Raw genomic sequence first — 53,432 nt, forward strand, 5'->3', positions numbered from 1 at the left:
GAAATCTTAAAAGAAGATTTAGAAACTGCCATTGTCAGAGCTAAAACATTGAGAAGCAATGTCCAAACAGATTTACCAAAACATCAACGGAATCCTTATTTCACAATCGATAAGCTGATTGAATTTTTCAATGACTTCAAAAAATAAAAAAACACGAAGGCACAACAATGGCTAAGAAAACATAGGGCGGATAAGGCTTTTCGAATGTTTCGTTCACTTAACAAACTTCAGTTTCGGTGGACAGATAATCGCTTCGAAAGCCCTACGTTTCTTAGCCGGAGCGTTAGCAAAATTTATTAATGAAAATGCGAATCTTCCCAAGGGGAAAACAATGAATTTTTTATCGGAAATGAGATAATACCAAGGTTTCAATTCACTTCAATATTGGTAAACCAAATGAACTTGACACCGTCCGCATTTTTGTGTTCAGTAGCAAAGGTTACACCATTGAAATCTTTTTCAGCTTCCCAAGTGAAGGGTCTTCCTTCATCTCCATTTCCTTTGCGAAACACCCACTCTTTAATCATTTTGTTGCTGTCCAAATACAAGTCATACGCATCTCCTGGAGTGTAACCGTCCTCTTCGTTGTACACTATGGTCAATTTGGTAGACTTGTCTCCTGATATCGGGGCATTTACTTCTTCTTCCACTTCATAAGCGTATCCGGAATCCCAAGCCAACTGGAATGGATACATCAACCAATATTTGTCGTTGATAAATCCTGCATCAGCTTTTGGCATTTCTTCTTTTGGAAGGTCAAGGCTATAGGTATAACTTGTATCAGAATCCGCATAGTAAACTGTGCGGTCTTTGATATTCCATTTCCAGTCCCTTGTCCTGACGTCTGGTCCTACCTGTACGTTCCAGGTATAGGCAATTGAATTGAGCTTGTCAAAATTTTCTATGCCGTAGGCTTGCGCCACTTGCATGGGAAGTGTTTTTTCTTCAGGTTGGCTGCAGGAAAGGCAGAACCATACTGTCAATACAAATAAGGTATAGCTGAGGTTTTTCATGGATTCGGTGGTTTTGTAATTATTGAATGTAAGCTTTTTTCGCGGAAAATGTTTTTCTGATATAGAAATTAGGGCCAAGATCAAACTCATTGGAGCTCTGTAATAGAAGATGGAGCCGGAAATTCTATGGAAAAAGGGCTTACTTTTACTCCAAATAAGGGCTTGAATTGACTGATGTCAGGAAAACGCTTGCCATTGATTTTCAAAGATTCAATTTTGGCCAATTTCCCCCAGCCTGATCCCCTGGGTTCTGTATGGAATGATCTTCTGTTCCATTGCTGGTGCAATTTGAGTGGTAATATTTTAGTGCTGACAGGGAATGTTATTCCTTTATAGCTTATCTTACAGAAAAAAAGAGGTTCATCTTCCTCACCCACTCCTATGGTATCCAAACCCTTCTCCGATTCCCAGATAATGGGAAGGGTTATTTTGGGAATACCCCAGTTGTACCTGCCGTTTTGTGTACTACTTTCTGAGTTGACGATGATGTGGGATATGCTTTGTCTGTTTTCAGGCTTGAATTTTCCAGGGATCAGGAGCAGTTCCTTATATGGTCCTACATTTGAATCATAATAGTTGACCAACATCAGGTAGCCAAACCCTCCTTTAAATTCCCCCTTTAGGTACTGAGGAATCAATGGGTGATCATTGATCCATTTTTTGGGAAACCTGTAAAGAAGAATAATTCCTTCTCCTTTCAGTTGCCAAGGAGGAGGGAAGTGCGTTTCGGGTTTTTGTAGTACACTCATCTTTTTCGGAAAATAAAATCCGTGGACACAGCTTCATCGACTTCTTCCCTGAGCATCATCGCAACTTGCCCACGGTGGTAGGTGCCGTGATTGACTATGTGCGTCATGATGTCTTGTATGGTGTCATTGAATTGCAACCCTTTGGAGGTTTTATAAGAAATAATTTGCTCCAAATTTGATTCGCTTAAGATTTCTGAAGTTTTCTGATGCACTGCTTGGTTAATGGACTTCAGGCTGTCCAAAGGGTGTACTTGCCAAACCCCGTAATGTTGGGATTTTCCTAAAATACGATTGTTCCAGATGTCCTGGGCATTGAGAATATGGGAAAAAATGCGCAGGCAATTTTCAGAAACCCGGTCTTTGTGCTTTTCGAGAATCAGAATAATCTTCTCATTGCAGCTTAGGTTGTACTGAAAAAAGTCCTCAAGAAAATGTTTCATGACTTTGGATTTAATAAGGTGATGGACTGATACTGGTCCAGCCTCCATCGATAATCAGATTTTGTCCTGTGATATGTCTTGCTTCTTCTGATACCAGAAAGGCAGCAGCATGGGCAATGTCTGTGACAGTGGCAGGCCTTCCCATTGGAGTGATTTTGGACCATGTTTTTTCATAATCTTCATCCATGGCCGTTCTTTTGGTCAGTGTAGCTCCGGGAGCAATGGTGTTGACATTGATTTTATGGCCAGAGAGCTCTATTACAAGATTCCGGGCCAACATTTCAATGGCTGCCTTACTCATGCCGTAGGCAGCGAGATTTTTATGGGCCTGATGTGCAGTGACAGAGGAAGTGAAAAGCAGGGAGCCACCGGATTCCTGTGTCTTCATGATTGATGCGGCTGCTTGTGCCAAAAAGAAAGTGCCTCCGGTATTCACCCTCATGACTTCCATAAAATCATCTTCCTGATATTGCCAAAAGTCCCCGTATAAAGTGATTCCTGCATTGGCTATGGCAATGTCCAGCTGTCCAAATTCTGAATTGGCCCTGTTGACCAGCTCGTGGATACAATCCCGGTCACCGGAATCTCCCTGTATACCGAGGATTTTCCCTTTACTTCCGGGCCGTAGAAATGCCAGGGCATCTTCCAGCAGGCCACCCTCCAGGTCGTTGAGGATGATATGATGGCCCTTGAGGGCAAGGAACCGGGCGATTTCGAGACCTATGCCCTGCCCGGCTCCTGTGATGATAGCTACTTTTTGCATAGCATGTTGATCAATGTGAATCTCTTTTCACTTCAGAACCTGAGGAGCCTTGAAGGAAATCAAAATCCACTCCATCATGTGCCTGATTGACCTTGTCAAGAAAAAGGTTGACATATCCCCTCTCATAAGGCAGGGATAGCGGCTTGAAGGAGGAATTCCTTTTTTCCATTTCCTCCTCTGATATCAAGAGCTCCAAGGATCTGTTGGGTACATCGAGTTTTATCATGTCCCCGTTTTTGACCAAAGCCAATGGCCCCCCAATGGCAGACTCAGGGGATACGTGCAATACTACTGTGCCATATCCGGTTCCGCTCATTCTGCCATCCGAAATCCTTACCATGTCTTTGATACCCTTGTCCAGCAACTTTTTAGGAAGGCCCATGTTGCCTACTTCCGGCATTCCCGGATAGCCTTTTGGGCCTACATTTTTCATTACCAAAACAGAATTCTCATCCACTTCCAGAGCTTCATTGTCAATTTTGGCTTTGTAGTCATCAATGTCTTCAAAAACTATGGCCTTACCGGTATGTGTGAGCAGGTGAGGGCTGGCAGCTGAGGGTTTGATGACTGCACCATTTGGGCAAAGATTTCCTTTGAGAACAGCAATACCTGATTCGGGTTTGATGGGTTTTTCGAGTGTACCTATCAAATTCCTGTCGTAACATTCGGCATTGGCGATGTTTTCACCTAGTGTTTTACCATTTACTGTGATGCAGTCCCTATTGAGATGCTTTTGGATTTCTTTCATCACTGCAGGCATTCCTCCTGCATAAAACAAGTCTTCCACCCAATGCTCACCCGATGGCTGTACATTGGCTATCAAAGGGATCTTGGCAGAGAAATGGTCAAAATCGGTAAGGTCAAGGTCCACACCGATCCTTTTGGCAATTGCGGTGAGGTGAAGGATAAAATTGGTAGAGCCGCCGATGGCAGCATTGACCATAATGGCATTTTCAAAAGCCTGCCTGCTGAGGATTTTGCTCATTTTCAGGTCTTCTTTGACCATTTCCACTATCCGCATGCCGGCAAGGTGGGCCATTACCTTTCTTCTGGAATCGGCAGCAGGAATGGTGGCATTGTCCGGCAATGCCAATCCAAGAGATTCTACCATGGCAGCCATGGTGGAGGCCGTTCCCATTGGAGCGCAATGTCCAACTGATCTGGACATGGCCGCTTCCGCTTCGATAAAATCTTCTTGGGAAAGTTTTCCGGTCTTAAAGTCTTCTGCAAATCTCCATACATCGGAGGTGCCTATTTTTTTGCCCTTAAACCGACCCACCAACATCGGTCCTCCAGATAGGACTAGACTGGGTAGGTCCACCGAAGCTGCTCCCATGACCAATGAAGGGGTGGTCTTATCGCATCCGCACATTAGGATGACCCCGTCCATAGGGTTGGCACGTATGCTTTCTTCCACATCCATACTGGCCAGATTTCTGAAAAGCATGGCGGTGGGTTTTATGGAGCATTCTCCCAATGACATCACGGGAAATTCAAGTGGAAATCCTCCTGCTTCCCAAACGCCTCTTTTGACTGCTTCTGCGAGATCGCGGAAGTGGGCATTGCATGGCGTGAGTTCGGAGTAGGTATTGCAGATCCCGATGACAGGTTTTTCGCCTTCAAAAAGATGATGGGGCAGGCCTTGGTTTTTCATCCAGGAACGATAAATAAAACCGTCCTTACCGGTCCTTCCATACCATTCCTGACTCCTTAATTTCTTTTTCATAGTGTTTAGGTTTGAGTAAATTGACTAAGAAAGGAATTTAGGAAATCTTTATGAGTAAACGGAAAAGAAGAATAAAAATGTGAGGAATGGGAAAATCAATGGATATGGTTCAGGCGAATAATGGATTTGAGTTACAACTCGTATTCATTATGAGTTCTTAGTTGATTTTTCAATTGGAGGCCATAATCTTCTTATAAATTTTATTTGAAAACATAACCTGTCCTGAAAATCGGGAAAAGTGACAAAAGAAAACAAAAAACTCTTCTCAGATTACTTTTGTGACTTTTGTTCCCTTTTGTGGTAAATTATTAATCCCTAACTTCGAAGGCCCCCTTTCTCTTTTTTTATAAATAACCGACATTTAATATTTGTCGGTTTTTGCGTTTTGGTTTTGTGTGATCTAGTGTCGAGGGCGGGAGAAAATATGAATTACTTATGAAAATTGAAGATTTAAATTTTAAGTTCAAAAAATAATATATGTGGTATTGGTGGAAATGGGGTCTTAATTGACTAGTTTTTAAAATTCCCAATATCGGTTTTGTAAAAACATTTGGTAATCTATTGATGCTTAAGTGTTTTTTTTGGAAAAAATCATTAGTTTTAGATAGTATTTAAACTAAACTTTAATCTTTATGAAAATTAAGGCACGTTTTTCAAGTTTTTCTACAGCCCTTAGTCTTTTGGCCGTACTTTCCTGTGATCCAAAAGATCCAATACCAGAAAGCCCAGTGATCTGGGAAAAGGCAATAGGGATTGAAGAGGGAATTTTTAATGCTAAAGTTATCAATGGTGAATTATATGTGGCATCGCCTTCCCGAATTTATCCGGAGGCGACTCTGCAAGGCCCTAACGACTTTGTGGATTTGTCCCTTTTCATGCAAAGCTCTTTTCCCTACAGGTTACCGATTTCTGACAAATTAATGGTCGCTCTTAATCCCTCAGAAATTTCCTTACTTCCAACCGGTAATTCAAGTGAAAAAGAAGCTCTAAAAATCAACCTTCGTCAGTTAGATCCTGAATTTTTACGCTTCCCCCAAATTGGGTTGGGAGTAGGAGATCAGTTAAGTATTGACGCTAAAGGAAACGTTCTTATACCATATCTCTCAAAAGAAGGAGAAAGACAGAAAAATAATCCCGATTTTTTGTGGTTGAAAACAAGTGTGGAAGGAGGGAAAGTAAAGATCCTAGATCAGAAATTTTTGAAGGAAGAATATTTGGCAGGTAGTTCGGCTATTAGATGGATACGTACTTTTGATGACTTTATCAGGGTAACTATTGAGGGAAAAACTTTTGATATAGATGAATTTGGAAACATAGATTTGAGATTTGACCAATATACCAAATCAGTCCAAGTAGGAAATGAGATTGTCACTTTCGCCTCAGAATATGTAGATAGATTTCCATTTCAGGTGTTTAAATCAGATTTGTCAGGGAAGAACAGTGCCTTGATCCGAACCTACGAAAATGATCGGTCACCTCTTGTCTCCCAATTGATGTGGATAGGAACAGGCCTAGCCACTATTGATGGCAAGCTTATTTTTTACAATGCGGATGCCCTATATCTAGTAGATTTAACTGAAGACTCCATCCTTTTCACTGAACTTGACAATACAGGTTTGGAAAGAGCTTATATTTCTTCCATTCAACTTTTGGACAATTCAACGGTTTTTGTCGCTTCAGCATGTACTGATTCCCATTACAATAACTGTGGGGGTTTTTATAAACCATTGGATAAGTTTTTCACTCCAAAAAAATAAAAAAAGAGGCCTGAACTAAAATTCAGGCCTCTTTTTTTTGATTTGTTCGGTGAGGTTTAACTTTATGAATTTTTCACCTCATTATCCCAATTCTAAATTCCTCAATCCACCCTCACAATATCCGCCCCCAAAGCATTCAGTCTTTGGTCTATATACTGATACCCCCTGTCAATCTGCTCAATATTGTCAATCACCGAGGTGCCTTCAGCAGACATGGCTGCAATCAATAATGAAACACCTGCCCTAATATCAGGAGAAGTCATTCTGATGCCTCGTAATGGATATTTTCTGTCCAGACCGATGACAGTTGCCCTATGTGGGTCACAAAGAATGATCTGGGCACCCATATCTATCAACTTATCCACGAAGAAAAGCCTGCTTTCAAACATCTTTTGATGTACCAAAACAGTTCCTTTTGCCTGAGTAGCAGTCACCAGTACTATACTCAATAGATCCGGAGTAAACCCTGGCCATATCGCATCGGCGATAGTCAGAATGGAGCCGTCTATGAAAGTTTCGATTTCATAATGTTTCTGCGCAGGAATAAAAATGTCATCTCCTCTAAACTCCATCTTGATACCCATCCTTTTGAAAGTTTCAGGAATGATTCCCAATCGGTGGATTTGGGCATCTTTGATGGTGATTTCAGATTGGGTCATAGCGGCCATGCCTATGAAGGAGCCGATTTCAATCATATCGGGCAAAAGAGTGTGATCGGTCCCCTTCAGTTCCTTCACTCCTTCTACATGAAGAAGGTTGGATCCTACACCGGTGATTTTAGCCCCCATCCTGTTCAGCATATCACAAAGCTGCTGCAGGTAAGGTTCGCATGCTGCATTGTAGATGGTGGTTTTTCCTTCGGCCATTACTGCGGCCATTAGGATATTGGCCGTTCCTGTCACAGAAGCTTCATCCAATAGCATGTAAGCCCCTTTTAGGTTTTTGCCATCTATGTGGTAAATCTCTTTTTTCTTGTCATAGTGGAATTCGGCGCCCAGCTTTTGAAAACCTGTAAAGTGGGTGTCCATTCTTCTACGACCTATTTTATCCCCTCCTGGCTTGGATAACCTTCCTGTGCCAAACCTGGCCAACAATGGTCCCAAAATCATTACCGAGCCTCTTAGCGACGAGGCTTTGATCAAAAAGTCTTTGGTCTCCAAGTAATCAAGCTTGATCGCATCGGCCTGAAAAGAATAGGATTCAGGGCCCAATTTTTCGACTCTTACTCCCATCTCACCTAAAAGTTCGATCAGTTTATTTACGTCACGGATATTGGGAATTTTGTGGATGGTTACTTTTTGAGCAGTCAGTAATACTGCACAAAGTATCTGCAAGGCTTCATTTTTAGCTCCCTGTGGGGTGATTTCCCCTTTGAGCTTTAAGCCTCCTTTCACTCTGAATGATGCCATTTATCTTCTTTTTTTAGAATGTCCGCCGTTTCTTCTTCTGTCGTTGTTACCGTACTTTCTTCGGTTGTTACTAGATGAAGATTCAGGTTCGGAAGGTAGCTTAAAATCTCTTCTGGTGTTGGTTTCAAAAAGTCCCATTTCTTTGACTTTTTCCAAGTCAATGTGAAGCTTTCCTTTGGAAAGGGTTTTGATATCATCCAGGATGATCCTATCATCAAAATTATCCCTGTTCCAGGTTGAATGGAAGCTCCTCATCAATTGTCCGATATAGATAATAGCAGTTTCTTGCTCTTCGTCGTCTTTTATTTCAATGGCCTTTTCGATGAGTTTTTCAATATTTCGGCCATAGTGTTTAAATCTGATTTCTCCTTTGGGGTAACCTACGATTTTTGGTTTTCTGAACAAGAGATCCTCTTCTGGCTTTGGGTAGGGTCCATCCACTTCCAATTTGAAACCAGACATGATGTGCAGATCATCCCATATTTTCTGGTCGTTTTCTGCCCTCATTTGAGGGTTTAATTGTTTGACCAACTCTACCAAAGTATATGCACTTTGGGTGCGTTTTTCCCGATCTTCTATTTCTGAGATATGGATGGCCAGTCTTTGAATATTTTTTCCGTATTCTTTCAAAGTGACTGAATAGTTGTTGCTTTCTGTATTTTCCATGGGGTATTTCTTTTTTTCGGCCAAACGAAATTTTAAAAATAAAAATGGATGTAGGCCTATTCTTCTACTATGCGAAGCTTCGCAAAGCTAAGTAATAAAGTCTTTTCTCCAAAATTATCAAAGGCAATGCTGGCTTTTCTGTTGATTCCTTCTATTTCTATTTTATTTACTGTTCCAAAGCCAAATTTGGGGTGCTCAACTTTCATGCCGACAGCCAGGTTGTTGGTATTGGAAGGCTTGAAGTCAGGGCTAGGGGTATGTACTTTTGCTGTTGTCGCAGGCCGGATATTGGGCCGCTTAATTCCAACAAACCCGGACCTTCCTTCACTGGTATCACTTCTAAAGCTACTTGAAAGTGCACTGGATATTCTTTTGTTGACCTTGATGCAATCCGGATCAACTTCTTCCAAGAACCGGCTGGGTTCACAATTGAGGAGTCTGCCAAAACGATACCTCGTCAGTGCATAAGTCAGGTACAGTCTTTCCATGGCCCTGGTGGTGGCAACGTAAAACAATCTTCTTTCTTCTTCCAAATCTTCCCGGCTCTGCATCATCATTTGGGAAGGAAACAGATCTTCCTCCATGCCTACCACAAAAACCTGTTTAAATTCAAGTCCCTTGGAGGAGTGAATGGTCATCAAGGTCACTGCATCAGTGGTGTCCTTGTCTCTATCGTTGTCAGTAAGTAAGGCAATTTCCTGCAGAAATGCTCCCAGACTCTTATCCTCATTTTCCGGATTGTCTACATATTCCTTGATGGCATTCAGCAATTCCTGAACGTTTTCGTATCTGTTGAGACCTTCTATTGTCTTGTCCTCGTACAATTCCCGGAGCAGTCCCGACTGTTTGGCAATAGAACTTGCAGCATCATAGGCGTCTTTCCTTTCTACCTCGATGGCGAAGCTTTTGATCAAAGTGCTGAAATCTTCCACTGAATTGGCTGCTCTGCCAGGGAGAAAACTGGCGGCATTGGTCATTACTTCCCAAAGAGGGATATCATGTTCATAGGCGGCTACCATCATTTTTTCCACAGAAGTATCCCCAATTCCTCTTTTGGGATAATTGATAATTCTTTTAAAAGCCTCTTCATCCTCTCTGTTGACTACAAAGCGCATATAAGCCATCAGGTCCTTGATTTCTTTTCTTTGGTAAAATGAAAGACCGCCCACAATTTTGTAGGTAATGCTCATTTTTCTCAAGGCCTCTTCTATAGACCTGGACTGGGAGTTGGTGCGATACAACACAGCAAAATCGCTGTTGTTGAGTTTTTTATTATTTTTTTCTTCAAAAATGGTAGTGGCCACCATTCGCCCCTCCTCGTTGTCTGAGCTGGCTTTGATCAATTCGATCAGGTCTCCTTGCTGATTTTGAGTCCAGACTTCTTTTTTGAGCTGTGCTTTGTTTTTGGCAATGATGCTATTGGCAGCATGTACGATATTTTTGGTGGAGCGGTAATTTTGCTCTAGTTTGACTACAAAGAGATCCGGATAATCTTTTTCGAAATTGAGGATATTCTGTATATCAGCTCCCCGAAAAGCATAAATACTCTGAGCATCATCACCTACCACGCAAATGTTTTGGTGAACAGAAGCCAGTTTTTTGGTGATCAGGTATTGAGAAAGGTTAGTATCCTGAAACTCATCCACCATGACATATTTGAATCTTTGCTGGTATTTGTTCAGCACATCAAGGTGATCCCTAAATAGCACATTGGTATTGAAAAGTAAGTCGTCAAAATCCATAGCACCGGAGCGGAATAATCTTTTCTGGTAGTTTTTGTAGATTTCACCCATTTTGGGTTTCATAGCAGTTTCATCATCTGCTTTGATATAGGGATCATTCAGGTAAGTTTCCCATCCGATCAGCCGGTTTTTGGCACCGGAAATACGTGAAAGCACAGTGTTGGCCTTATAGACTTTATCGTCCAGTCTCATTTCTTTGACTATGCTCCGGATCAGAGACTTGCTGTCGTCAGTATCATAAATCGAAAAATTGGATGGGTATCCGAGCTTGTCGGCTTCCACCCTAAGTATTTTGGCAAAAGTAGAGTGGAAGGTTCCCATCCAGGTATTTCTGGCTTCCAATCCAATGAGCTGTTCAATCCTGTGTTTCATTTCAGCAGCCGCCTTGTTGGTGAAGGTCAAGGACAGGATGTTGAAAGGGTCTATGCCTTTGGCATGTATCAGGTGGGCGATTCTGTAAGTGAGGACCCTGGTCTTGCCGGATCCTGCACCTGCAATGATCATTACCGGTCCGTCTGTATGTTCTACTGCTTCTCTTTGGGGGGGATTTAATCCTTTTAGGTACTCCATGCGCTTAATTTACCAACAAAGTTCAAATTTAGGGAATTTGGGTGGATGAGAGAGATATGATGGAAAAAATATAAATCTGTTTACAGAATTCTGAAACGGTAAAAGTCTTGGTTGGTATAAGAATTAAAGTTGAGCCCTTAGGTTCCCTTCTTCCACTTCCAGCGATTGTGACTCCAAAGGTAGATTTCGGGTTTTTTTCGGATATTGTCTTCCAGAAGCGCTATAAAGCGGTCAGTGATGCTGTGTTCCGGCTTCCCTTCGTAAGGCGGCTGGTCCATCATTTCATAAGTAAATACATAGTGTCCTCTCTTCGGTTTGCTGACAGAGGAATAGATTACCGGATGGGAAAAGCGTTTGGCCAGCTTTTCCGCTCCCTCAAAGAATGCAGTATCACGATTCATAAAAGGAGTCCAATACCGGATATCCCTGTTTCCTGGCCTCTGATCAGCGGCGAGTACTATTAATCTGGGTTGATTTCTTTTTCTCAAAAAATCACGTTGGAAAGCCTCTTTTTCAACCATGGTCACCCCAAATCTGGTCCTGATTGACATCATCAGCTTTTCGAAAAAAGGGTTGCTGACTTTGGCATACACCACGTCACACCTCTTTTCAATATTGGCCGTCATTTGAAGCAGGTGCCACTCCCAGTTAAAAAAATGCCCCTGCAAGCCTATGATCACCTGATTTTTCTCTATCGATTCAGTCACGAGGTGATGGTTGATGATTTTTACTCTTTTATCCAGCTCTTGCGGAGTAATGGAATAAGATTTAATGATCTCGGCAAAAGAATCAGTGAGGTTCCTGAAAAACTTGCGTGCAATACTTCTGACTTCCTTTTCGGATTTCTCCGGAAAAGCATGCCTGAGGTTATTCAGGATTATTTTTTTCCTATAGCCAATGAGGTAATACCCAATTAAAAACAGGAAATCTGTCATGAGGTAAAGCACCCAAAGAGGTAGAAAAGAAATGGCTTTGAAAACAAACATGTAGGCTTAGCGCTATATTATTAGGCAGTCAGGTACAAAAGGCCAAAATAAGCCAAAAGCCTTGACTTTATTCAAAAAAATTAGTGATAAATTCACCCATTGATTACTTTTGGAACTTATGTCTGAGGTGCAAAGAAAAAAATATTCCGATCAGGAAAAGAACAATATCTTCGATAATGAATTTATGCCACACATAGATTCTATGTACAATTTTGCGTACAGGCTCACCTTTGATGAAGATGATGCCAAGGATTTGGTGCAGGACACCTATCTCAAGGCATATAGGTTTATCAATTCTTTTGAACAGGGTACCAACGCCAAAGCCTGGCTATTCAGAATCTTGAAAAACTCCTTTATCAACGATTACCGAAAGAAAAGTAAGCAGCCGGCAAAGGTTGATTACCAAGATGTTGAAACTTATTACAACTCTGAGGATGTTGATTATAGTATCACTACAGACCTGAGGGTAGATGCGGTGAAAGACATGATTGGAGATGAGATTTCCAATGCCCTCAATAGTTTGGCTGTAGATTTTCGTACCGTGATTATTCTATGTGACCTGGAAGGATTTACTTATGAGGAAATGGCCAAGATTCTGGACATTCCAATAGGGACTGTCAGGTCAAGATTGCACAGAGCCAGGAACTTATTAAAAGACAAACTGCGTTCCTATGCACAGAACATGGGTTACAAGACTGATGAGGATGAATGAAAAGGCTTCTGAGGGGAGTATTTCATTTTCGAAACATAAAATGAAGAGTAAAAGTAAGCGTAAATTAAATTTGAATAATGGATAAGAAGTCAGCAGCGTCCGGAGAAAAAAAATTATCCTGTGAGGATGTCAGTAAGTGCTTTCAGCTTTTGGAGAGTATTTTGGATGGAGAACACACTGCCAACTCCAAAGAAGTCATAGATGAGAAGCTAGCCAAATGCGCACCTTGCTTTCAGCATTATCATCTGGAGCAGGCAATCAGGGAAGTATTGAAAACCAAATGCACCAAGCAAAGCACCCCCGCGGAACTTGTAGCCAATATCAGAGAAAAAATACAGGAATTAAAGTAAGCTCATGTCCTCAGGTAAAGCCATTATTTTTTCAGCCCCATCCGGTTCGGGAAAAACTACCATTGTCAAACATTTAATCAAACAATTTCCAAGTTTAGGTTTTTCTATTTCGGCCTCCACGCGTGATAAGAGGGGAAGAACAGAACAAAACGGAAAGGATTACTACTTCTTGTCGCCCGAAGAATTCAAGCAGAAAATAGATACTAACGCATTTATAGAGTGGGAGGAAGTCTATGAAGGTAACTTTTACGGCACACTCAAAGAAGAGATTCAAAGGCTCTGGGATGAAGGCAAGCATGTGATATTCGATGTGGATGTCAAAGGCGGTGTTAACCTGAAAAATTATTTCGGTGAAAAAGCATTGGCAATCTATGTGAAAGTACCATCTCTTGATGTGCTCAAAGAAAGGTTAAAGGACAGAGGAACAGAGACGGAAGAAAGTCTCTCCAGGCGATTGTATAAAGCCAAGTTTGAGGCTACATTTGAAGATCAGTTTGACGTGACCATACTCAATGACGATATGCAGAAATCCTTCCAGACTGCTGAAAAACTGGTAGGAGATTTCCTTTCCAAATAAAACCCCATTTGCTTTGAAAATAGGCTTATTTTTTGGATCTTTTAATCCTATTCATGTAGGTCATTTGATAATAGCCAACGTGATGCAGAATCAGACGGACTTAGATGAGGTCTGGTTTGTGGTAAGCCCACAAAATCCTTTTAAAAAACAAAAGACATTGCTTCATGAATTTGATCGGCACAAGATGGTAGAGCTCGCCATCGCCGATCATTTTTATTTTAAGGTAACCGATGTGGAGTTTCATATGCCCCGGCCCAGCTATACTGTAGACACTTTGGCCTATTTGGCAGACAAGCATCCCCAGCACGAGTTTAAATTGATTGTGGGAGGGGATAACCTCAGCCATTTTCATAAGTGGAAAAATCATGAAGCCATACTGGAAAACTACGGATTATATGTCTACCCCAGACCGGGAAGCAATCCTGACTTTGAGCACCCTAAGGTCCGCTTTGTAGAAGCTCCTTTGATGGATATTTCAGCAACTTTTATCAGAAAAACCATACGTAAGGGTAAATCCGTGAAATATTTAATTCCCACAGCGGTAGAGGAGTACATCAGGGACAAAAAGCTTTTTATTTAAAGGTTTATTTGGACTTTGATCTCTGCAAACCTTTAAGATGTGGATTTCTTTATTTGATCATTTTATAATCGACCATAAAATAAAGTAGTATCGGAGTCTTCACCTGCATTTTGCTAAATAATTTAGAGTTCGACTATTAGTAAATAATAATAATCGTGGTAATCAGAAGGTAAAGTGTTACTGAATTCTTTATTTAAGCCATCGAATTGTTCTTGAATTGTTTCTCCGGAAACTCCAAAAACTATCTGCTTTTGATCAGCAAAACTTTTATTCCTGACTTTTAAACCCGTGGTCATATCATCCGAAAAATAGGAAATCATTTGTGCTTTGGAAGAATTTAGATCTATAACCAAGGGGTAATAATGCAATGCATGAAAAACGCTGGCTATCAGTTGATCTTCTTTTCCAAAGTACAAGCCTTCATGCAATGAATAGGTATCACTGGCTGATAGCTTTTCATAGAATTGATATCCATTTTCTACATTGGCAAAAAAATCATAAGGGATTTTCCTTTTTCCAAAGTTCACCTTTGAAAAAGGTTTGAAAGTAAAATCTTCAGTAGCCAAGTAAAGTGTATCGTTGAATGGAAAAGAAGTTAAAGTTTTCCCCTTTTGAATAGCAAATGGGGAATAAACCTTGAAATAAGGGGTGAAATTTTTCGGGGCTATAGGGATGGAATTACTAATGGTCCCGTTAGAATCCAAATAGAAAACCTGAAAAGGTATTTCTGGGGACAGATTATTGTTATACATCAAATATTCTTTTCCAGCTTTCTGAATAAATCCGGCTTTATTCGGTAGTTTTTTTAAGAAAAATGGATTTAAGTTATCGTCGAAAGCAAAAATAGATTCACCATTGATGGCAAGGAAAAGTGAATCCCTATGGACAAAGAAATTGGTAATTCCATTGAGGGGAATCATTTGGTCTCCAAAAAATCCCTTTTTATTCAAAAGGTTTCCATTTAAATCAAATTGCCATAGATTGCCAGAGTGGTTTTGGTCGAAAAGATAAATATTAGATTGGGTCACTAAAATATCCGTGGGAGTATGGATGGGTTGTGAAGTTTTCAGCCTTAAAATTTTTGTACTTTCCCCGATTTTTGAAAGGTTCATTTCTTGGAAGCTTTCATAAACATTTATTTCTGGAATTTTATTTTGCGGATTATTGCATGAAAAAAACAAAGAATAGGATATTAAACAGGTTAAAATTTTCTTCATCATGTTTTTATCGGATTTGGAGGCTTTTTCCATTGACCATTTTGAATTTGATAAAAGCTATAATTGTGTAACCTTGAAATAGTGAACATTAGGTATTCAGCTTTTTTTAAAATTTTAAGCTCTTTTTTTAAGAGGAAGATGCGAAAATTAAGCACATTATTTAAAAAGTGTGACTTCCGTGAGGAAGTCACACATGTGTGATTTAAGGACAAGGTTCTTGGTCTCCTGCACTACAAGGATCACCCCCTGAAAACCTGCATTTAACAACGATTGGTCCATCAGCTCCGCATCTTTCGTAGGTGACATAATAGCTTGTGCCTGGCAATCCTTGATCCTGAGCTAACACGGCATAAGGTGTAATGTTGCTGAAAATCAGTAGCATTAAAATAGATGATGAATAAATTAATTTTTTCATAGTTTTTAAAATTTAGTGGTTAGTACTAATAGTGCAAGTATATTATTGTTATTGTGCAATAGAAAAAATAAAAAATCATTTTTAAGCTAGTATATATGGTATTAATTATATTAAAGTATATTTTTAATTAATACTAAGTTGTATTTAGGTAAATAAAATAATATGTTTTTTGTAATTTTAAATTTGCAAATGAAATCAATAAAAATGCTCGTTTATTTTAATGACAAAGTTGAAGAATAATTCCAGATAGGAGGCTGTAGATTTAGTGTTTGTTTTTTACAACCATTTTAATTGTGCAGCTAATCGATTAGATATGTTTCTTCTTTCCCTCTGCAATTTCGGACAAAAGCTCTCTTGATCTATGAAGTTGTGCCTTGACGGTTCCAAGTGGTTTTTCGAGCTCTTGAGCAATCTCTTCATAAGACAGTTCCTGGAAATATCTGAGCTCTACCAATCTTCGGTATTTGTCAGGTAATTTGTCTACAAATATCCTTACCATTTCAATCCTTTGGGACTTGATAAACTCATCTTGGGGATTGTTGTCACCATCTTCCACATCTATCGTGACAGCATTGCCACCATCATCACTCAATGTGGTATTGAGGCTCATGGTTTTGAGTTTCTTTTTTCTGATAAAATCAATGGTATTGTTGGTGGCTATTCTGAATAGCCAGGTACTGAAAGTATAATCTTTTTTAAAGCGGTGCAGGTTTTTGAAAGCTTTTGCAAAAGCTTCCATAGTGAGGTCTTCGGCATCATCGGCATCCCGTATCATTTTAAGAATCATAAAATATACAGCCTTCTTATAACGCTTCATCAAAGTAGCATAGGCCTGCTGATCCTTTTCGATAACAGCCTTATCAATCAGGTCAAAGTCCTCTAATGCCTTTGTAGAAAATCCTCTTTTATTTATTTCCATCTAACTTTCTTTGATTGGTACCCAAATGCTCCGACGATCCAAAAGTAAGCGATATACATAAGGTCGAAGAAACCTGCCCAGAACATGTTTGACTTTCCCTCGAGTTTTTTTCTGGCAGAAGCGAAAACTGACGTGAGCAATAAAGAACGGGCAATAATTATACCTAAAATCATCGCAAAATGTTCCCAATTTTGCTCCTTACCCATCAATATCAGTAAAGAAATACCAACAGACCAGAATAAAAGGTGGGTAAATGAATACATTCCTATTTTTTGCTTATCGCCTGACTTATAATATTTTCCGGCATGGAAGTGTCGCTTTTTCTGTCTGAAATACGACTTCCAACTGGTTTTGGGATTGGAGATGGTAATACTTTGGGGATCTACCACCACCGCAGTGTTTTTGCCTGTTGCATACAGATTAATAAATAGGTCATCATCCCCACAGTCAATATGCCACAACCCTTTGAATGCCTTTTTTTCCATAAAGAAACTTTTTCTATAGCTCAGGTTTCTTCCCACTCCCATAAAGGGTGATTTCCATAGCGCAAAGGAAATATACTGCAAGCCTGTCCACAGGGTTTCGAATTGTATCCAGCTGTTTAGCATGCCCTTTCCTTTACTATATTGAGAAAAACCCAATGCAAATGCTTTACCCTGATCTCTTATTGGAGCGGTCATTAAAGTGATCCAATTGTCGGAGCAGGGCAGGCAGTCTGCATCTGTCAATAACAGGACGTCATTTTTGGCTACTTTGATACCAAGAGTCAAGGCATATTTTTTAGAAGTGACATGGTCGGGAGTGTATTTGATAGTTACTGTCCTCAGTTTTGGATATTTGGACATCATTTCTTCCAATAAGGACTTGGTCCCATCATTAGATCTGTCATTGATGATCATCACATCAAAATTCGGATAATCTTGCTTACAAAGAGCAGGGATGAGTTTCTTGAGATTTTCCTTTTCGTTGTGGGCAGATACGATAACGGTTACCCCCTCCTGATTTTCCTGACTCGGGGAAATTTTATTTCGGTAAAAAAAAGAAATACGGCCAAATATGATCAGGATATAAAACAGCTGCACCCCAAGTGCAAGTAAAAATACAATCCACAAAATATCTATTAACATCCCTATTACTTTAACGAACAAATATAAAAGCAATTTGAGCATTCATTTAAGAATAAGCTTATATTTTTGTCCTTGAAATAAGGAAAAAAATACCAACTCCCTAGCATTTATGGAGTTGGGAAGGTAAAGTAATCCATGAAATTTAATTTAATTGCTACAGACCCAAATAGTAAAGCAAGGGCAGGACTTATCAAAACAGATCACGGGGATATTGCAAGCCCTATTTTTATGCCTGTGGGAACAGCGGGGTCGGTGAAGGCTGTGCATCAGAGAGAACTGACTTTTGATGTCAAGGCTCAGATTATTCTAGGAAATACCTATCATCTTTACCTCAGACCGGGTTTGGATATTTTGGAAAAGGCAGGCGGGCTTCATAAGTTCAATGGTTGGTCTAAGCCTATTCTTACCGACTCTGGAGGCTATCAGGTGTTTAGCTTAGCTGATAATCGAAAGATTACCGAAGAAGGGGCTGTTTTTAAATCCCATATCGATGGATCCAAACACCTCTTCAGTCCAGAAAGAGTAATGGATATTCAGCGGGTCATAGGTGCAGATATTATCATGGCCTTTGATGAATGTCCACCCTATCCCTGCACTTATGAATATGCCAGAAAATCTATGGAGATGACACATAGGTGGCTAAAAAGATGTATAGATAGGTTTGACAGCACAGAAGGAAAATATGGTTACAGTCAGGCTTTGTTTCCAATAGTGCAGGGAAGTGTTTTCAAAGACTTGCGCAGACAATCGGCTGAGTTTGTAGCAGCGTGTGGAAGAGAAGGAAACGCAATAGGAGGACTTTCAGTAGGTGAGCCTGTGGAGGATATGTATGAAATGACCGATATGGTGACTGATATTTTGCCTTCTGACAAACCTAGGTATCTGATGGGAGTTGGTACACCTGCGAATATCCTAGAGGGGATTGCCTTAGGGGTGGATATGTTTGATTGTGTGATGCCTACCCGGAATGCAAGAAATGGAATGCTCTTTACCTCAGAGGGTATTATTAATATCAGAAATGAAAAATGGAAAGCTGACTTCAGTCCCATAGACCCACATATCAATTCCTATGTAAGCTCTTTTTATTCAAAGGCTTATTTAAGACATTTGGTTATTGCTAAAGAAATATTGGCAGCTCAGATAGCAAGTATACATAACTTGAGCTTTTATCTTTGGTTGGTTACTCGGGCAAGAGAGCATATCATTGCAGGTGATTTCGCCGTTTGGAAGAATGAAATGGTGGAAAAAGTAAGCAGGAGACTTTAAGCATGAAAATACTCGATAAGCTGATCATTAAGGATTTTATCAAAACCTACTTTTTTGTGGTTTTGATGTTGATTCTGATTGTTTTGGTGCTTGATTTCACCGAAAAGAATGATAAGTTTATCAGAAATCAAGTACCGGTATCCGAAATCCTGATCTATTTGGGTAATTACGGGCTTTATTTGAATAATCTGCTGACTCCGATTACAGTTTTTATTTCTGTGATTTTCATTACTTCCAAAATGTCCGGGAGAACTGAAATCATAGCTATTTTGAGCAGTGGAACGAGTTTTATGCGTATGCTGGTCCCTTTTTTTATAGGAGCTACCATGATAGGATTGGCAGCTTTTCTCTTGAACGGCTGGGTGCTTCCCGGAGCTACAGCCGGAGTTACCGAATTTAAATCCAGATGGCTGGATGAAGAGAAGTTCTATACGGAAACCAATATACATGTCAAAGTAGCACCTGATGTTTATGCTTATATTTCCCGATACTACACTTCTGGAAACACTGGATATCAATTCACTCTAGAGCAAATCAGAGACGGACAACTTTTGGCAAAGCTCTCGGCTGACCGGATTGTTTGGGATACGGCTATCAATTCCTGGCAATTGAGAAATTGGAGGTTAAGGGAGCTTCATGAGAAAGGTGAGCTTTACTCTGTAGGAGAGTCCTTGGACACCCTGCTTTCGATTACTCCTGATGATTTTGATTTACCTTCAAATCACCATGAAACCCTTAAGCTTCCCGACCTGAACAGGCAGATTCAAATCTTAGAAGACAGGGGGGCTGACAACGTAAACTATTACAAAATTGAAAAGTACGTTAGGTACATGTCTCCTTTTGCAGCTATCATCCTTACTTTTATTGGAGTGATTGTTTCTTCAAGGAAAACGCGTGGAGGTTCCGGCTTTCAGATAGCCTTGGGTTTTCTGTTGGCTTTTATCTACATCATTATGTTTTTGCTTGCAAGAACGTTTGCAGAAGCAGGAAGTACTTATCCCTTGTTGTCACTTTGGTTCCCAAATATGGTGTTTGCATTGATGGGATTAGTTCTTTATAAAACTGTCCCACGCTGATGTCAGCTGAATCTACCGTTAAGGATTACCTGATGCTCCATTTTATTGTTTTGATTTGGGGGTTCACCGCTATTTTAGGTTTATTGATCAGCATTCCCTCCCTAGAGGTGGTCTTTTACAGGACTTTGATTGCTTCTTCGCTTCTGGGACTTTTGTTTTTTATCAAAAAGAAATCCATCAGACTTTCGCGTAAGGAGCTTTTGAAGATTGTAGGCACAGGGTGTATCATCTCATTGCATTGGATTTTGTTTTTTTGGGCTGCAAGGGTATCTACAGCTTCTGTTTGCCTTGCTGGTATGGCTACTACCTCACTTTGGACGGCATTTGTGGAGCCTTTCGCCAACAAAAGCAAGGTCAAGCCTTTTGAAATCTTTCTTGGCCTAATGGTGATTTCAGGGCTTTATGTGATTTTTAGGTTTGAGCTCAATTATTGGTTGGGGCTTTTGATGGCAGTAGGTTCTGCATTTCTCAGTGCGGTCTTTACGGTGATCAATGGAAGGCTGACTAAGCGCCACAGTCCCTATGTGCTCACCTTGTACGAAATGATGGGAGCTTGTCTATTTACTGTTCTTCTTATGGGTTTGTATGTACTGGTTTTTCCTCAAGCAGTATTGGACTTGATTCCTGTTGGTATGGATTGGTTTTGGCTTTTTCTGTTAGGCGGCATTTGCACAGTCTATGCTTTTTCAGTATCGGTTGAGCTGATGAGGAGGATTACGGCTTTTGCAGTGAACCTTACCATCAACTTAGAGCCGGTATATGGGATTATTTTGGCGGTATTGATTTTTGGAGAAAAAGAGCAGATGTCAGGAGGGTTTTATTTGGGTACGCTGATCATTTTGGTATCGGTACTGATCTATCCGGTGTACAACTTTTACCAAAAAAAGAAAGCCAGAGGGAATAATCTTTTGAGGGCTTGAGGATTTTTTAGAGATCAATCTTGCCGTGAATAGGTATTGATTTTTCTTTGCGCATGATTTAATGAAATAGTTTTCATGATTTGAATCATGACTTTACGGGAATATAATCCTCTAAAGTTATGACTTTACGGGAATATAATCCTCTAAAGTTATGACTCTACGGGAATATGTCTTAAATTTATGCTTGAATTAGGTTTTAAAAAGATTAGTAGTATGAAGTTTGAACGGTCCATTCAAGAGTTAATTCAGAAAAAGTTTTTCTTAGGGAAAGCGATTGTATTATTGGGACCGCGGCAGGTGGGGAAAACGACCTTGATTGAAACCATCCTGAAAGGTAGGGAGGAGAAGTTTTTATACTTGGATGGTGATGATTCTACCGTTAGGGAAATTCTTGAGCAAGCTAATACGGAGACTTTGCGCGCCATCATTGCGGACAATAAAATAGTGTATATAGATGAAGCCCAACGCATCAGCGCAATTGGGTTACAGTCAAAGATCATCGTGGATCAGTTCAAGCATATTCAATTAGTCCTGAGTGGATCTTCAGCGTTTGAACTCAATGATAAAATCCAAGAACCCCTTACGGGAAGAAAGTGGACTTTTCATCTGTGGCCCATTGCTTGGCAGGAATATGAGAAAGAAGTGGGCTATCTGAAAGCGGAACAAAGTCTGGAAAACAGGCTGGTGTATGGGTTTTATCCAGAAGTTATTACTGATGCTACTCATGAAGAGGAAGTGCTTTTGGAATTAACTGAAAGCTATTTATATAAAGATGTGTTGATTTACGGAAACTTAAAAAAGCCCAAATTGGTACGAAACATCCTAGAGGCTTTGGCTTACCAAGTGGGAAATGAAGTGAAATATAAGGAACTGGGAGAAACCGTTGGTGCAGATCCAAAAACTGTCGCCTCATACATTGATGTCTTGGAGAAAGCATTTGTGGTTTTTAGTCTGTCCTCTTACAGTAACAATCTCCGTACCGAAATTAAGACAGCCAAAAAGATATATTTCTATGATAACGGTGTCAGGAATGCTGTGATCAGGGATTTTACCCCAATGGCGGCAAGACAGGATGTAGGTGCTTTATGGGAAAATTTTTTGATCAGTGAGCGCTTAAAAGCTAATACCTATACTAAAAGCCTGGTGAGAATCTTTTTTTGGAGAACCAAGCAACAACAGGAGATTGATTATGTGGAAGAGTTAGCAGGAAAACTTCATGCCTATGAATTTAAATGGAATCCTAAGCGAAAAGTGAATTTCCCAAAGACGTTTACAGAGACTTACCAAAGTCAAAATCAAATAGTGAATAGAGGGAATTTCAGGGATTTTGTAAAAGTTGGTGTTTAATAGCACTCCCTAAATAGCTGTTTTGGTACTAGTCGTGGTCTTGGAAGAAGATATTTTTCAAGTAATTTTTTCGGATGTCTCTGTAGATATTAAAATCAGTATCGATACTAATAACCTTCTCAATTTTAATGTTTTATAAAAATTAGTCCAAAGTCATCAAATCATTCAAGGTCTCCAGTGCCTGCTTAACTTCCTTTTCAGAGATTTCTCCAATCTTTTGTACCAGCCGCTCCTTGGAAATCGATCGAATATGGAAAATCATCATTTCAGATGGTGCTTTCAGGTTGTTGCTTTGGTTAGGCTCTAGGATTGGGTTCCCTTGGTAATTTTTGATTTTTGTTGTCAATGGTACTGTAATGACCACATTCAGGTATTTGTTCAGCATATTGCCACTGATGATGACTACAGGTCTAAATCCAGCTTGCTCGGAACCTCTTACAGGATTCAAATCTACATACCAAATCTCACCTTGTCCCATCTTCCAGCTGATTGAAGTACGCTTGCAAGCCTTCTTCTGCCAAAGTCAGGATATCCTCATCATCGGCTGCGGTTTTGTACGATTTTACATAAGCTGCTCTTTTCAGATGATCCAGATAGAGACTCAGAGCTTTTTCTATCAGTTTGTTTTTGGGCAACCCCATGGTTTTTGCATGCTCAGCCAGTCTTTGCACGAGCTCATCGGGGAGTGAAGTAGTAATAGTGGTCATAGTTTATGTGTTTTTTGTAAATATAAAACATACATATAAATCATACAATGCATTCAAAAACAATATGTTCTGAAGGCCATTTGGTGAGTTCTGGCTTCTCTGAAAATAAACCGAACACCGTCGAGCCCGAACCGGACATGGCTGCATAGTAAGCGCCCATTTCATATAGCTGGGCTTTGATTTGAGGGAGAGAGGGATGGTTGGGGAAGATGCTTTTTTCAAAGTCATTCACCAGCTGTTCTTTCCAAGTGCTTTTGTCTTTCAGGACTTCCTGAAGAATTACTGCCGGTGCATTGGGTTTGACACCTGCATAGGCTTCTTTGGTCCCGATATGAATGGGAGGCTTTACCAAAACAAGGTAATCATCCTTTAAATTAACATCAGTCGGGGTCAGGATTTCACCTCTTCCTGTAGCTATTTTAGGCAAGTTTTCTATAAACAGAGCACAGTCGCTTCCAAGTTGGGCAGCATATTCTTCAAGCATCCAATCATCTAGATAAAGGTCAAAAAGATTGTTCATTAAAGTCAGTGCAAAAGCAGCATCGGCAGATCCGCCCCCAAGACCTGCTCCCATAGGTATGTTTTTGTGGAGGTGTATATGTAATGGTGGAATATCATTAAAATCTTTCTTCAGCAATTGGTAGGCTTTGGTGATCAGGTTGTCCTTTGAGTCTCCCGGAATGGGCAGACCCGTTGTATCAAAAATCATTTTTTTGGAGGGGATCATTTCAAGTGCATCAAAAAGAGGAATGGGTATCATACAGGTTTCCAGTTCGTGGAAACCGTCATTTCTTTTTGCTGTAATGTGAAGTCCAAGATTGATTTTGGCGTTTGGGAAATTGATCATAATGAGAAGCGACTTGTGGAAAGGGTGTAAATATGTGAAATATTTGATAAAATAGTGATTGTGGTATAAGTAGAAAATAGGGGTTTCGGTTAAAGATTAATTTTATAATAAATTTTTCTGTTGAAAAAAAATTAAAGAACTAGCCGATATTTTGAAAAAAATAAAATTCGATACTTTATTTTGAAAAGACTTAAAATTTTGTCATTTGGATAAACATGATTCTGATATTTTTTTTTAAAAAAAATAAAAATCTGTTAAAAATAACTTAAGCTTGTTATTTGAACATCTTTTGAATCAAAAAAAGAAATTAAATATTGTTTCTGAAAAAATTGAAGTTTAATATTGTAGAGTCAAATCCAAGAAAAGAACCAAAACCACATGTTAGAACTAGTCAATCCTCTCAGCTTTATTATTCTCATTTATAATAAATGACGGGGCGCTAGACTGTTATAACGAACAACCATACAATCTAAAGTGCCTCATCAAAATGAGGCATTTTTTTTTGTAACTCTTAAACCGACCTAAAGTAGCCATGAGTTTGAAGAAGTATAGCTGGGAAATCAGCCAAAATGAAGAACATCCTGCAGGAAAGGCCATGTTGTACGCCACTGGGATGACTGATAAACAGATGAACCAACCCTTTGTTGGGGTAGCTTCATGTGGATATGAAAGCAACCCCTGCAATATGCACTTAAATGACTTTGCCGGTCTGATCAGAGAAGCCTCTAGGGCTCATGGTCTGACCGGTTTGGTTTTTAATACAATGGGAATTTCTGACGGTATCAGTATGGGTACCATGGGAATGCGGTATTCACTGGTTTCCAGAGAAATCATAGCCGATTCCATTGAATCATTTATCCTTGGTCACTCTTTCGACGCTTGTATAGCTGTGGCCGGTTGTGATAAAAACATGCCCGGAGCAGTAATGGGCATGTTGAGAATCAATAGACCGTCGATTATGGTTTATGGAGGAACTATCCGCTCGGGTAATTATCAAGGAGAAAAGCTCAATATTGTATCCGCTTTCGAGGCTTATGGCAAAAGGGTAAAAGGTGAGCTCTCGGATACTGATTATCAGGGTGTCATCGAAAATGCCTGTCCCGGTGCAGGTGCATGTGGTGGTATGTACACTGCTAATACCATGTCATCTGCTATAGAGGCTATGGGGATGTCTTTACCTTACAGTTCCTCAACTCCAGCCACTGCAGCTGAAAAAGAAAAAGAATGTAAAGAAGTGTCTCAATACATCAAAATCCTTCTCGAGAAGGATATCAAACCAAAAGACATCGTTACTAAGAAAAGCCTTGAAAATGCTGTCAGAGTAGCTGTAGCGCTCGGAGGAAGTACCAATGCTGTTCTGCATCTTTTGGCGATAGCCAAAACTGCCGGGGTCGATTTTACATTGGAGGACTTCAAGCGTGTCAACCATGAGACTCCTTTATTGGGAGACTTCAAACCATCCGGAAAATATCTGATGGAAGATCTTTTTGAGCAGGGAGGATTACCAGCTTTTATGAAATATTTATTGAACAAAGGAATGCTTCATGGCGACTGCATGACTGTGACGGGAAAAACACTTGCTGAAAACCTTGAAAATGTTGATCCTGTTGTGCCATCCCTGGTGAATGTAATTCATCCTATTGAGCAACCTCTAAAAGAAACCGGGCACTTATGTATCCTCAATGGAAATCTTGCTCCTGAAGGTGCCGTGGCAAAAATATCCGGCAAGGAGGGCAAATCCTTCACAGGTCCTGCCAGGGTGTTTGATTCAGAATTGGAAGCCAATGAGGCAATAAAAAATAAAACCGTCAACAAAGGTGAGGTCATTGTCATCAGGTATATAGGCCCCAAAGGAGGCCCGGGTATGCCTGAGATGCTAAAGCCTACCTCGATGATCATCGGGGCTGGGTTAGGTTCAGACGTGGCTTTGATCACAGATGGAAGGTTCTCAGGAGGTACTCACGGTTTTGTAGTAGGTCACGTCACTCCTGAAGCGTATAATGGAGGCCCTATTGGGCTGATTCAGGATGGGGATAAAATCACAATTGACGCAGATAGTCTAAAGCTCAGCTGTGAAGTTTCAGAGCAGGAAATGGCTGAAAGAAAGAAAAAGTGGAAAAACAAAGATCTAAGTGACCTGCAAGGAACTTTGAAAAAATATAACCTTCTCGTGTCCTCAGCTTCTGAAGGCTGTGTGACGGACAAATAATCATTAAAAGCAAAAACATGGTAAGAGGAGCAGATATCGTTGTCAAATCCCTGATTGCAGAAAATGCAGCCTATATTTTCGGTTACCCAGGGGGGGCTATCATGCCGGTGTATGATGCCCTCTATGACTACAGTGACCAGATCAAACATGTGCTGACCAGGCACGAACAGGGAGCTATTCATGCAGCCCAAGGTTATGCCCGAGTTTCGGGTGAAGTAGGGGTGGTCTTGGCTACTTCAGGGCCAGGAGCTACCAATCTGATCACTGGATTGGCAGATGCGCAGATAGACAGTACCCCTTTGGTCTGTATCACCGGCCAGGTTGCAGCTCATTTATTAGGCTCTGATGCTTTTCAGGAGACCGATGTAGTGGGACTTTCCATGCCTGGCACCAAATGGAACATTCAGGTAAGAAGTGTGGAGGAAATAGCTCCCGCTATCGCCAAAGCATTTCATATTGCAAAAACAGGGAGACCAGGGCCGGTTTTGGTAGATATTACTAAAAATGCCCAAGTAGAGTTTGGAGAGTTTAACTATGTGCCATGTCAAAAAATACGATCTTACAGGCCTTACCAGCCTATTAAGGAGCAATTGATCGCAGACGCCGCAGCCTTGATTGATTCCGCAGAGCGTCCTTACTTGCTTTTTGGGCAAGGCGTAGTACTTTCCCATGCAGAGGAAGAGCTCAAAGATTTTTTGGATAAAACAGGAATACCTGCAGCTTGTACCCTTTTAGGTTCTGGAGCTTTGCCTGAGTCCCATCCAAATTATGTAGGGAAACTGGGTATGCATGGCAACTATGCTCCTAACCTCCTCACCAATAAATGTGATGTGTTAATAGCTGTGGGAATGCGGTTTGATGACCGTGTTACAGGAGATTTGAAACGCTATGCCAAACAGGCGAAAGTTATTCATCTGGAACTTGATCCCGCTGAAATTGATAAAAATGTCAAATGCACAGTTCCCGTTCTCGGGGACTGTAAAAAGAGCTTGAAACTCCTTACTAGTGCGGTAAAAAACAATGCGCATCCAGAATGGATGGAGAAATTCCGGGAACTGGAGGGTCAGGAGAGGGAGGCAGTGGTAGCCAATGACCTTCATGGTACTCATGGAGGCCTCCACATGGGAGAGGTGATTCACCTGATTAATAAGTTCAAGGAAAAGGATGCTGTCTTGGTTACAGATGTAGGGCAGCACCAGATGATAGCTTGGAGATACTTTGATTATAAGACTACCCGTACCCAAGTGACTTCAGGAGGGCTGGGAACAATGGGTTTCGCTTTGCCTGCGGCCTTGGGAGCACAACTTCACGATTACAGCAAGCAGGTGATCTGTGTGGTTGGTGATGGGGGTATTCAGATGACTATTCAGGAATTGGGGACTATTATGCAAACCAAGGCTCCTGTGAAAGTGGTGCTGCTGAATAACAATTATCTCGGTATGGTAAGACAATGGCAACAGCTGTTTTTTGATAAACGCTATTCTTTCACAGAGTTGGAAAACCCTGATTTCATCAAAATTGCAGAAGCCTACAGCTTCAAGGCTAGAAAAGTGACCGAGAGAGAAGATTTGGAAGCAGCAGTAGCAGAAATGCTGGTGCAAGAAGGGCCTTACTTTCTAGAAGTGGTCGTGGAGAAAGAAGATAATGTGTTCCCGATGATTGCCACGGGATGTTCAGTGGAAGAAGTAAGGTTAAGCTAATCCCCGAAATTCAATATGGAAAGATATACCATTTTAGTATATACAGAAAACTTTATCGGTATCCTCAATAGGATTACCATCATCTTTACCAGAAGAGGAATCAATATCAATGCCTTGACAGCGTCTGAAAGCAGACTGGATGGTATTCATAAGATTACCATTGAAGTGACAGTCACACCAGAACAGATAGAGCAATTGGTGAAGCAAATCGAAAAGATAGTGGACGTGATCAAAGCTTACTTCTTTATGGATGATGAAGTAGTCTATCAGGAAATAGCACTTTACAAAATCCCTATTGAAAGCCTTGACCCAAGTTTGGAAAAAGTAATCAGGCAATTCAACGCACATATCATCGCCGCAGAGAAGGAGTTTGTAGTACTGGAATTTACAGGGCATAAAGAAGATACACAGGCATTGCTTGAAATATTGAAGCCTTTTAGTTTGCTGGAATTTTCCAGATCCGGCAGGGTTGCCATTGCCAAGCCCAAATTTTCTGTACAAGAGTTTTTAAATAATCAAACCTAATTAACAATTACACTATGAAACTGAAATTCGGATCAGTAGAAGAAAATGTTGTAACGAGGGAAGAGTTTCCTTTGGAAAAAGCAAGAGAAGTATTGAAAGATGAGACCATAGCCGTACTTGGATATGGAGTACAAGGGCCGGGACAGGCCCTAAACCTTAAAGACAATGGATTCAATGTCATCGTTGGTCAAAGAAAAGATTCCAGAACTTGGGATAAAGCTGTTCAGGATGGCTGGGTGCCTGGAGAGACCTTGTTCGAGTTAGAAGAGGCCTGTGAAAGGGGCACCATCCTTCAGTTTCTCCTATCCGATGCGGGTCAGATCGCGCTATGGCCTACTGTGAAAAAGCACCTTACCAAAGGGAAAGCACTTTATTTTTCACATGGATTTGGCATTACCTATAAAGAAAAAACAGGGATTATTCCTCCTGCGGATGTGGATGTGATTCTGGTTGCGCCAAAAGGTTCTGGCACTTCTTTGAGAAGGATGTTTGTAGAAGGCAGAGGGCTTAATTCCTCCTATGCTATTTTCCAGGATGGAACAGGAAGGGCTAAAGAGAGGGTAATAGCTTTGGGAATTGGAGTTGGATCAGGATATCTTTTTGAAACGGATTTTTATAGGGAAGTGACTTCTGACCTTACAGGTGAACGAGGTACTTTGATGGGAGCCATTCAGGGTATTTTTGCAGCACAGTATGAGGTGTTGAGAGCAAATGGACACTCTCCATCTGAAGCCTTCAATGAAACTGTAGAGGAGCTGACACAAAGCTTGATGCCATTGGTTGCTGAGAATGGAATGGACTGGATGTATGCCAATTGTTCTACCACAGCCCAAAGGGGGGCTTTGGATTGGTGGAAGCCGTTTAGAGACGCTACCAAGCCCGTGTTTGAAGAATTGTATGATTCTGTAAAAACAGGAAAAGAAGCCCAAAAATCTATTGACTCCAATAGTAAGCCAGATTATAGGGTGAAACTGGAGGAAGAATTGAAAGAGTTGAGAGAATCTGAGATGTGGCAGGCAGGTGCCACCGTAAGAAAATTAAGACCGGAAAATAACTGATAAAACTATGAGTGATAAGCTATGGATATTCGATACCACGCTCCGTGACGGAGAGCAGGTACCGGGGTGTCAATTGAACACCAGGGAAAAGATAGTGGTGGCTAAGGCTTTGGAAGAGCTGGGAGTTGATATTATAGAGGCAGGGTTTCCAATATCCAGTCCTGGAGATTTCAATTCAGTCCTGGAGATTTCAAAAGCAGTTTCTAATCCTATCATCTGCGCACTTTCAAGAGCGGTGGAAAAGGATATAGAAGTAGCTGCCGATTCATTGAAATATGCCAAAAAAGGTAGGATACACACCGGAATAGGTGTGTCTCCTTACCATATTCAATACAAACTCCGATCACATCCTGATGACATTGTGGAGCGGGCGGTAAAAGCTGTTAAATATGCTAAGCACTTCGTGGAGGATGTGGAGTTTTACGCTGAAGATGCTGGTAGAGCAGAACTTGATTTTTTAGCAAGGATTATTGAAGCTGCGATCAAGGCAGGAGCGACTGTGGTCAATATTCCAGATACGACTGGTTATTGTCTACCTGAGCAATACGGGGCAATTATCAGATATCTTAAAGAGAATGTAAGCAATATTGACAAGGCAATCATCTCTACTCACTGCCACAATGATTTGGGTATGGCCACAGCCAATACACTGGCAGGCGTACAGAATGGAGCCCGACAAGCTGAACTGACCATCAACGGTATTGGAGAGAGGGCAGGAAATACTTCCATGGAAGAAGTTGTGATGGCCATCAAGTGTCATCATGGTATAGATGTCCATACCAACATTCAGACTCCAAAAATCTACGAGACCAGCAGGTTGATTTCTAAGCTGATGAACATGCCTGTTCAGCCGAATAAGGCAATCGTAGGAAGAAATGCCTTTGCGCACTCATCAGGGATTCATCAGGACGGTGTATTAAAACACAGAGAAAATTATGAAATAATAGACCCCAAAGAAGTTGGGGTGCACGAGTCCTCTATAGTACTTACTGCCAGGAGTGGTAGGGCAGCATTGAAATTCCACTTGGACTCTTTGGGTGTGGAGTTGGAAGGCGATGCTTTGAGAGAGGTCTACGAAGACTTTTTGGTTCTTGCAGACTCCAAAAGGGATATAGGGCCTAAGGATTTACTTTCATTGGTGGGTAAATACCTAGACGATTCCAGTTTTATTGAATTGGAGAAGGTGAGTTACGAATCGAATGGAAATATCAAAGCCAAAGTTACACTTAAAGTAGGGGATAAAACCTATGAAGCAAAATCTGAAGGAAATGGACCAGTGGATGCGGTTTTAAAAGCTATAGCGAAGGTGGTAAAACCCGATATTGTTCTGGAAGAGTTTCTGATTCAGGCCATTACGGCTGGGAGTGATGATGTGGCGAAAGTTCATATGAGATTGATGCAGGGGGAAAAACCTTTTTACGGTTTTGCATCTAATTCGGACATCGTGTTGGCATCGGCTCAAGCTTATGTGGATGCGTTGAACAAAATACCCGTAAAAGACAAAGTGATTGTAGCGTAAAGATGGAAAAGAAAACATTATTCGATAAAATATGGGATGCCCATGTGGTAAAGTCAGTTCCTGATGGACCTGATGTGTTCTTTATAGATAAGCATTTTATCCATGAAGTAACTAGCCCTGTGGCATTTTTAAATCTTGAAAAAAGAGGCGTTGGCGTCATGTATCCTGAGCGGACTGTGGCTACACCTGATCATAATGTTCCTACAATAGATCAGGACAAAACCATCAAGGATAAGCTTTCCAGAATGCAGGTAGAAAAGTTAAGAACCAATTGTAAAAAACATGGTATAGAATTGCATGACCTCGGCTCTGCCCATCATGGGATTGTACATGTAATTGGGCCTGAGCTGGGTATTACCCAACCCGGAATGACCATAGTCTGCGGTGATAGCCACACCTCTACCCATGGAGCATTTGGAGCCATTGCATTCGGAATCGGTACTTCTGAAGTGGAAATGGTTCTTGCGACTCAATGCATCATGCAGTCAAAGCCTAAAAAAATGAGGATTACTGTGGATGGAGAAGTTGGACCTGGAGTCACTTCCAAAGACATTATCCTATATATCATTTCTAAAATTTCAGCTGCTGGTGCCACAGGGTATTTCGTGGAATATGCAGGCTCAGCTTTCAAAAGCCTAAGCATGGAAGCCAGAATGACTGTGTGTAATATGAGTATTGAGATGGGAGCAAGGGGAGGGCTGATTGCGCCTGATGAAACAACCTTTGAGTACCTGAAAGGCAAACAATACGCACCAAAAGGAGCAGATTGGGAAAAGACTCTAGCCGAATGGACTGCACTTCAGACAGACGAGGGAGCGGTTTTTGACAAAGAACATTATTTTGATGCCTCTGATATTGAACCTATGATCACTTACGGTACCAATCCAGGTATGGGAATCAAAATCAAAGATATCATACCGACTCTTGATGGTATGGAGGGTAGCAATAAGAAGACCTATCTCAAATCTTTAGATTATATGGGATTTGCTCCAGGGGAGCCCATCAAAGGTAAAAAAGTGGATTTCGTCTTTGTAGGTAGTTGTACCAACGGTAGGATTGAAGATATCCGATCTGTAGCAAATTTTGTAAAGGGAAAGAAAAAAGCAGACAACATCACCGCTTGGATAGTCCCTGGTTCAAGGGAAGTAGAAAAAATGGCTCATGAAGAAGGGCTTGTCAAAATCCTCGAGGAGGCAGGTTTCAAACTCAGGCAGCCTGGTTGTTCTGCCTGTTTGGCCATGAATGACGACAAGATTCCTTCAGGTAAATATGCTGTTTCCACTTCCAACAGGAATTTTGAAGGGAGACAGGGTCCTGGTGCGAGAACCTTGCTTGCCAGCCCTCTCACAGTGGCTGCTGTAGCAGTGACAGGTGAAATCAGTGATCCAAGAGAAGTATTTTAATCAAAAAGAAGAAAAAAATGGCATACGATAAATTTAATGTGCTTACCGATACCGTAATTCCTCTTCCCACAGAGAATGTAGATACTGATCAGATAATTCCTGCCAGGTTTTTGAAAGCAACAGAAAGAGAGGGATTTGGTGATAATCTGTTTCGGGATTGGAGATATGATGTAGAGGGTAATCCGAAAGAAGATTTTGTTCTCAATGACTCCACTTATTCCGGAAAAATTCTCTTAGCCGGGAAAAATTTCGGATCAGGGTCCAGTAGAGAACATGCTGTTTGGGCACTCTACGATTATGGGTTCCGCTGTGTAGTTTCCTCTTTTTTCGCAGATATTTTTAAAAATAACTGCCTGAATATAGGGGTATTGCCGGTGACAATTAGTCCTGAATTTGCGGATGTTCTATTCGCAGCTGTGGAAGGTGATCCTTCCACCCAAGTGAAAGTGGATATAGATAAGCAGACTATTACATTGTTGAAAACGGGAGAATTTGAATCGTTTGATATCAATTCCTATAAAAAGGAAAATATGAAGAACGGATTTGATGACATTGATTATCTCTTGAATATAGAATCAGAGATCACCGAATTTGCCAAAACCAGATAAACCAGAAAAACATAAGTCGCAATTCGTAAATCGAACATCGTAATTCAAATGGGGCATTTTAGAAAGATAGAGATCATGGATACTACCCTGAGGGATGGGGAGCAAACCTCAGGTGTTTCTTTTCTGCCCTCTGAAAAACTTCAGATTGCCAAGCTGCTGTTGGAGGAAATGAGGGTAGATAGGATAGAAGTAGCTTCTGCCAGAGTCTCAGATGGAGAAAAAAAGGGTGTAAAAAAAATCACTCAATGGGCTTCAGAAAGGGGCTTTCTCGACAAGGTGGAGGTGCTTGGTTTTGTAGATGCACCTGCATCTGTGGATTGGATTGTGGAGGCTGGAGGAAAAGTGATGAATCTCCTTACCAAAGGATCCTTGAATCATCTCACTCACCAATTGAGAAAAACACCTGAGCAGCATTTTGAAGATATACAAAGGAATATTGATTACGCCAGATCAAATGGAGTAAGTGTAAATGTTTATTTAGAAGATTGGTCTAACGGCATGAGGAATTCCATGGAGTATACCTTGGAATTCATAGGTTTTTTGAGTTCGCTCAAAGTTGAAAGAATCATGCTCCCTGATACCCTGGGATTGCTCAACCCACGTGAGGTTAGTCATTTTATTAAACTCATTACAACAGAGTTTCCGGATGTACATTTCGATTTTCATGCCCACAATGACTATGACCTTTCGGTGGCCAATGTACTGGAATCTATTTACAATGGAGTCAGCGGAATCCATACAACAGTCAATGGACTTGGAGAAAGGGCTGGAAATGCTCCACTGGAATCTGTCATCGCAGTACTTAAAGATTTTACCGATTACAGAATCAATATCAAGGAAAATAAGATTTTCAGAGTCAGTAAATTGGTAGAGCAGTTCTCAGGACAACACATCCCAGCTAATAAACCAGTGGTTGGAGAGAATGTATTTACCCAGACTGCCGGTATACATGCAGACGGAGACAACAAGAAAAATCTTTACTTCAATGACCTGCTTCCCGAGCGCTTTGGGAGACAAAGAAAATATGCTTTAGGAAAAACCTCCGGAAAGGCCAATATCATTAAAAACCTTCAGGAACTTGGGATTTCTCTTGAGCCGGAAGAGCTTTCGAAAGTAACCCAACGCATCATTGAATTGGGAGATAAGAAAGAGAGGGTGACTACAGAGGATCTTCCTTATATCATTTCTGATGTGCTGCAAAACAACTCCATTTCCCATCACATATTTATTGAGGGATTCAATCTAAGTCACTCCAAAGGACTCAAACCCACTGTTCAGCTGAAAATCAATATTCATGGAGAAAGTTATGAAGAAGGAGCTTCGGGAGATGGTCAGTATGATGCCTTTATGCAGGCCTTGAAAAAAATATACAAATCTATCAAGTTGCCATTGCCGAAATTGATCAATTATCATGTAACCATTCCTCCTGGAGGAAAAACGGATGCCTTTGTGGAAACCGTCATTACTTGGGATTACGGGAATATTTTCAAAACAAAAGGGCTGGACAGTGATCAGACTGTTGCAGCAATGAAAGCGACGGAAAAAATGCTCAATATTATTGATAAGATGGGCGACAGTAAAGGATTGGATCCTGACAAGAAAAAAGAATCAAAAGATAACCCAGAACAAGATAAAAACAGTTTTTATGGAAATGAATATCGCGCTATTGCCGGGTGACGGCATAGGCCCTGAAGTAATTGCCCAAGCAGTAAAAGTAGTCAAAGCTGTAGGTGAAAAGTTTGGCCATAGGATCAGCTTTGAAGAAGCTCCCGTAGGAGCGGTTGCCATTGATCAAACAGGAGATCCTTATCCGGATGCTACTCATGAGGTTTGCCTTCGTGGGGATGCAGTTCTTTTTGGGGCGATCGGAGACCCTAAATATGACAATGATCCTAAAGCAAAAGTGAGACCCGAACAAGGCCTGCTCCTGATGAGGCAAAAACTTGGACTTTTTGCTAATGTTCGACCTACTTTTACTTTTCCATCTTTAGTCCACAAGTCTCCTTTGAAACTAGAAAGGGTGGATGGAGTAGATTTTGTGTTTTTTAGGGAGTTGACCGGTGGCGTGTATTTTGGTGAACCCAGAGGTAGAAATGAACAGGGAACCAAAGCCTTTGATACCAATGTATATTCCAAGGAAGAAATCACAAGGCTGGCTAGGATGGGTTTTGAAGCAGCTCAAAAAAGAAGGAAGCATCTCACTTGTGTAGATAAAGCAAATGTGATGGCGACATCAAGGCTTTGGAGGGAAACCGTTCAGGAGTTGGCTCCAGAATACCCTGACGTGAAAGTAGAATATGAATTTGTGGACGCAGTAGCCATGCGTTTGATACAATGGCCTAAGGCTTATGATGTATTGATTACAGAAAACCTTTTTGGGGACATTCTTACTGATGAAGCCTCTGTCATCTCAGGCTCTATGGGCCTTATGCCCTCAGCTTCTCTAGGGATAGATATTAAGTTATTCGAGCCAATCCATGGTTCATACCCTCAGGCAGCAGGGAAAGACATTGCCAATCCTTTAGCGACCGTGCTTTCAGCGGCTATGATGTTCGAATACGCATTTGATTTAAAGGAAGAAGCGCAGGCCATTTCAGATGTTGTGAATAAATCCTTAACAGAAGGGGTAGTGACAGAGGATATAGCTGAAGGTGGAAAAGCCTATAAAACTTCAGAAGTAGGAGATTGGCTGGCAGCAAATATTTAAGAATTATTTGATTTAGAGATAATCAGAATCCTGATAGGCTTTGCTTGGCAGGATTTTTTCCGTTTGATGATTTTCTTACTTTTGGGTCAAATAATGACCAAATGCAGAACCGGCCTTATACTTATCTTTTTTACATCCAATACCTGGGGCTAAGATATTCAGGTTGGCAGAGACAAAAGGGGGTAAAGACCATTCAGGGTAGTTTAGAACGAGGGTTAAGGTTTGTTTTGGGTCATGAGGATTTTAATATTTTAGGGGCAAGCCGTACCGATTCGGGAGTTTCCTGCCGGGAAGGCGCATTTGAACTTTTTTTGAAAGAAGCGCTTTTGATTCCTGACTTTATCCAGAAGGTAAATCAAAATCTGCCTACAGATATTCGGATTATCCGAATGCAGCCTGTTTCCCCAAGTTTCAATATTATTCAGGATGTGGTTTCGAAATCATACACTTATAATTTTTTGTTTGGGGAAAAACCTGACCCATTTCAAAATCCAGTTGCAGCTTTTTTTCCAGGGTACCCTGACTTGCAACTCATGCAAAAGGGGGTAAAGCTTTTTCAGGGGAAGCATGATTTCAAAAGATTCTGTTCAGTGGATAAAGTAACTGAAAATTATATCAGAGAAATCTACTCTTCAGAGGTGATTTTGGATAAATCTTTTGACCACGAAGAGGGACCTTATATAAAAGTGATTTTCCGGGTTTCCGGAAAAGGTTTTTTGAGATACCAAGTTAGAATTATGGCGGGAGCTTTGGCTGATCTAGGACTGGGTAGGCTGGGTTTTTCTGAGCTTGAGGAGAGCCTAAGAGTGCCGGAAGGAAAGCCTCTAGCGATTGCAGCTCCAGCCTGTGGTCTAACTTTAGACCAGGTAAACTTTTCTTTCTAGTTCTGCATTTAAATAATTAGTAGGTAGTCCTTAAGAGACTTTTCAGCTGTATTGAATCGCCTCCGATTTACTTTTCCTTAGGTCGCTCCGAGACAATTCTTTATGACAAGTAAAACCCTACAAAAAACCCATACTCAAAATGCCAGTCAGCATCAGAAGCTTCGATAACAAGCTCAATTGGGTGAAATGATTTTTTCTGTCGGCCACATAAATCTTGTACATAAAAAAGAAAAACAGAAGGCTCAATATTCCGAAATAATAAAATAGCTGTGCATTATTTATTTTGAAGGTCACGACTAGTATGGCACATACAAAAGCGACTGCAATGAAAAAAATGACCCGCTTGGTATTTCTGAACCCGATGACGATTGGTAATGTCTTGCAACCATGTTTTCGGTCTCCCTGCCTGTCTTCTATGTCTTTGATAATTTCCCGGATGAGATTGAGGAAAAAAGCAAAAATGGCATAGGTGAGGACCAATAATTCTGATTGCTGATAATAGTATCCTATAATCCAGATGGATGTCCCTGTCAATAAAGCCACTGTGAAATTCCCTACAAATGGCAGTCTTTTGAGCTGATTGCTATATAGCCAAAGTAAAAAAGCTGAGATAAAATTGATGACAGCCACTCTTGGACTGACTATCAGGCCAATCCCAATTCCGGTAAAATTGAGTAAGGTATGGAAAAAAATCGCTACACGCCTTTTCATACCACGGCCAATAATGACTTCCTCCGGCTTATTGACATAATCAATTTTGACATCGTAATAGTCATTGATCATATAGCCTGCAGCGGCGATTATGACCGTGGAAAGAATGATAAGGTATAGATTGATATCCTGCAATACAGGCACTCCCATGCGTGTAGTTTCTACAAGAAAATGTGCGGTCATCAATTGAGCAAAAGCCAAAATCACCAAATTGGCAGGCCTACTGATTTTCAGTAGACTCCAGAAAGAAAATGAGCTCGCAGCAACAGTGGCATTCATGGTTCAAAATTAACACAAAATGACGGTCGATTTCTCGGGAATTGCTTATTCCTCAGAAAATAATGTGTCAATCCTGCTAACGGGCTTATTCAGGTCTGGTTTTATATACCCGGATGTAATCCACCTCCATGCTTTGAGGCCAAATGTCAGGGTCTACACCTTGAGAGCCTCCCCAATCGCCTCCAACGGCAATATTTAAAATAAGGTGGAATTCATGGTCAAAAGGCCATTCTTCCCAGCCTTCACCGGTATTTTCAAAAGTATGGTATAATTCTCCATCAATGTAAAAATCAATTTTTTCCTCCTGCCAATCTATTGCGTAGGTGTGGAAGGCTTCTGAACAGTCAGGAACCTGGATCTGTTTTCCTACTTGTGTATTTTTTCTGTGATTAAAAGCCTCTGTATGTACGGTTCCATGGACTACCCCTTGGTCATAGCCTACATGCTCCATGATGTCAATCTCCCCGCTTTTAGGCCACCCCCCATAATTTCGCTCTTCTGGGAGCATCCAGATCGCAGGCCATGTACCCACACCTTTGGGGAGCTTCGCATTAACTTCAATGTAACCGTACTTCCAGGCTTGCTTTCCTCTAGTCAGTAACCTTGCAGAGGTATAGCCCTTTTCAAATGCACTGTCCTGATGGGCTTCAATGATTAGCTTTCCATTTTCAATGCGTGCATTTCTGGAGTCTTCTTCAGTATAATATTGCAATTCATTATTTCCCCACCCATGGTCGCCTACATCGTAAGTCCAGTTCTCGGCATTAGGGAGCCCTTCATCATCAAACTCTTCGGCCCAGACAAGATTACTGTCTACTTCGGATGAGTGACAGCTGATTAATGATAAAAAAACAAGAGCAAATACGAAGTTTTTCATAGCTTTTAGATTAGGATAGGTTTTTGAAATCTGGATAATCTGAAAATGATTTAACACCTTTGAAAGTAAGGGGATAATCAAAGAGAAACAAAAGAAAAAGGACGAGTCGCATAATTTTCTTGATCGGACAAGTATGTAAAAAGCAGTTTAAACAATAAAGCCTCTGATTTTTTATTATTTTTGATTACATATATAAACCCAAACATATTATCACATGGCATATTATCATCGATTAGGAAATATTCCACCCAAAAGGCATACCCAGTTCAGGCAACCTGATGGTAGTCTCTACAAGGAAGAGCTCGTGAGTTCCAAAGGGTTCTCCGGTATTTATTCAAACCTGTACCATATTCACAATCCCAATAACGTAGTTTCCATAGGAGATCCTACACCTTTTAGTTGGGAACCGGCCAAGGAATACGGACTGAAGCAAACACATCTAAAAACAGCAGGAGTTGGGACCACAGGAAAGGATTACCTCGGTGCAAGAAAAATGCTTATGATGAATAATGATTGCATGATGGGTATCTGCTCTCCTGAAGAAAGAAAAATGGATTATTTTTTCAAAAATGCTGATGGAGATGAGCTTATCTATGTGCATGATGGTGAGGGAGTGCTTTACTCTCAATTTGGAAAGCTTGAGGTAAGGCAGGGAGATTACATTGTAATTCCAAGGACAACGATCTACCGCTTTGAGTGGAAAGAAGAGGGGCCGCTCAGGCTTTTAGTGATAGAATCTCATGGACCGATTGAAACGGTGAAAAGATATAGGAATGAAGTGGGACAACTCTTAGAACATTCTCCATATTGTGAAAGGGATATCCGTCCTCCTGCTGAGTTGCATACAGAATCGGAGAAAGGTGAGTTTTTGGTGAAAATCAAGAAAGGAGGCATGCTGCATCCTTATACTTACGGGCATAGCCCATTGGATATAGTGGGTTGGGATGGGTATCTTTATCCCTATGCTCTTTCTATCCATGATTTTGAACCGATTACAGGAAGAATCCATCAGCCACCTCCGGTACATCAGACTTTTCAGGCTTGGGGTTTTGTGATCTGTTCCTTTGTACCTCGTTTATTTGATTATCACCCCTTAGCGATTCCTGCCCCCTATAATCACAGCAATATAGATTCGGATGAGGTTTTGTACTACGCCGAAGGAGAGTTTATGTCCAGAAAGGGGATTGATAGGGGATCCTTTACTATTCATATGGGGGGATTGCCTCATGGGCCTCATCCCGGAACAGTAGAAAAGTCTATCGGGGCTAAGGAGACGGAGGAGTTAGCGGTAATGTTGGATACCTTTAGGCCATTGTTTGTGACTACGGAGGGACTGAACTTTGTGGACCCTGCTTATCCAATGTCTTGGAAGGAATAAAATCTTGATCAGCTAAGTAGTAACCTAACATTCAAAAAAAAGAAACGCCATATTAGCGTTTCTTTTTTTAGATCCTTCCATATCACACGCGGCATAGTAGTTGTTTGCGGCTTAAAAGTGTAAACAGGTGCCTTTTCATCTAAAAACCGTCTAGTCTAATCTAAAATCTCCAATATGGGTTGCCCCGAAGCACCATTAGGTAATCTCGTGCCTAACAGCATCGATAATGTCGGAGCTATGTCTGTTATGGTTGCATATCTAGAACTGGTTCCATGAGGAACCTTCCAACCCATAAACACGATAGGTACATGAGTATCATAAGTGTATCCTGTTCCATGTGTTGTTCCTTTCCAAGAACTGCTCAACCAAGCCGGTTCGAGAATAAGTAATAGATCACCGGATGCTTTATGGTTGAAACCCATCTGGAGTAAGCTTTTTCTCCCTTCTAAGTATTCCAGCCTTCTCATGTCAGTAGCAGTGTAAACCTCTTTGACTCCTGGGTATCTTGCCAATAAGAAATGAGCAACTTCTCTTTGAATTTTTTCAATTTCAATTCCTTTTTCTTTTGCCAATTCATGGTTGAGGAAAACCTGCTCGTTGGAAAAGTTGGAAATCCAATTGCCTTCGCCATAATTGATGGCACAAAACCCTCTCATTTGTGTTAAAACTGACCGTGTATTGAAGTTGCCGGCGGGTACATTTTCACTCAGCATGTAATCAACGATATCGGCCACAGCATGGTCGGCTGTTAGAAAAACCAAATACTCTCCTTTGCCATATTCTTGATCCAAATAGTCGAAGAACTTTTCCAGATCCCGGTCCAGCCTCAGGTAATTGTCTTCAATTTCTACAGAGCTAGGACCAAATCTATGTCCTATATAATCAGGGGAAGAAAAACTAATTGCCAGTAAGTCTGTTTCTCCTCTTTTACCCAATTGCTCTCCCTCTATAGCTGCATAAGCCATATCCAATGTGATACTGTTACCAAATGGAGTGGTAGAGATCAGTCCAAAGTTGTCATTATTCTCCATCAAAGCAGGTAGGTCGTGGGGAAATGAGGTAGTCTCCATACCTATAAAAGGCCCTTCAAACGGATTATCGTCTTCGATACTCTGTACATAAGTTTCAATCGGGAACAAAGTTTCCCATTTTTGCGAAAGGTATTTTTCAGCAAGTTTTTGATCATTCAATGCCTTTACCCATTCTGGGAGCTCTTCTTGATAATAAGTTGAGGTCATAAATTCACCTGTTCCGCTGTCATACCAATAGGCATCGCCTGTATGGCCTGCAGGAAGGGATGCTCCCCGGTCTTTTAAGGCTATTCCTACTACTTTGGATCTTTTGTTTGTAGAAAACCTCAGTTCGTCTGAAATCGTCGTAGAAAGCATATTCCTTGGAGAAATTTGACCACTTTTTTCACTGCCTCCTACTGCAGTCACTGTGCTGTCTTCCGCACAGTAAATCATGCGGTCAAGATTTCTTACATACCAATTGTTGGCAATAATGCCATGGGTAGCAGGTGTAGTTCCTGTATATACAGAGGCATGACCTGGACCTGTGTAGGTTGGAATGTAATTATAATGAGCATTTTTCATCATAAATCCCTCATTCATCAAGCGCTTGAAGCCACCTTCAGTGTACCTGTCTTGATACTTGTAAAAATATTCCTGCCTCATTTGGTCGACGACTATTCCAACCACAAGCTTTGGTTTTTGAGGAATTTCGATTTGGGCAAATGTTGTAACGGTGCTAATTGCAATTAAGAAAACACTGAGGAAACGCTTCATTGACATTGTAATTGATTTGTCGCAAATATAAGTATATGCTTAAGTCTTCGTGTTATTTTTAAGTAAAATGCTCAGGACATTTGCCAGGGGATATTTTATTCGATTGGTTCTGTAAATTGTCTTTTCAGTTATTATCTTTCAATTCGAAAAAAACGAGCATTTATGAATCCATTTCAAAAACCGCTGACAACTGCGTTCTTCCTACTGCTTTTTGTCAATTTATCCTATTCCCAATCCTACTTTGCAGATGGTTTGAGCCCGGAATTCCACAAAGAAAGAAGAGAGGTGCTGAGAAAAGAGCTGCCACCAAATGGAGCAGCTATTTTTTTCAATAGCCCGATCAAAAACAGGTCAAATGACACAGAGTTTCAATACAGACCTAATTCAGACTTCTTTTACCTTACGGGATTCAGAGAGCCAAATGCAGCTCTGATTATTTTTCAAAGCCCTCAGACCATCAATGGGGAACAAGTATCTGAAATTATGTATGTACAGCCTAGAGATCCTTTGAGAGAGCAATGGGATGGAGAAAGGCTTGGGCCAGACGGAGTCAAAGAGAAATTGGGTTTTCACCATGTTTACTTGAATGAGGAATTTTTGCAATCTCCCGGTTTAGACTGGAATAAAGTAAGCCCCGTGCTTTCTTTGGGTATGGCAGAAATAGAAGGGGGGAGACACAACGCTCCGCTACAGGCTATGCTACAAAAAACCAGCATGCTCAATTTACAGGCTGAAGTCTCCAGAAACAATACTTTATTTGGGGCTTTAGAAAAAATGAGGGCTGTAAAAACTGAGGAGGAACTTCAGATCTTGGAAAGAGCAGTTGTTATTTCCGGAAAAGCGCATATGGAAGCATTCAGATCAATTAAACCTGGAGTTTCTGAGCGAGCCATTCAGGGTGTTCATGAATTTGTTCACAAAGCTATGGGTGCAGAGGAGGTGGGATATGGTTCCATAGTGGGAGCCGGCAATAATACGACTATCCTGCATTATGTGGAAAACCATGTAACGGACCTTCAGGATGGTTTGATTTTGATGGATGTAGGGGCAGAATTTAGAGGGTATTCTGGAGATATTACCAGAACCGTTCCCGTAAAGGGGAGATTTTCTGAAGAGGAAAAGGCTATTTATGAAATTGTTTTGGAGGCTTTGGAAGCAGGAATAGCGGAATGTAAGCCCGGTTCGAATTTTCAGGCTATTGATAGGGCTGCACGTAAAGTAATTGATGAAGGCCTTGTAAGACTTGGTCTTGTCAAGGCTGGAGAGAAGCATAGGTTTTTCCCACATGGGACAGGCCATCACCTAGGGTTAGATGTACATGATAGAGGTGGTAGTGGAGAGCTTGAAGCTGGAATGGTTCTGACTGTCGAACCTGGAATTTATATTCCTGAAGGTAGTGATGTGGATGAAAAATGGTGGCGAATAGGTGTCAGGATTGAAGACAATATCCTGATTACCGAAGATGGCCATAGAAATTTAAGTGCATTTGTTCCAAAGACTGTGGAGGATATAGAAACCATCATGAAAGAAGAAGGGGTATTGCAAAAACTTCAGGGAATAGAATAAACAATTGGAAAAGCAATAGCGGCTCTAAGCCTGGAAGATTCTTAGAGTAGATTAAAAGTTCAAAACAGTTTTCATAATTGGTTTATACGAAAGAGTTTCAGTATAAAAAAGCCCAAACTCAATGAAAGTTTGGGCTTTTATTATCATCACTATTCAGTTTAATCCCGTTTTCTTAAATCTCCACGTTTGATGGATTGGATAAATCTTGACCAAGCAAAAGGATCTACTAAAGTAAATGGTCTAGGTCCGTATCGGTCTTGGATCTGCATCATCTGTCCCTGCTGGAAGTATCTCCAGTTTTCATTCCCTGAGGCATCCATCCCTTCGGCATATCTAAGCAAGGTTTCAGGACTGAGGTTGCCTCGTACGTCCATTGACATAGGAGCGTCGAAATTGGCTGCCAATAATTGTCTTTTGAATTCTTCCTCGGTTGGGAAAGGCATAACTTCTATTTCGGAAAGAGCGATTTCATCTGTTTGCATGGTGACGATCAGGCTGATTTTATCATCTTCCATGACTGCAGGGACTTTGTAAGTTTGACGTTTCATCCCTATAAAACTGAAAATTACACTGTCTCCTTCCAGAACAGGCATAGAAAAATAACCATACCTACCTGAGCTAGTGCCCCTGCCTTTTTTGGGAACATACACATTGACACCGGGTACAGCATCAGTACTGTCAGCGTTTAGGATAATTCCGGATAGCTGAATGACTTTTCGGTCTTGATCCTGTGCATTGGCTTGCTTATGAGGCAGAAGGAAACATAATGCCAAAAAGAAGATTGTAATATATGTAAACTTAGTATTCAATGGAGTTGGGTTTATATCTACCGCTTTCGATGGCTTTTATCCTAAGAATGGCTTATTTGCCATAATATTAGCCTATTTAGCGATCATTTCTTTAATTTCAAACTCGTTTTATTTGTTAAAGTTACTAAATGCGACTCAAAAATATAAGTTTAAATTATGGAATGAGGATATTTAAGGCCCTTTCTGAAGAGTCAAGGGTCAGAATACTTCATCTTTTGCTGGAAAATAAGGAGCTTTCGATTTCAGATTTAGAACATATTCTTGATTTTACACAAACCAAAACAAGCAGACACCTGAGTTATCTGAAAAATGCAGGATTAGTAGGTAGCCGAAGAGTTGATCAATGGATTTTCTATTACATTTTGGATGAGGCTTACGAAATTATTCAGCAGATTTTTAAATTTATCCAGAAAGACATCAACTTAATCAGGGATCAGGAAGTTTATAAAATATTACATTCCAATAGAGAGTTGGCCATTAACAAAATCGAAAATAATCCTTACAGAAAATAACCTTTAGAAATTTTGAAAAAATACCATCACCTTTTTTTTGATTTAGACCATACCTTGTGGGATTATGATACTAATGTCAAGGAATCACTTTCAGAAATTTATGATTATTTCAAATTATTTGAAGTGGGTATTTCCAGTTTCGACCTATTCTTAAAATCTTTTTACGAGGTTAACTTCCAGTTGTGGGCACTGTATGACCTAGGGAAAGTAGACAAAAAGGAATTGAGAGAGATAAGGTTTAAGAGGATTTTTGAAAAGGCTGGTGGAGCTATAAGTGATATCCCCAATGAATTGGAGGAGGATTTTATGCACAGAACTTCTTCTAAGCCTCATCTTTTACCTTATTCCAAAGAAATTCTCGAGTATCTCAAACCCAACTACAAGCTTCATATCATTACCAATGGTTTTAATGAAAGTCAGGCAAAGAAAATGGAAGCATCTGGCCTGAGTCCATATTTTGATTTGATAGTAACTTCCGAAACCACAGGTCACAAAAAGCCAGATCCCAGAATTTTCCAATACGCATTGGATAGGTTATCGGTAAAGAATTCCGAAGTGATGATGATAGGTGATAACCCGAACTCAGACATCTTGGGAGCTATCAATTCCCAAATTGATAATGTGTATTTTGATCCCTATGGAAAGGGGATCGATCATCAGCCTACCCATACCATCAAGCATTTGAAAGAGCTCGAAAGTTTGCTTTGAAAAAAATATAGGAATCCCCATAAATCACATTCACCACTAGTCATGCATTGCTCGTGTTTTCCGAGCCATATCCCTTATATTTGTTCTATTAGAAACTTATAAACTCAAATAAATATGCTTAAAGGTTTTTTTAATGTGCCGGAACCAGTGAATGAGCCGGTAAAAAGTTATGCTCCAGGATCGCCCGAAAGAAAGGAACTACAGGAAATGCTAAAGTCCTTGAGAAATCTTCAGGTTGATGTTCCTATGTTTATAGGAAGTGAAGAGGTAAGAACAGGGAATAAAAAGCCTATGTCTCCTCCCCATGATCATCAGCATATTCTTGGACATTTTCATGAAGGTGATGAAAGCCATGTAAATCAGGCCATCAATGCGGCCTTAGGAGCTAAAGAGGCTTGGGAATCTATGGAATGGGAGCAGAGAGCTGCGATTTTCCTAAAGGCAGCGGATCTATTGGCAGGTCCATACAGGGCTAAGATCAATGCCGCCACCATGCTGGGGCAATCTAAAAATGCAATGCAGGCAGAAATAGATGCTGCCTGTGAGTTTATTGACTTTTTGAGATTCAATGTCAAGTATATGACGGAGATCTATGGTCAGCAACCGCCAGTGTCAGGAAATGGTGTTTGGAACAGGGTAGAGCAGAGACCATTGGAAGGCTTTGTGTTTGCTTTGACTCCCTTTAATTTTACTGCTATTGCCGGGAACTTACCAGCCTCAGCTGCAATGATGGGCAATACGGTTGTTTGGAAGCCTGCTTACACTCAGATTTATTCTGCAAATGTATTGATGGAAGTTTTCAAAGAAGCAGGTGTTCCGGATGGAGTGATCAACTTGATTTACGTTGATGGGCCCACTGCTGGGGATATTATCTTCAATCACCCTGATTTTGCAGGTATACACTTTACAGGTTCCACGGGTGTATTTCAGCACATCTGGAAAACAATCGGAGAAAATATTTACAAGTATAAATCTTATCCAAGAATCGTAGGTGAGACAGGGGGAAAGGACTTTGTGGTTGCTCACAAGTCTGCCAATCCAAAAGCTGTGGCTGTGGGATTATCCCGAGGAGCTTTCGAATTTCAAGGTCAGAAGTGTTCGGCTGCCTCAAGAGCTTACATCCCAAGCAATATATGGGGTGATGTAAAAAAATATTTACTGGAGGATTTAGCTTCAATGAAAATGGGACCTACGGAAGATTTCACCAATTTCATCAATGCCGTGATAGATGAAAAAGCTTTTGACAAAATCAGCAAATACATCGATAATGCCAAAACTGCTGAAGGAGTTGAGGTAATTGCTGGCGGGAACCATGACAAATCAAAAGGATATTTTATTGAGCCAACTGTCTTGGTTGTAGAAGATCCAATGTATACCACCATGCAGGAAGAGATTTTTGGGCCGGTTTTGACGATCTATGTTTACAATTCTGAACATTTCGAGGAAGCTCTGGAGTTGGTAGATCAAACATCCCCTTATGCTCTCACAGGAGCAGTGTTCTCAACAGACAGATATGCGATTGAATTGGCTACCCAGAAGCTGAGAAATGCAGCAGGCAATTTCTATATCAATGACAAACCAACAGGTGCTGTAGTAGGACAGCAGCCATTTGGCGGAGCTAGGGCTTCCGGTACCAATGATAAAGCTGGATCTATGATCAATTTGCTAAGGTGGGTATCGCCAAGAACGATCAAGGAAACCTTTGTGTCTCCAGTGGATTACAGGTATCCTTTTTTGGGAGAAGATTGAGTGTGTTAATTGTACCAGGTACCAAGTATAATGTACCAGGTAGAAAGAGTCTAGAAGCGAGAAATTAGACTTGATTCTCCTTGAGGGTGAGATTTCTTTACTATAAACAAGAAGCTATAACCAAGAGACTCGTTTGGTGGAAAACTTGAAAGGGCAGGCTAGAGGCGATACAGAAACCTGATCTTATGTCTTTTGTCTAAAGTCTTGTATCATATGTTCAGAGACGAGAAGAATCAGATGATTATTTAGAATCTTGTCAATTTGTAGTTTTTAGATATGGACCTTTGGGGTTTTTTGTTACCTCGAAGGTCTTTTTCTTTATAGGTGATCGGATCTTACTTTTAACTATAATATCCTTGCAATTCTAAAGTCTCACTTTAAATTTACAAGGATGAATAGCCAAATACCTTGCAATTTTAAAATCATAAAAATCCCGACCTCCTTTTTATTGGGTCTAATCTTTTTGTTTTCCTGCACTGATTCCAAAAATGAAGCTGCATTTTTCACTGCGGATCTAGCTGATTACATCGTGGATACCCTTTATTTGGAAAAGGATACTTTGACCAGGAGTCTGCCTCAAGAGTTCTCCTTTTTCGATCAAAATGGTAAATCTTTTTTATTTGGTGTCGTCGGGAGAAGGCTGTATCAGTATAGCTACCCCTCAGGAGAGCTGGAGGGTACAGTTGATTTTGAAAAAGAAGGGCCTGATGGTATAGGAGGGTTTATATCAGGAAGCTTGATTACTGAAGATGGGATTTTTTTCATCTCAGACCAAAAATCAATTATTCATACTGATTTTCAAGGAAAAGTACTTGACAGATTTCCATTACCTAATGTACCTGAAGAAAGACTTGCCGCCAACTTTTCTGTGGTCAACGGAAATAGGATGTACTATAACAAAGAAAAGAAGCAGTTAATCTTATCGGATGTTCCTTTTGTGTTAAAGGAGCCCAATATGGCTTATGAGGACTGGATTTGGAAATATGACTTAGAAAATGAGCTGGCTGAACCCATATCTTTTTCTTACCCGGATATCTATAAAGAGCATTTTGATGACCCCGAGTTGGGACTGTATTCCCATACATTCCTTGATACTGAAAATCTCCATGTAGTCAGTTTTCCTATGACAGATTCTCTATTGGTATCAGATAGGAAAAGTACCAAATGGGTAGAATCAAAAAGCTCCGAACCTTTGGTTTTTCAAAAAGGAAAAACCAAGCAAGAAGGAGATTATGTTGTGTTTTTACCTAGCATGGAAACCAGCAGATACAAATGGGTTATTTTTGAACCAATGTCTAAGTTGTTATTGCGATTTGTAAGTATTGAAACAGAAGTTTTGGAAGTCGGGGGGATTCACAACAGGAGCAGTTTCATATTGCATGATCTCAATTTTGAAACAATTGGAGAAGTATTTTTTGACAATCAGCAGATTGCGTCCAGTGGTTTTGCTACTCCTGATGGCTATTATTTCAAATTGCTAAATCCAGGTTCTGATGACGTGGAGGAGTATGTAAGGGTATTATTTGAGCTCCCTTAAGCTGTGCACCCAAAAGTTTCAATTAAAACTGTTTTAATTGCAAAAGCAAACTGCATTCTGCCGCAGCAAACTCAAAGGTCGGAGAGGCTGGATCCTTCAGGTTTTCAAAAATCTCTGGGTCTTTTACATCCTTTTATTAAATACTGAGATAAATCTTTGAGGTCTGAAAGGAACCTCAAAGGTTTACTTCTTTTTAAACAAAGAATCCACAAATTCTTTTCGGTTGAAAACCTGTAGATCAGTCATTTTTTCGCCTACACCTATGTACTTGACAGGGATTTTGAATTGATCGGAAATGCCAATGACTACGCCTCCTTTGGCCGTTCCATCCAATTTGGTAATAGCCAGTGCGGTAATGTCTGTAGCTTTGGTAAATTCCTTTGCCTGTATAAAAGCGTTTTGGCCTGTAGAGCCGTCCAGTACCAAAAGAATTTCATGTGGGGCATCTTCTATGAATTTCTGCATCACTCTTTTGATTTTGGTCAATTCATTCATCAGGTTGACTTTGGTATGAAGTCTTCCTGCTGTGTCCACGATCACCACATCAGCATTTGTATCAACGCCCTGCTTAACAGCGTCAAAAGCTACAGAAGCCGGATCTGTATTCATTCCATGGGAAACTACCGGTACACCCACTCTATCTCCCCATAAAATCAATTGGTCTACAGCGGCTGCCCTGAAAGTATCGGCAGCTCCTAAGACAACTGATTTCCCAGCAGATTTAAACTGATGGGCTAATTTTCCAATGGTGGTTGTTTTACCGACACCATTGACCCCAACTACCATGATGACATAAGGTTTTTTGTCTGCGGGGAGATCAAAGTCAGAAAGGTCTGCGCTTTTGTTCTCCTTGAGTAGTGCTTCTATTTCTTCCCTAAGCAGTACATCAAGTTCTTGGGTGTTCAGATATTTGTCACGGGCTACCCTTTCTTCAATTCTTTTGATAATCTTAATCGTTGTGTCTACGCCCACATCAGACGTGATAAGGATTTCCTCCAATTCATCCAGTACCTCTTCGTCAACTTTGGATTTTCCTACTACAGCTTTACCTAATTTTGAAAAAATATTCTCATTGGTTTTTTTGAGTCCTTGGTCCAGGCTCTCCTTTTTTTCTTTCGAAAAGAAACCGAAAATTCCCATAGTATTGATTTTTAGAATCCGAATATAATAAAAAAGTCCCTTTCAAGACGTAGCCTGAAGGGACTTTTGATTGCAATTAGTGCAATGAAATTATTTTTTGAGTGTTTCCTGAACCATTGGAGTTGGAACCATCTCTTCTTTGAAGGAATATGCACCGGTTTTTTCAGATTTTACTGCTCTGATAACCTTGGCATAAGTTACTCCACCTTCTTTTTTCAGGGTTGCTACTACTTTCTTAGCCATATCTTAAGGGGTTTAAGGTTGCTTATGCAACTCAGGTCCTAAATTATTTAATTTCTTTATGAACCGTTACCTTTTTAAGGATTGGATTGAATTTTTTCAACTCCAATCTTTCAGTGGTGTTCTTACGGTTTTTTGTTGTAATGTATCTTGAAGTTCCTGGCATGCCTGAATTTTTGTGCTCAGTACACTCCATGATTACCTGAACTCTATTGCCTTTCTTAGCCATCGCTCTGTATTATTTAAAGTGGTAAACCTGTCTGTATTATTTAATGATGATCATACCCTTGTTTTGAGCTTCTTTCAATACAGCGCTGATGCCCTTTTTATTGATAGTTCTCAAAGCTTTGGTACAAACCTTCAACGTGATCCAAGCATCTTCTTCGGGAACGTAGAAACTCTTCTTGTGTAAGTTTGGATAAAACCTACGCTTGGTCTTGTTGTTGGCATGTGATACATTATTACCTACTTGAGGTCTTTTGCCGGTGATGTCACAAACTTTTGCCATGATATATGATCGTATTATTAAAGACGTTTTTTCAATTGAGTCTGCAAATATCGGACTTTTAACCGAATTACCAAAAGTGCTTCCCAAAATAATTCCGTAAAGTTTTAAAAATGTGGAGGATTAAGGAGGGAATGGATGAAGGATGAGGGAGGAGGGAGGAGGGCGGAAGCGAGAGACGTGTATCTAGAATTTAGAAAAAAGTGACTGTGTTATCCGAAGGTTGCATCTTCATATATATAAGTATTGAGCTTTCAATTCTTTAAACACATCGGTCTCATGGAAATTTTAGAATTAGTTTCGCCCCAACTTACGAAAAACCCAAATTTAACTTTTGACTTCTAACCTTTAAAATTTTGCCTTTCATTCCTCATTTCAGGTATGCCTACAGTTATACAGTTGCTGGTTAATCCATTCTTCAATTAACCAGCAAATCCCACTTTTACTTAGTCGGATATGGACAATGCTTGCAGCCACTGCCACAACAATATCCTCGCCTTAAGTGGTACTGTGCTGTAAAAACCATCAATCCGTTTTCATTGATATAATAATCTCCTGGGATTAACTTTTGTGGGCTTACAGGCTTCTTTTTTGAATTCATTCTTTTATGCTTAGGGCATTTGTTATATTTGTCTGAAATGAAAACAGGTGACTGGATCAAATGATTCAGTGCAGCAAACATACAGATTTATGATGGAAACAATAAACTCAAGCAAGCAGGCAATTGCCTTGGAAGATGAATTCGGAGCACACAATTATCACCCACTGCCAGTAGTGTTGGCAAAGGGGGAGGGTGTATTTCTATGGGATGTGGAAGGCAAAAAGTATTATGACTTTCTATCTGCATATTCTGCTGTCAACCAAGGTCACTGTCATCCTAGAATCAAGGATGCTTTGATCGAACAAGCCGGAACGCTTACGCTTACCTCCCGCGCATTTTATAATAATATATTGGGCCCCTTTGAAAAGTATATCACAGAATATTTCGGCTTTGACAAAGTCTTACCCATGAATACCGGTGCCGAAGGTGTGGAAACTGCCCTTAAGATTGCCAGAAAATGGGGCTATGAGAAAAAGGGTGTGCCGGAAAATGAAGGGGTCATAGTAGTTGCCGAAAACAACTTTCATGGTAGGACTACTACGGTTATCTCTTTCTCCAATGATGAAAACGCCAGGAAAAACTTTGGTCCTTTTACACCTGGATTCGAAAAAATAGCCTACGATGATATTGAGGCTCTTGAAAGAGCGCTCGAAAATAAGAATGTGGTGGCTTTTTTGGTCGAACCCATCCAAGGGGAAGCAGGTGTCTATACTCCTGCTGTTGACTACATGAGGAGGGTGGCTGAAACCTGCAAAAAGCACAATGTACTGTTTATAGCGGATGAAATTCAGACTGGTATAGCAAGAACAGGCTCATTATTGGCGGTATGTGGGAATTGTAGCTGTGAGGGACATTGTGAAAAGCAGGAGACCTACACTAGACCTGATATGCTGATTTTAGGAAAAGCGATTTCAGGAGGATTCTATCCGGTATCGGCTGTTTTGGCTGATAATCATATCATGGAAGTCATCAAACCTGGACAGCATGGTTCCACCTTTGGAGGCAATCCCTTAGGAGTCAAGGTAGCCATGACAGCTTTGGAAGTAATCAGGGATGAGCGTTTGGCATTGAATGCCCGTAAGCTGGGGAGTATCTTTCGTGAGCGCATGCAGCTTTTGGTTGACAAGTATAAAATACTGAAACTGGTCAGAGGAAAGGGCTTGCTCAATGCAGTAGTAGTGAATGATTCTCAGGATAGCAGTACCGCTTGGGACATGTGTATGAAATTGGCTGAGTACGGACTTTTGGCCAAACCTACCCATGGAAATATCATTAGGTTTGCTCCTCCTTTGGTGATGACAGAAGATCAGCTTCATGATTGCTGCGATATCATAGAGAAAGTGGTGAAGGAGTTTGAGAGGTGAAATCATGAAATATCGTGGAAATATGATTGAAATAAAGTTGAAATATTATTAACAGATATTTAAGGATATCGGATATTCATAGATATTTTCTAAGATTGGAATGTGAATATTTCTGAAAAAAGATCCCTCCAAGATATTTGAGATCTTGGAGGGATTTCTTTAAAAAATGGACAATATTTAAATATGTATATTACCGAAGAACTATAGTTTTCTGTGATATAAGTCTTATTTTATTTTATTGTTAGCTTTACCAAACTAAAAAGCCTATTAAACAAATGAAAAAAGCCATTATTTTCGACATGGACGGAGTGATCTGCCATACCAATCCATTCCATTCTGTAGCTTTTCAGGAATTTTTTGCTAAGAGGGGACTTTACCCTACTGAAGAGGAATTTGCCATGCACATGTATGGGAAAAGCAACTCCTATATAATGAGTCATTTCTTGGAAAGGAAGGTGGAAGGAAATGAACTGTTGGAGTTGGAAGATGAAAAGGAAAGCTTGTTCAGAGAGATTTATCAAGATAAAGTTAATCCGATCAATGGGTTTTTGGAGTTTTTTGAATCCCTAAAAGAAAATGGATTACTCACAGGAGTGGCCACTTCTGCACCAAGGGCAAATTTGGAATTGATTATCGGCCAGCTTGGGATTGTAGAAAAAATGGAATCCATCATGGCCAGCGAGGATGTGACCAAACACAAGCCTGACCCAGAGGTATACATTCAGTCGGCAAAAAACCTTGGTGTTGCCCCTGAGCACTGTGTGGTTTTTGAGGATTCGTTTTCAGGAGTGACAGCGGCCAAAAATGCAGGAATGAAAGTGGTGGGCGTTCTTTCTTCCCATATCAAGGAGGAATTGCCTATTTGTGAATTTTATATTGAGGATTACAAGAAGCTGGATGTGATGAGTTTGATAAAGTTGATTTTTTCAAATAATCTCTAACAGATCTGAATTTTCTTTCAACTAAACTTGACTTCTATTATTATTATTATTGACATGATTAAAAACATGTTAAATCTTTAAATAATAAAAAAATTATTTGCTTTATTAATTGTTGGAGCTTTCTTCTTAGGATCAGGCATTGAAGGAAAAGCTGATTGTATGGAGTTCGAATTTAAAATTGTTGATCGAAACCCGACTGCAAGTATGGGTAGTGGATATTTCGGTCTGACCATG

Annotated in this window: 52 protein-coding genes; 27 read left to right on the top strand and 25 right to left on the bottom strand. The window is 40.5% G+C overall.

Features of this window, described 5'->3' with window-relative positions:
* Positions 1-368 precede the first annotated feature (368 nt).
* From A33Q_RS02455 to A33Q_RS02475, 5 genes are all read right to left on the bottom strand, one after another.
* Positions 369-1,013 (bottom strand): hypothetical protein, encoded by a 645-nt coding sequence (locus A33Q_RS02455; protein WP_016254527.1) that lies wholly within the window; start codon positions 1,011-1,013, stop codon positions 369-371.
* A gap of 86 nt (positions 1,014-1,099) precedes the next feature.
* Positions 1,100-1,762 carry an acetoacetate decarboxylase family protein gene (locus tag A33Q_RS02460; RefSeq protein WP_009036413.1) on the bottom strand — a complete coding sequence of 221 codons (663 nt, stop codon included), beginning with the start codon at positions 1,760-1,762 and terminating at the stop codon, positions 1,100-1,102.
* Positions 1,759-2,202 (bottom strand): DinB family protein, encoded by a 444-nt coding sequence (locus A33Q_RS02465; RefSeq protein ID WP_016254528.1) that lies wholly within the window; start codon positions 2,200-2,202, stop codon positions 1,759-1,761. Before A33Q_RS02465 ends, A33Q_RS02460 begins: the two co-directional genes overlap by 4 nt.
* Positions 2,203-2,212: 10 nt before the next feature.
* Positions 2,213-2,965, bottom strand: a complete 753-nt coding sequence (locus A33Q_RS02470) for an SDR family NAD(P)-dependent oxidoreductase (protein ID WP_009036415.1) — start codon at positions 2,963-2,965, stop codon at positions 2,213-2,215.
* A gap of 10 nt (positions 2,966-2,975) precedes the next feature.
* The gene (locus A33Q_RS02475; RefSeq protein WP_009036416.1) at positions 2,976-4,691 is read right to left on the bottom strand and encodes an IlvD/Edd family dehydratase; all 1,716 of its coding nucleotides are present in this window, start codon (positions 4,689-4,691) and stop codon (positions 2,976-2,978) included.
* A 632-nt stretch (positions 4,692-5,323) separates the two neighbouring features.
* Here A33Q_RS02475 and A33Q_RS02480 point away from each other — a divergent pair.
* Positions 5,324-6,448, top strand: a complete 1,125-nt coding sequence (locus tag A33Q_RS02480) for a hypothetical protein (RefSeq protein ID WP_009036417.1) — start codon at positions 5,324-5,326, stop codon at positions 6,446-6,448.
* A gap of 101 nt (positions 6,449-6,549) precedes the next feature.
* Here A33Q_RS02480 and murA read toward each other — a convergent pair whose 3' ends face one another.
* The 4 genes from murA to A33Q_RS02500 all read right to left on the bottom strand — a co-directional run bounded on the left by murA (position 6,550) and on the right by A33Q_RS02500 (position 11,821).
* Entirely contained in the window at positions 6,550-7,857 is a 1,308-nt protein-coding gene (gene murA / locus A33Q_RS02485) for a UDP-N-acetylglucosamine 1-carboxyvinyltransferase (protein ID WP_009036418.1), read from the bottom strand.
* Complete coding sequence (locus A33Q_RS02490) at positions 7,858-8,523, bottom strand: DUF4290 domain-containing protein (protein WP_040489730.1); 666 nt, start codon at positions 8,521-8,523, stop codon at positions 7,858-7,860.
* A 56-nt stretch (positions 8,524-8,579) separates the two neighbouring features.
* Positions 8,580-10,835, bottom strand: a complete 2,256-nt coding sequence (locus A33Q_RS02495; protein ID WP_009036420.1) for an ATP-dependent helicase — start codon at positions 10,833-10,835, stop codon at positions 8,580-8,582.
* A gap of 137 nt (positions 10,836-10,972) precedes the next feature.
* Entirely contained in the window at positions 10,973-11,821 is an 849-nt protein-coding gene (locus tag A33Q_RS02500; RefSeq protein ID WP_009036421.1) for a lysophospholipid acyltransferase family protein, read from the bottom strand.
* Between the two features lie 118 nt (positions 11,822-11,939).
* On the opposite strand from A33Q_RS02500, the gene A33Q_RS02505 reads away from it, so the two are divergent.
* The 4 genes from A33Q_RS02505 (at position 11,940) to nadD (ending at position 14,040) form a co-directional block, all read left to right on the top strand.
* Positions 11,940-12,533: a sigma-70 family RNA polymerase sigma factor gene (locus A33Q_RS02505; protein WP_009036422.1), complete on the top strand. Its 594-nt coding sequence runs from the start codon at positions 11,940-11,942 to the stop codon at positions 12,531-12,533.
* Positions 12,534-12,610: 77 nt separating this feature from the next.
* Complete coding sequence (locus A33Q_RS02510; protein ID WP_009036423.1) at positions 12,611-12,883, top strand: mycothiol system anti-sigma-R factor; 273 nt, start codon at positions 12,611-12,613, stop codon at positions 12,881-12,883.
* A gap of 4 nt (positions 12,884-12,887) precedes the next feature.
* Positions 12,888-13,460, top strand: coding sequence for a guanylate kinase (gene gmk, locus A33Q_RS02515; protein ID WP_009036424.1), 573 nt, complete (start codon positions 12,888-12,890; stop codon positions 13,458-13,460).
* Between the two features lie 13 nt (positions 13,461-13,473).
* On the top strand, positions 13,474-14,040 hold the full coding sequence (gene nadD / locus A33Q_RS02520) for a nicotinate (nicotinamide) nucleotide adenylyltransferase (protein WP_009036425.1): 567 nt from the start codon (positions 13,474-13,476) through the stop codon (positions 14,038-14,040).
* A gap of 122 nt (positions 14,041-14,162) precedes the next feature.
* Here the strand turns inward: nadD and A33Q_RS02525 are convergent, their stop codons facing one another.
* The 4 genes from A33Q_RS02525 to A33Q_RS02540 form a co-directional block, all read right to left on the bottom strand.
* On the bottom strand, positions 14,163-15,152 hold the full coding sequence (locus tag A33Q_RS02525; protein WP_152527371.1) for a hypothetical protein: 990 nt from the start codon (positions 15,150-15,152) through the stop codon (positions 14,163-14,165).
* A 261-nt stretch (positions 15,153-15,413) separates the two neighbouring features.
* Positions 15,414-15,563: a hypothetical protein gene (locus A33Q_RS22050; protein ID WP_160169329.1), complete on the bottom strand. Its 150-nt coding sequence runs from the start codon at positions 15,561-15,563 to the stop codon at positions 15,414-15,416.
* Between the two features lie 416 nt (positions 15,564-15,979).
* On the bottom strand, positions 15,980-16,591 hold the full coding sequence (locus A33Q_RS02535) for an RNA polymerase sigma factor (protein ID WP_009036179.1): 612 nt from the start codon (positions 16,589-16,591) through the stop codon (positions 15,980-15,982).
* Positions 16,582-17,718 carry a glycosyltransferase gene (locus A33Q_RS02540; protein WP_016254530.1) on the bottom strand — a complete coding sequence of 379 codons (1,137 nt, stop codon included), beginning with the start codon at positions 17,716-17,718 and terminating at the stop codon, positions 16,582-16,584. Before A33Q_RS02540 ends, A33Q_RS02535 begins: the two co-directional genes overlap by 10 nt.
* A gap of 135 nt (positions 17,719-17,853) precedes the next feature.
* Here A33Q_RS02540 and tgt point away from each other — a divergent pair, with 135 nt between their 5' ends.
* The 4 genes from tgt to A33Q_RS02560 all read left to right on the top strand — a co-directional run bounded on the left by tgt (position 17,854) and on the right by A33Q_RS02560 (position 22,327).
* Positions 17,854-18,984: a tRNA guanosine(34) transglycosylase Tgt gene (gene tgt, locus A33Q_RS02545; protein WP_009036177.1), complete on the top strand. Its 1,131-nt coding sequence runs from the start codon at positions 17,854-17,856 to the stop codon at positions 18,982-18,984.
* 2 nt (positions 18,985-18,986) lie between these two features.
* The gene (locus tag A33Q_RS02550) at positions 18,987-20,060 is read left to right on the top strand and encodes an LptF/LptG family permease (protein WP_009036176.1); all 1,074 of its coding nucleotides are present in this window, start codon (positions 18,987-18,989) and stop codon (positions 20,058-20,060) included.
* On the top strand, positions 20,060-20,980 hold the full coding sequence (locus A33Q_RS02555; RefSeq protein ID WP_009036175.1) for a DMT family transporter: 921 nt from the start codon (positions 20,060-20,062) through the stop codon (positions 20,978-20,980). The genes A33Q_RS02550 and A33Q_RS02555 overlap by 1 nt, the downstream gene beginning before the upstream one ends.
* A gap of 213 nt (positions 20,981-21,193) precedes the next feature.
* Positions 21,194-22,327: an ATP-binding protein gene (locus tag A33Q_RS02560; RefSeq protein ID WP_016254531.1), complete on the top strand. Its 1,134-nt coding sequence runs from the start codon at positions 21,194-21,196 to the stop codon at positions 22,325-22,327.
* Positions 22,328-22,469: 142 nt separating this feature from the next.
* Here the strand turns inward: A33Q_RS02560 and A33Q_RS02565 are convergent, their stop codons facing one another.
* From A33Q_RS02565 to ispE, 3 genes are read right to left on the bottom strand one after another with little or no spacing between them, the layout of a single operon-like run.
* Complete coding sequence (locus A33Q_RS02565) at positions 22,470-22,805, bottom strand: type II toxin-antitoxin system PemK/MazF family toxin (protein ID WP_009036173.1); 336 nt, start codon at positions 22,803-22,805, stop codon at positions 22,470-22,472.
* Positions 22,792-23,034, bottom strand: a complete 243-nt coding sequence (locus A33Q_RS02570) for a ribbon-helix-helix domain-containing protein (RefSeq protein WP_009036172.1) — start codon at positions 23,032-23,034, stop codon at positions 22,792-22,794. Before A33Q_RS02570 ends, A33Q_RS02565 begins: the two co-directional genes overlap by 14 nt.
* 40 nt (positions 23,035-23,074) lie before the next feature.
* Positions 23,075-23,881 carry a 4-(cytidine 5'-diphospho)-2-C-methyl-D-erythritol kinase gene (gene ispE / locus A33Q_RS02575; protein WP_009036171.1) on the bottom strand — a complete coding sequence of 269 codons (807 nt, stop codon included), beginning with the start codon at positions 23,879-23,881 and terminating at the stop codon, positions 23,075-23,077.
* Positions 23,882-24,413: 532 nt separating this feature from the next.
* Here ispE and ilvD point away from each other — a divergent pair.
* The 10 genes from ilvD (at position 24,414) to A33Q_RS02625 (ending at position 36,494) form a co-directional block, all read left to right on the top strand.
* Entirely contained in the window at positions 24,414-26,090 is a 1,677-nt protein-coding gene (ilvD, locus tag A33Q_RS02580; RefSeq protein WP_009036170.1) for a dihydroxy-acid dehydratase, read from the top strand.
* 17 nt (positions 26,091-26,107) lie between these two features.
* Positions 26,108-27,790, top strand: a complete 1,683-nt coding sequence (ilvB, locus tag A33Q_RS02585) for a biosynthetic-type acetolactate synthase large subunit (RefSeq protein WP_009036169.1) — start codon at positions 26,108-26,110, stop codon at positions 27,788-27,790.
* A gap of 15 nt (positions 27,791-27,805) precedes the next feature.
* Positions 27,806-28,315 carry an acetolactate synthase small subunit gene (gene ilvN, locus A33Q_RS02590; protein ID WP_009036168.1) on the top strand — a complete coding sequence of 170 codons (510 nt, stop codon included), beginning with the start codon at positions 27,806-27,808 and terminating at the stop codon, positions 28,313-28,315.
* A 14-nt stretch (positions 28,316-28,329) separates the two neighbouring features.
* Positions 28,330-29,373, top strand: coding sequence for a ketol-acid reductoisomerase (gene ilvC / locus A33Q_RS02595; protein ID WP_009036167.1), 1,044 nt, complete (start codon positions 28,330-28,332; stop codon positions 29,371-29,373).
* A gap of 7 nt (positions 29,374-29,380) precedes the next feature.
* Positions 29,381-30,892 carry a 2-isopropylmalate synthase gene (locus tag A33Q_RS02600; RefSeq protein ID WP_009036166.1) on the top strand — a complete coding sequence of 504 codons (1,512 nt, stop codon included), beginning with the start codon at positions 29,381-29,383 and terminating at the stop codon, positions 30,890-30,892.
* 2 nt (positions 30,893-30,894) lie between these two features.
* Complete coding sequence (gene leuC / locus A33Q_RS02605; RefSeq protein WP_009036165.1) at positions 30,895-32,295, top strand: 3-isopropylmalate dehydratase large subunit; 1,401 nt, start codon at positions 30,895-30,897, stop codon at positions 32,293-32,295.
* 17 nt (positions 32,296-32,312) lie between these two features.
* Entirely contained in the window at positions 32,313-32,903 is a 591-nt protein-coding gene (leuD, locus tag A33Q_RS02610; protein ID WP_009036164.1) for a 3-isopropylmalate dehydratase small subunit, read from the top strand.
* A 48-nt stretch (positions 32,904-32,951) separates the two neighbouring features.
* A complete protein-coding gene (locus A33Q_RS02615) occupies positions 32,952-34,580 on the top strand; it encodes an alpha-isopropylmalate synthase regulatory domain-containing protein (RefSeq protein ID WP_009036163.1) in 1,629 nt (542 codons plus the stop codon).
* Entirely contained in the window at positions 34,549-35,610 is a 1,062-nt protein-coding gene (gene leuB / locus A33Q_RS02620; protein WP_009036162.1) for a 3-isopropylmalate dehydrogenase, read from the top strand. Before A33Q_RS02615 ends, leuB begins: the two co-directional genes overlap by 32 nt.
* 101 nt (positions 35,611-35,711) lie before the next feature.
* A complete protein-coding gene (locus tag A33Q_RS02625) occupies positions 35,712-36,494 on the top strand; it encodes a tRNA pseudouridine synthase A (protein ID WP_040489736.1) in 783 nt (260 codons plus the stop codon).
* 117 nt (positions 36,495-36,611) lie between these two features.
* On the opposite strand, the gene A33Q_RS02630 is transcribed toward A33Q_RS02625, so the two are convergent.
* Together A33Q_RS02630 and A33Q_RS02635 are read right to left on the bottom strand one after the other, a co-directional pair.
* Positions 36,612-37,484: a geranylgeranylglycerol-phosphate geranylgeranyltransferase gene (locus tag A33Q_RS02630; protein WP_009036160.1), complete on the bottom strand. Its 873-nt coding sequence runs from the start codon at positions 37,482-37,484 to the stop codon at positions 36,612-36,614.
* An 85-nt stretch (positions 37,485-37,569) separates the two neighbouring features.
* Positions 37,570-38,361, bottom strand: a complete 792-nt coding sequence (locus tag A33Q_RS02635; RefSeq protein ID WP_009036159.1) for a glycoside hydrolase family 16 protein — start codon at positions 38,359-38,361, stop codon at positions 37,570-37,572.
* A gap of 214 nt (positions 38,362-38,575) precedes the next feature.
* Between A33Q_RS02635 and A33Q_RS02640 the strand changes: the two genes are divergently transcribed.
* The gene (locus tag A33Q_RS02640) at positions 38,576-39,739 is read left to right on the top strand and encodes a homogentisate 1,2-dioxygenase (RefSeq protein ID WP_009036158.1); all 1,164 of its coding nucleotides are present in this window, start codon (positions 38,576-38,578) and stop codon (positions 39,737-39,739) included.
* Between the two features lie 155 nt (positions 39,740-39,894).
* On the opposite strand, the gene pafA is transcribed toward A33Q_RS02640, so the two are convergent.
* Entirely contained in the window at positions 39,895-41,526 is a 1,632-nt protein-coding gene (pafA, locus tag A33Q_RS02645) for an alkaline phosphatase PafA (protein WP_009036157.1), read from the bottom strand.
* 162 nt (positions 41,527-41,688) lie between these two features.
* On the opposite strand from pafA, the gene A33Q_RS02650 reads away from it, so the two are divergent.
* Positions 41,689-43,092 carry an aminopeptidase P N-terminal domain-containing protein gene (locus A33Q_RS02650; protein WP_009036156.1) on the top strand — a complete coding sequence of 468 codons (1,404 nt, stop codon included), beginning with the start codon at positions 41,689-41,691 and terminating at the stop codon, positions 43,090-43,092.
* Between the two features lie 158 nt (positions 43,093-43,250).
* Here the strand turns inward: A33Q_RS02650 and A33Q_RS02655 are convergent, their stop codons facing one another.
* The gene (locus A33Q_RS02655) at positions 43,251-43,874 is read right to left on the bottom strand and encodes a carboxypeptidase-like regulatory domain-containing protein (RefSeq protein ID WP_235062765.1); all 624 of its coding nucleotides are present in this window, start codon (positions 43,872-43,874) and stop codon (positions 43,251-43,253) included.
* Positions 43,875-44,029: 155 nt separating this feature from the next.
* On the opposite strand from A33Q_RS02655, the gene A33Q_RS02660 reads away from it, so the two are divergent.
* From A33Q_RS02660 to A33Q_RS02675, 4 genes are all read left to right on the top strand, one after another.
* On the top strand, positions 44,030-44,413 hold the full coding sequence (locus tag A33Q_RS02660; protein WP_040489734.1) for an ArsR/SmtB family transcription factor: 384 nt from the start codon (positions 44,030-44,032) through the stop codon (positions 44,411-44,413).
* A 12-nt stretch (positions 44,414-44,425) separates the two neighbouring features.
* Positions 44,426-45,121, top strand: coding sequence for a YjjG family noncanonical pyrimidine nucleotidase (locus tag A33Q_RS02665; RefSeq protein WP_009036153.1), 696 nt, complete (start codon positions 44,426-44,428; stop codon positions 45,119-45,121).
* 114 nt (positions 45,122-45,235) lie between these two features.
* Entirely contained in the window at positions 45,236-46,870 is a 1,635-nt protein-coding gene (gene pruA / locus A33Q_RS02670; RefSeq protein ID WP_009036152.1) for an L-glutamate gamma-semialdehyde dehydrogenase, read from the top strand.
* 391 nt (positions 46,871-47,261) lie between these two features.
* Positions 47,262-48,407 (top strand): DUF4221 family protein, encoded by a 1,146-nt coding sequence (locus A33Q_RS02675; protein WP_009036151.1) that lies wholly within the window; start codon positions 47,262-47,264, stop codon positions 48,405-48,407.
* Between the two features lie 183 nt (positions 48,408-48,590).
* On the opposite strand, the gene ftsY is transcribed toward A33Q_RS02675, so the two are convergent.
* From ftsY to A33Q_RS22055, 5 genes are all read right to left on the bottom strand, one after another.
* Positions 48,591-49,547, bottom strand: a complete 957-nt coding sequence (ftsY, locus tag A33Q_RS02680) for a signal recognition particle-docking protein FtsY (protein WP_009036150.1) — start codon at positions 49,545-49,547, stop codon at positions 48,591-48,593.
* 90 nt (positions 49,548-49,637) lie between these two features.
* A complete protein-coding gene (locus A33Q_RS21735; protein WP_009036149.1) occupies positions 49,638-49,790 on the bottom strand; it encodes a DUF4295 domain-containing protein in 153 nt (50 codons plus the stop codon).
* 43 nt (positions 49,791-49,833) lie between these two features.
* Complete coding sequence (gene rpmG, locus A33Q_RS02685) at positions 49,834-50,016, bottom strand: 50S ribosomal protein L33 (protein WP_009036148.1); 183 nt, start codon at positions 50,014-50,016, stop codon at positions 49,834-49,836.
* Between the two features lie 36 nt (positions 50,017-50,052).
* A complete protein-coding gene (rpmB, locus tag A33Q_RS02690) occupies positions 50,053-50,295 on the bottom strand; it encodes a 50S ribosomal protein L28 (protein WP_009036147.1) in 243 nt (80 codons plus the stop codon).
* 439 nt (positions 50,296-50,734) lie between these two features.
* Positions 50,735-50,893: a DUF5522 domain-containing protein gene (locus A33Q_RS22055; RefSeq protein WP_160169330.1), complete on the bottom strand. Its 159-nt coding sequence runs from the start codon at positions 50,891-50,893 to the stop codon at positions 50,735-50,737.
* A gap of 89 nt (positions 50,894-50,982) precedes the next feature.
* Between A33Q_RS22055 and rocD the strand changes: the two genes are divergently transcribed.
* Complete coding sequence (rocD, locus tag A33Q_RS02695) at positions 50,983-52,257, top strand: ornithine--oxo-acid transaminase (RefSeq protein ID WP_016254537.1); 1,275 nt, start codon at positions 50,983-50,985, stop codon at positions 52,255-52,257.
* 275 nt (positions 52,258-52,532) lie between these two features.
* Positions 52,533-53,198 (top strand): HAD family hydrolase, encoded by a 666-nt coding sequence (locus A33Q_RS02700; RefSeq protein WP_009036144.1) that lies wholly within the window; start codon positions 52,533-52,535, stop codon positions 53,196-53,198.
* Positions 53,199-53,432: the final 234 nt, after the last annotated feature.

This window comes from Indibacter alkaliphilus LW1 (assembly GCF_000295935.2).
GTDB lineage: Bacteria > Bacteroidota > Bacteroidia > Cytophagales > Cyclobacteriaceae > Indibacter > Indibacter alkaliphilus.

Coding starts and splice junctions, on each gene's coding strand:
- A33Q_RS02560 (WP_016254531.1), top strand. CDS start 21,194: ATGAAGTTTGAACGGTCCATTCAAGAGTTAATTCAGAAAAAGTTTTTC.
- A33Q_RS02535 (WP_009036179.1), bottom strand. CDS start 16,591: ATGGAAATAAATAAAAGAGGATTTTCTACAAAGGCATTAGAGGACTTT.
- A33Q_RS02635 (WP_009036159.1), bottom strand. CDS start 38,361: ATGAAAAACTTCGTATTTGCTCTTGTTTTTTTATCATTAATCAGCTGT.
- ispE (WP_009036171.1), bottom strand. CDS start 23,881: ATGATCAATTTCCCAAACGCCAAAATCAATCTTGGACTTCACATTACA.
- ilvB (WP_009036169.1), top strand. CDS start 26,108: ATGGTAAGAGGAGCAGATATCGTTGTCAAATCCCTGATTGCAGAAAAT.
- rpmG (WP_009036148.1), bottom strand. CDS start 50,016: ATGGCTAAGAAAGGCAATAGAGTTCAGGTAATCATGGAGTGTACTGAG.
- ilvC (WP_009036167.1), top strand. CDS start 28,330: ATGAAACTGAAATTCGGATCAGTAGAAGAAAATGTTGTAACGAGGGAA.
- ftsY (WP_009036150.1), bottom strand. CDS start 49,547: ATGGGAATTTTCGGTTTCTTTTCGAAAGAAAAAAAGGAGAGCCTGGAC.
- leuC (WP_009036165.1), top strand. CDS start 30,895: ATGGAAAAGAAAACATTATTCGATAAAATATGGGATGCCCATGTGGTA.
- A33Q_RS02460 (WP_009036413.1), bottom strand. CDS start 1,762: ATGAGTGTACTACAAAAACCCGAAACGCACTTCCCTCCTCCTTGGCAA.
- A33Q_RS02490 (WP_040489730.1), bottom strand. CDS start 8,523: ATGGAAAATACAGAAAGCAACAACTATTCAGTCACTTTGAAAGAATAC.
- A33Q_RS02555 (WP_009036175.1), top strand. CDS start 20,060: ATGTCAGCTGAATCTACCGTTAAGGATTACCTGATGCTCCATTTTATT.
- ilvD (WP_009036170.1), top strand. CDS start 24,414: ATGAGTTTGAAGAAGTATAGCTGGGAAATCAGCCAAAATGAAGAACAT.
- pafA (WP_009036157.1), bottom strand. CDS start 41,526: ATGAAGCGTTTCCTCAGTGTTTTCTTAATTGCAATTAGCACCGTTACA.
- A33Q_RS02500 (WP_009036421.1), bottom strand. CDS start 11,821: ATGTTTGTTTTCAAAGCCATTTCTTTTCTACCTCTTTGGGTGCTTTAC.
- A33Q_RS02470 (WP_009036415.1), bottom strand. CDS start 2,965: ATGCAAAAAGTAGCTATCATCACAGGAGCCGGGCAGGGCATAGGTCTC.
- A33Q_RS02630 (WP_009036160.1), bottom strand. CDS start 37,484: ATGAATGCCACTGTTGCTGCGAGCTCATTTTCTTTCTGGAGTCTACTG.
- A33Q_RS02540 (WP_016254530.1), bottom strand. CDS start 17,718: ATGTTAATAGATATTTTGTGGATTGTATTTTTACTTGCACTTGGGGTG.
- A33Q_RS02700 (WP_009036144.1), top strand. CDS start 52,533: ATGAAAAAAGCCATTATTTTCGACATGGACGGAGTGATCTGCCATACC.
- A33Q_RS02510 (WP_009036423.1), top strand. CDS start 12,611: ATGGATAAGAAGTCAGCAGCGTCCGGAGAAAAAAAATTATCCTGTGAG.
- A33Q_RS02625 (WP_040489736.1), top strand. CDS start 35,712: ATGCAGAACCGGCCTTATACTTATCTTTTTTACATCCAATACCTGGGG.
- A33Q_RS02565 (WP_009036173.1), bottom strand. CDS start 22,805: ATGGGACAAGGTGAGATTTGGTATGTAGATTTGAATCCTGTAAGAGGT.
- A33Q_RS02525 (WP_152527371.1), bottom strand. CDS start 15,152: ATGAACCTTTCAAAAATCGGGGAAAGTACAAAAATTTTAAGGCTGAAA.
- A33Q_RS02455 (WP_016254527.1), bottom strand. CDS start 1,013: ATGAAAAACCTCAGCTATACCTTATTTGTATTGACAGTATGGTTCTGC.
- A33Q_RS02505 (WP_009036422.1), top strand. CDS start 11,940: ATGTCTGAGGTGCAAAGAAAAAAATATTCCGATCAGGAAAAGAACAAT.
- rocD (WP_016254537.1), top strand. CDS start 50,983: ATGATGGAAACAATAAACTCAAGCAAGCAGGCAATTGCCTTGGAAGAT.
- A33Q_RS02465 (WP_016254528.1), bottom strand. CDS start 2,202: ATGAAACATTTTCTTGAGGACTTTTTTCAGTACAACCTAAGCTGCAAT.
- gmk (WP_009036424.1), top strand. CDS start 12,888: ATGTCCTCAGGTAAAGCCATTATTTTTTCAGCCCCATCCGGTTCGGGA.
- A33Q_RS02600 (WP_009036166.1), top strand. CDS start 29,381: ATGAGTGATAAGCTATGGATATTCGATACCACGCTCCGTGACGGAGAG.
- A33Q_RS02495 (WP_009036420.1), bottom strand. CDS start 10,835: ATGGAGTACCTAAAAGGATTAAATCCCCCCCAAAGAGAAGCAGTAGAA.
- ilvN (WP_009036168.1), top strand. CDS start 27,806: ATGGAAAGATATACCATTTTAGTATATACAGAAAACTTTATCGGTATC.
- A33Q_RS21735 (WP_009036149.1), bottom strand. CDS start 49,790: ATGGCTAAGAAAGTAGTAGCAACCCTGAAAAAAGAAGGTGGAGTAACT.
- A33Q_RS02640 (WP_009036158.1), top strand. CDS start 38,576: ATGGCATATTATCATCGATTAGGAAATATTCCACCCAAAAGGCATACC.
- A33Q_RS02570 (WP_009036172.1), bottom strand. CDS start 23,034: ATGACCACTATTACTACTTCACTCCCCGATGAGCTCGTGCAAAGACTG.
- A33Q_RS22055 (WP_160169330.1), bottom strand. CDS start 50,893: ATGAATTCAAAAAAGAAGCCTGTAAGCCCACAAAAGTTAATCCCAGGA.
- A33Q_RS02480 (WP_009036417.1), top strand. CDS start 5,324: ATGAAAATTAAGGCACGTTTTTCAAGTTTTTCTACAGCCCTTAGTCTT.
- A33Q_RS02475 (WP_009036416.1), bottom strand. CDS start 4,691: ATGAAAAAGAAATTAAGGAGTCAGGAATGGTATGGAAGGACCGGTAAG.
- leuB (WP_009036162.1), top strand. CDS start 34,549: ATGGAAATGAATATCGCGCTATTGCCGGGTGACGGCATAGGCCCTGAA.
- A33Q_RS02660 (WP_040489734.1), top strand. CDS start 44,030: ATGCGACTCAAAAATATAAGTTTAAATTATGGAATGAGGATATTTAAG.
- murA (WP_009036418.1), bottom strand. CDS start 7,857: ATGGCATCATTCAGAGTGAAAGGAGGCTTAAAGCTCAAAGGGGAAATC.
- A33Q_RS02675 (WP_009036151.1), top strand. CDS start 47,262: ATGAATAGCCAAATACCTTGCAATTTTAAAATCATAAAAATCCCGACC.
- A33Q_RS02650 (WP_009036156.1), top strand. CDS start 41,689: ATGAATCCATTTCAAAAACCGCTGACAACTGCGTTCTTCCTACTGCTT.
- pruA (WP_009036152.1), top strand. CDS start 45,236: ATGCTTAAAGGTTTTTTTAATGTGCCGGAACCAGTGAATGAGCCGGTA.
- leuD (WP_009036164.1), top strand. CDS start 32,313: ATGGCATACGATAAATTTAATGTGCTTACCGATACCGTAATTCCTCTT.
- A33Q_RS22050 (WP_160169329.1), bottom strand. CDS start 15,563: ATGTCACCTACGAAAGATGCGGAGCTGATGGACCAATCGTTGTTAAAT.
- rpmB (WP_009036147.1), bottom strand. CDS start 50,295: ATGGCAAAAGTTTGTGACATCACCGGCAAAAGACCTCAAGTAGGTAAT.
- A33Q_RS02550 (WP_009036176.1), top strand. CDS start 18,987: ATGAAAATACTCGATAAGCTGATCATTAAGGATTTTATCAAAACCTAC.
- A33Q_RS02615 (WP_009036163.1), top strand. CDS start 32,952: ATGGGGCATTTTAGAAAGATAGAGATCATGGATACTACCCTGAGGGAT.
- tgt (WP_009036177.1), top strand. CDS start 17,854: ATGAAATTTAATTTAATTGCTACAGACCCAAATAGTAAAGCAAGGGCA.